This window comes from Rubrobacter taiwanensis, assembly GCF_004337705.1.
Classification (GTDB): domain Bacteria; phylum Actinomycetota; class Rubrobacteria; order Rubrobacterales; family Rubrobacteraceae; genus Rubrobacter_C; species Rubrobacter_C taiwanensis.
The window spans coordinates 1-55,611 of record NZ_SKBU01000001.1; the positions used below are offsets into that span (position 1 = coordinate 1).

The 55,611-nt window shown below is 66.3% G+C and carries 59 protein-coding genes (1 of these 59 only partly in view); 24 read left to right on the forward strand and 35 right to left on the reverse strand.

The features are described from left to right. Positions 1–80 precede the first annotated feature (80 nt). The 4 genes from E0L93_RS00005 to E0L93_RS00020 all read right to left on the reverse strand — a co-directional run bounded on the left by E0L93_RS00005 (position 81) and on the right by E0L93_RS00020 (position 3,773). On the reverse strand, positions 81–263 hold the full coding sequence (locus tag E0L93_RS00005; RefSeq protein WP_341539370.1) for a tyrosine-type recombinase/integrase: 183 nt from the start codon (positions 261–263) through the stop codon (positions 81–83). Between the two features lie 28 nt (positions 264–291). Then, positions 292–1,020: an ABC transporter permease gene (locus tag E0L93_RS00010; RefSeq protein WP_132687020.1), complete on the reverse strand. Its 729-nt coding sequence runs from the start codon at positions 1,018–1,020 to the stop codon at positions 292–294. Then, positions 1,013–1,948, reverse strand: a complete 936-nt coding sequence (locus E0L93_RS00015) for an ABC transporter ATP-binding protein (protein WP_165874044.1) — start codon at positions 1,946–1,948, stop codon at positions 1,013–1,015. Before E0L93_RS00015 ends, E0L93_RS00010 begins: the two co-directional genes overlap by 8 nt. 82 nt (positions 1,949–2,030) lie before the next feature. Beyond that, positions 2,031–3,773, reverse strand: coding sequence for a bifunctional 3'-5' exonuclease/DNA polymerase (locus E0L93_RS00020; RefSeq protein WP_132687024.1), 1,743 nt, complete (start codon positions 3,771–3,773; stop codon positions 2,031–2,033). Between the two features lie 243 nt (positions 3,774–4,016). On the opposite strand from E0L93_RS00020, the gene E0L93_RS00025 reads away from it, so the two are divergent. From E0L93_RS00025 to E0L93_RS00040, 4 genes are all read left to right on the forward strand, one after another. After that, positions 4,017–4,469 (forward strand): C40 family peptidase, encoded by a 453-nt coding sequence (locus E0L93_RS00025; RefSeq protein ID WP_165874045.1) that lies wholly within the window; start codon positions 4,017–4,019, stop codon positions 4,467–4,469. Positions 4,470–4,585: 116 nt separating this feature from the next. Further along, entirely contained in the window at positions 4,586–5,701 is a 1,116-nt protein-coding gene (locus tag E0L93_RS00030) for a site-2 protease family protein (protein WP_132687027.1), read from the forward strand. A gap of 12 nt (positions 5,702–5,713) precedes the next feature. Next, positions 5,714–6,628 (forward strand): cobalamin-binding protein, encoded by a 915-nt coding sequence (locus E0L93_RS00035; RefSeq protein WP_132687029.1) that lies wholly within the window; start codon positions 5,714–5,716, stop codon positions 6,626–6,628. A 46-nt stretch (positions 6,629–6,674) separates the two neighbouring features. Next, on the forward strand, positions 6,675–7,271 hold the full coding sequence (locus tag E0L93_RS00040) for an HD domain-containing protein (RefSeq protein ID WP_132687031.1): 597 nt from the start codon (positions 6,675–6,677) through the stop codon (positions 7,269–7,271). A 4-nt stretch (positions 7,272–7,275) separates the two neighbouring features. On the opposite strand, the gene E0L93_RS00045 is transcribed toward E0L93_RS00040, so the two are convergent. Continuing rightward, entirely contained in the window at positions 7,276–7,509 is a 234-nt protein-coding gene (locus tag E0L93_RS00045) for a hypothetical protein (protein WP_132687033.1), read from the reverse strand. 56 nt (positions 7,510–7,565) lie between these two features. Here E0L93_RS00045 and E0L93_RS00050 point away from each other — a divergent pair, with 56 nt between their 5' ends. Beyond that, the gene (locus E0L93_RS00050; RefSeq protein WP_132687035.1) at positions 7,566–8,069 is read left to right on the forward strand and encodes an acyl-CoA thioesterase; all 504 of its coding nucleotides are present in this window, start codon (positions 7,566–7,568) and stop codon (positions 8,067–8,069) included. Here E0L93_RS00050 and E0L93_RS00055 read toward each other — a convergent pair. After that, the gene (locus E0L93_RS00055) at positions 8,066–8,407 is read right to left on the reverse strand and encodes a hypothetical protein (protein ID WP_132687037.1); all 342 of its coding nucleotides are present in this window, start codon (positions 8,405–8,407) and stop codon (positions 8,066–8,068) included. The two genes, E0L93_RS00050 and E0L93_RS00055, sit on opposite strands and share 4 nt — an antisense overlap. Positions 8,408–8,440: 33 nt before the next feature. Next, positions 8,441–10,012: a sensor histidine kinase gene (locus E0L93_RS00060; protein WP_132687039.1), complete on the reverse strand. Its 1,572-nt coding sequence runs from the start codon at positions 10,010–10,012 to the stop codon at positions 8,441–8,443. Between the two features lie 99 nt (positions 10,013–10,111). Between E0L93_RS00060 and E0L93_RS00065 the strand changes: the two genes are divergently transcribed. The 3 genes from E0L93_RS00065 to E0L93_RS00075 all read left to right on the forward strand — a co-directional run bounded on the left by E0L93_RS00065 (position 10,112) and on the right by E0L93_RS00075 (position 12,840). After that, complete coding sequence (locus tag E0L93_RS00065) at positions 10,112–10,903, forward strand: DNA-methyltransferase (RefSeq protein WP_243638037.1); 792 nt, start codon at positions 10,112–10,114, stop codon at positions 10,901–10,903. Positions 10,904–10,966: 63 nt separating this feature from the next. Then, complete coding sequence (locus tag E0L93_RS00070) at positions 10,967–11,770, forward strand: SDR family NAD(P)-dependent oxidoreductase (RefSeq protein ID WP_132687041.1); 804 nt, start codon at positions 10,967–10,969, stop codon at positions 11,768–11,770. A 53-nt stretch (positions 11,771–11,823) separates the two neighbouring features. Next, entirely contained in the window at positions 11,824–12,840 is a 1,017-nt protein-coding gene (locus E0L93_RS00075; protein WP_132687042.1) for a PA0069 family radical SAM protein, read from the forward strand. Here E0L93_RS00075 and E0L93_RS00080 read toward each other — a convergent pair. Then, positions 12,837–13,334: a DUF1648 domain-containing protein gene (locus E0L93_RS00080; protein WP_132687044.1), complete on the reverse strand. Its 498-nt coding sequence runs from the start codon at positions 13,332–13,334 to the stop codon at positions 12,837–12,839. The two genes, E0L93_RS00075 and E0L93_RS00080, sit on opposite strands and share 4 nt — an antisense overlap. 267 nt (positions 13,335–13,601) lie before the next feature. After that, on the reverse strand, positions 13,602–14,162 hold the full coding sequence (locus tag E0L93_RS00085) for a hypothetical protein (RefSeq protein ID WP_132687046.1): 561 nt from the start codon (positions 14,160–14,162) through the stop codon (positions 13,602–13,604). Positions 14,163–14,439: 277 nt separating this feature from the next. Between E0L93_RS00085 and E0L93_RS00090 the strand changes: the two genes are divergently transcribed. The 3 genes from E0L93_RS00090 (at position 14,440) to E0L93_RS00100 (ending at position 16,563) form a co-directional block, all read left to right on the forward strand. Further along, the gene (locus E0L93_RS00090) at positions 14,440–14,991 is read left to right on the forward strand and encodes a NuoI/complex I 23 kDa subunit family protein (RefSeq protein ID WP_132687048.1); all 552 of its coding nucleotides are present in this window, start codon (positions 14,440–14,442) and stop codon (positions 14,989–14,991) included. 127 nt (positions 14,992–15,118) lie between these two features. Continuing rightward, positions 15,119–15,382 (forward strand): indolepyruvate ferredoxin oxidoreductase subunit alpha, encoded by a 264-nt coding sequence (locus E0L93_RS00095; protein ID WP_132687050.1) that lies wholly within the window; start codon positions 15,119–15,121, stop codon positions 15,380–15,382. Positions 15,383–15,405: 23 nt separating this feature from the next. After that, positions 15,406–16,563, forward strand: a complete 1,158-nt coding sequence (locus E0L93_RS00100; RefSeq protein ID WP_132687052.1) for a proton-conducting membrane transporter — start codon at positions 15,406–15,408, stop codon at positions 16,561–16,563. A gap of 9 nt (positions 16,564–16,572) precedes the next feature. Here E0L93_RS00100 and cimA read toward each other — a convergent pair whose 3' ends face one another. The 9 genes from cimA to E0L93_RS00145 form a co-directional block, all read right to left on the reverse strand. Further along, positions 16,573–18,135, reverse strand: a complete 1,563-nt coding sequence (cimA, locus tag E0L93_RS00105; RefSeq protein ID WP_132687054.1) for a citramalate synthase — start codon at positions 18,133–18,135, stop codon at positions 16,573–16,575. Beyond that, complete coding sequence (leuB, locus tag E0L93_RS00110; protein ID WP_132687055.1) at positions 18,132–19,193, reverse strand: 3-isopropylmalate dehydrogenase; 1,062 nt, start codon at positions 19,191–19,193, stop codon at positions 18,132–18,134. Before leuB ends, cimA begins: the two co-directional genes overlap by 4 nt. 1 nt (position 19,194) lies before the next feature. Then, the gene (locus tag E0L93_RS00115) at positions 19,195–20,325 is read right to left on the reverse strand and encodes an aminotransferase class I/II-fold pyridoxal phosphate-dependent enzyme (protein WP_132687057.1); all 1,131 of its coding nucleotides are present in this window, start codon (positions 20,323–20,325) and stop codon (positions 19,195–19,197) included. A 1-nt stretch (position 20,326) separates the two neighbouring features. Further along, on the reverse strand, positions 20,327–21,892 hold the full coding sequence (locus E0L93_RS00120; RefSeq protein WP_279387425.1) for a 2-isopropylmalate synthase: 1,566 nt from the start codon (positions 21,890–21,892) through the stop codon (positions 20,327–20,329). Between the two features lie 120 nt (positions 21,893–22,012). After that, positions 22,013–22,981: a branched-chain amino acid transaminase gene (locus tag E0L93_RS00125; protein WP_132687060.1), complete on the reverse strand. Its 969-nt coding sequence runs from the start codon at positions 22,979–22,981 to the stop codon at positions 22,013–22,015. Beyond that, positions 22,978–23,985, reverse strand: a complete 1,008-nt coding sequence (gene ilvC, locus E0L93_RS00130; RefSeq protein ID WP_132687062.1) for a ketol-acid reductoisomerase — start codon at positions 23,983–23,985, stop codon at positions 22,978–22,980. The genes E0L93_RS00125 and ilvC overlap by 4 nt, the downstream gene beginning before the upstream one ends. A gap of 2 nt (positions 23,986–23,987) precedes the next feature. Further along, on the reverse strand, positions 23,988–24,365 hold the full coding sequence (locus E0L93_RS00135; protein ID WP_132687064.1) for a hypothetical protein: 378 nt from the start codon (positions 24,363–24,365) through the stop codon (positions 23,988–23,990). Further along, complete coding sequence (gene ilvB / locus E0L93_RS00140) at positions 24,358–26,052, reverse strand: biosynthetic-type acetolactate synthase large subunit (RefSeq protein WP_207890241.1); 1,695 nt, start codon at positions 26,050–26,052, stop codon at positions 24,358–24,360. Before ilvB ends, E0L93_RS00135 begins: the two co-directional genes overlap by 8 nt. A 357-nt stretch (positions 26,053–26,409) precedes the next feature. Next, positions 26,410–26,847, reverse strand: a complete 438-nt coding sequence (locus E0L93_RS00145) for a SufE family protein (protein ID WP_132687066.1) — start codon at positions 26,845–26,847, stop codon at positions 26,410–26,412. A 175-nt stretch (positions 26,848–27,022) separates the two neighbouring features. On the opposite strand from E0L93_RS00145, the gene E0L93_RS16380 reads away from it, so the two are divergent. Beyond that, positions 27,023–27,148: a hypothetical protein gene (locus tag E0L93_RS16380; RefSeq protein WP_279387426.1), complete on the forward strand. Its 126-nt coding sequence runs from the start codon at positions 27,023–27,025 to the stop codon at positions 27,146–27,148. Between the two features lie 396 nt (positions 27,149–27,544). Here the strand turns inward: E0L93_RS16380 and thrB are convergent, their stop codons facing one another. The 3 genes from thrB to E0L93_RS00160 all read right to left on the reverse strand — a co-directional run bounded on the left by thrB (position 27,545) and on the right by E0L93_RS00160 (position 32,420). Then, positions 27,545–28,468 carry a homoserine kinase gene (gene thrB, locus E0L93_RS00150; RefSeq protein WP_132687068.1) on the reverse strand — a complete coding sequence of 308 codons (924 nt, stop codon included), beginning with the start codon at positions 28,466–28,468 and terminating at the stop codon, positions 27,545–27,547. Continuing rightward, on the reverse strand, positions 28,465–29,529 hold the full coding sequence (gene thrC / locus E0L93_RS00155; RefSeq protein WP_132687069.1) for a threonine synthase: 1,065 nt from the start codon (positions 29,527–29,529) through the stop codon (positions 28,465–28,467). The genes thrB and thrC overlap by 4 nt, the downstream gene beginning before the upstream one ends. A 155-nt stretch (positions 29,530–29,684) precedes the next feature. Next, the gene (locus tag E0L93_RS00160; RefSeq protein ID WP_132687071.1) at positions 29,685–32,420 is read right to left on the reverse strand and encodes a tetratricopeptide repeat protein; all 2,736 of its coding nucleotides are present in this window, start codon (positions 32,418–32,420) and stop codon (positions 29,685–29,687) included. Positions 32,421–32,547: 127 nt separating this feature from the next. Between E0L93_RS00160 and rfbB the strand changes: the two genes are divergently transcribed. From rfbB to rfbC, 3 genes are read left to right on the forward strand one after another with little or no spacing between them, the layout of a single operon-like run. Then, entirely contained in the window at positions 32,548–33,624 is a 1,077-nt protein-coding gene (gene rfbB / locus E0L93_RS00165; protein ID WP_132687073.1) for a dTDP-glucose 4,6-dehydratase, read from the forward strand. Next, complete coding sequence (gene rfbA / locus E0L93_RS00170; RefSeq protein WP_132687075.1) at positions 33,621–34,520, forward strand: glucose-1-phosphate thymidylyltransferase RfbA; 900 nt, start codon at positions 33,621–33,623, stop codon at positions 34,518–34,520. The genes rfbB and rfbA overlap by 4 nt, the downstream gene beginning before the upstream one ends. Continuing rightward, positions 34,517–35,071, forward strand: coding sequence for a dTDP-4-dehydrorhamnose 3,5-epimerase (gene rfbC / locus E0L93_RS00175; protein ID WP_132687077.1), 555 nt, complete (start codon positions 34,517–34,519; stop codon positions 35,069–35,071). The genes rfbA and rfbC overlap by 4 nt, the downstream gene beginning before the upstream one ends. Here the strand turns inward: rfbC and E0L93_RS00180 are convergent. Together E0L93_RS00180 and E0L93_RS00185 are read right to left on the reverse strand one after the other, a co-directional pair. Further along, positions 35,068–35,448, reverse strand: coding sequence for a DUF5615 family PIN-like protein (locus E0L93_RS00180; RefSeq protein WP_132687078.1), 381 nt, complete (start codon positions 35,446–35,448; stop codon positions 35,068–35,070). The two genes, rfbC and E0L93_RS00180, sit on opposite strands and share 4 nt — an antisense overlap. Before the next feature lies 1 nt (position 35,449). Further along, on the reverse strand, positions 35,450–35,887 hold the full coding sequence (locus E0L93_RS00185) for a DUF433 domain-containing protein (protein ID WP_132687080.1): 438 nt from the start codon (positions 35,885–35,887) through the stop codon (positions 35,450–35,452). Positions 35,888–36,250: 363 nt separating this feature from the next. On the opposite strand from E0L93_RS00185, the gene E0L93_RS00190 reads away from it, so the two are divergent. Both E0L93_RS00190 and E0L93_RS00195 read left to right on the forward strand, forming a co-directional pair. Then, positions 36,251–36,505 (forward strand): hypothetical protein, encoded by a 255-nt coding sequence (locus tag E0L93_RS00190; RefSeq protein ID WP_132687082.1) that lies wholly within the window; start codon positions 36,251–36,253, stop codon positions 36,503–36,505. A gap of 18 nt (positions 36,506–36,523) precedes the next feature. Continuing rightward, positions 36,524–37,003 (forward strand): type II toxin-antitoxin system VapC family toxin, encoded by a 480-nt coding sequence (locus tag E0L93_RS00195; protein WP_132687084.1) that lies wholly within the window; start codon positions 36,524–36,526, stop codon positions 37,001–37,003. 47 nt (positions 37,004–37,050) lie between these two features. Here E0L93_RS00195 and E0L93_RS00200 read toward each other — a convergent pair whose 3' ends face one another. From E0L93_RS00200 to E0L93_RS00215, 4 genes are read right to left on the reverse strand one after another with little or no spacing between them, the layout of a single operon-like run. Then, entirely contained in the window at positions 37,051–37,935 is an 885-nt protein-coding gene (locus E0L93_RS00200; protein ID WP_132687086.1) for a glycosyltransferase family 2 protein, read from the reverse strand. Next, the gene (locus tag E0L93_RS00205; RefSeq protein ID WP_132687088.1) at positions 37,932–38,948 is read right to left on the reverse strand and encodes a glycosyltransferase family 2 protein; all 1,017 of its coding nucleotides are present in this window, start codon (positions 38,946–38,948) and stop codon (positions 37,932–37,934) included. Before E0L93_RS00205 ends, E0L93_RS00200 begins: the two co-directional genes overlap by 4 nt. Before the next feature lie 5 nt (positions 38,949–38,953). Then, positions 38,954–40,282 carry an ABC transporter ATP-binding protein gene (locus E0L93_RS00210; RefSeq protein ID WP_165874046.1) on the reverse strand — a complete coding sequence of 443 codons (1,329 nt, stop codon included), beginning with the start codon at positions 40,280–40,282 and terminating at the stop codon, positions 38,954–38,956. Continuing rightward, the gene (locus E0L93_RS00215; protein WP_165874047.1) at positions 40,279–41,073 is read right to left on the reverse strand and encodes an ABC transporter permease; all 795 of its coding nucleotides are present in this window, start codon (positions 41,071–41,073) and stop codon (positions 40,279–40,281) included. Before E0L93_RS00215 ends, E0L93_RS00210 begins: the two co-directional genes overlap by 4 nt. Positions 41,074–41,278: 205 nt before the next feature. On the opposite strand from E0L93_RS00215, the gene rfbD reads away from it, so the two are divergent. Continuing rightward, the gene (gene rfbD / locus E0L93_RS00220) at positions 41,279–42,121 is read left to right on the forward strand and encodes a dTDP-4-dehydrorhamnose reductase (protein WP_132687094.1); all 843 of its coding nucleotides are present in this window, start codon (positions 41,279–41,281) and stop codon (positions 42,119–42,121) included. Here the strand turns inward: rfbD and E0L93_RS00225 are convergent. Together E0L93_RS00225 and E0L93_RS00230 are read right to left on the reverse strand one after the other, a co-directional pair. Next, on the reverse strand, positions 42,082–44,934 hold the full coding sequence (locus tag E0L93_RS00225; protein ID WP_132687096.1) for a glycosyltransferase: 2,853 nt from the start codon (positions 44,932–44,934) through the stop codon (positions 42,082–42,084). The two genes, rfbD and E0L93_RS00225, sit on opposite strands and share 40 nt — an antisense overlap. Next, a complete protein-coding gene (locus tag E0L93_RS00230) occupies positions 44,924–45,925 on the reverse strand; it encodes a methyltransferase domain-containing protein (protein WP_132687097.1) in 1,002 nt (333 codons plus the stop codon). The genes E0L93_RS00225 and E0L93_RS00230 overlap by 11 nt, the downstream gene beginning before the upstream one ends. A 330-nt stretch (positions 45,926–46,255) precedes the next feature. On the opposite strand from E0L93_RS00230, the gene E0L93_RS00235 reads away from it, so the two are divergent. Then, positions 46,256–47,059, forward strand: a complete 804-nt coding sequence (locus E0L93_RS00235; RefSeq protein WP_243638038.1) for a glycosyltransferase family 2 protein — start codon at positions 46,256–46,258, stop codon at positions 47,057–47,059. A 195-nt stretch (positions 47,060–47,254) separates the two neighbouring features. After that, complete coding sequence (locus tag E0L93_RS00240; protein WP_132687101.1) at positions 47,255–48,328, forward strand: sulfotransferase; 1,074 nt, start codon at positions 47,255–47,257, stop codon at positions 48,326–48,328. Positions 48,329–48,362: 34 nt separating this feature from the next. On the opposite strand, the gene E0L93_RS00245 is transcribed toward E0L93_RS00240, so the two are convergent. From E0L93_RS00245 to E0L93_RS00260, 4 genes are all read right to left on the reverse strand, one after another. Beyond that, entirely contained in the window at positions 48,363–48,983 is a 621-nt protein-coding gene (locus E0L93_RS00245; protein WP_132687103.1) for a sulfotransferase family 2 domain-containing protein, read from the reverse strand. Between the two features lie 3 nt (positions 48,984–48,986). After that, positions 48,987–49,922: a glycosyltransferase family protein gene (locus tag E0L93_RS00250; RefSeq protein ID WP_132687104.1), complete on the reverse strand. Its 936-nt coding sequence runs from the start codon at positions 49,920–49,922 to the stop codon at positions 48,987–48,989. Positions 49,923–50,099: 177 nt separating this feature from the next. Further along, positions 50,100–50,984 (reverse strand): polysaccharide pyruvyl transferase family protein, encoded by an 885-nt coding sequence (locus tag E0L93_RS00255; protein ID WP_165874048.1) that lies wholly within the window; start codon positions 50,982–50,984, stop codon positions 50,100–50,102. An 87-nt stretch (positions 50,985–51,071) separates the two neighbouring features. Further along, a complete protein-coding gene (locus E0L93_RS00260; RefSeq protein WP_132687107.1) occupies positions 51,072–51,992 on the reverse strand; it encodes a golvesin C-terminal-like domain-containing protein in 921 nt (306 codons plus the stop codon). A gap of 304 nt (positions 51,993–52,296) precedes the next feature. Here E0L93_RS00260 and E0L93_RS00265 point away from each other — a divergent pair, with 304 nt between their 5' ends. Further along, on the forward strand, positions 52,297–52,581 hold the full coding sequence (locus E0L93_RS00265; RefSeq protein WP_132687109.1) for a hypothetical protein: 285 nt from the start codon (positions 52,297–52,299) through the stop codon (positions 52,579–52,581). Positions 52,582–52,590: 9 nt separating this feature from the next. Here the strand turns inward: E0L93_RS00265 and E0L93_RS00270 are convergent, their stop codons facing one another. Together E0L93_RS00270 and E0L93_RS00275 are read right to left on the reverse strand one after the other, a co-directional pair. Beyond that, complete coding sequence (locus tag E0L93_RS00270) at positions 52,591–52,827, reverse strand: PIN domain-containing protein (RefSeq protein WP_132687111.1); 237 nt, start codon at positions 52,825–52,827, stop codon at positions 52,591–52,593. Positions 52,828–53,456: 629 nt separating this feature from the next. Then, a complete protein-coding gene (locus E0L93_RS00275) occupies positions 53,457–54,035 on the reverse strand; it encodes a Uma2 family endonuclease (protein ID WP_132687112.1) in 579 nt (192 codons plus the stop codon). Positions 54,036–54,179: 144 nt separating this feature from the next. Here E0L93_RS00275 and E0L93_RS00280 point away from each other — a divergent pair, with 144 nt between their 5' ends. The 3 genes from E0L93_RS00280 to E0L93_RS00290 all read left to right on the forward strand — a co-directional run. After that, on the forward strand, positions 54,180–54,407 hold the full coding sequence (locus tag E0L93_RS00280; RefSeq protein WP_132687114.1) for a ribbon-helix-helix protein, CopG family: 228 nt from the start codon (positions 54,180–54,182) through the stop codon (positions 54,405–54,407). A gap of 61 nt (positions 54,408–54,468) precedes the next feature. Beyond that, positions 54,469–54,771: a type II toxin-antitoxin system VapC family toxin gene (locus E0L93_RS00285; RefSeq protein WP_207890242.1), complete on the forward strand. Its 303-nt coding sequence runs from the start codon at positions 54,469–54,471 to the stop codon at positions 54,769–54,771. A 183-nt stretch (positions 54,772–54,954) separates the two neighbouring features. Beyond that, positions 54,955–55,611, forward strand: the 5' portion of a protein-coding gene (locus E0L93_RS00290; RefSeq protein ID WP_132687115.1) for a proton-conducting membrane transporter. It continues 465 nt past the right edge of the window; only the first 657 of its 1,122 coding nucleotides appear in the window; it begins with the start codon at positions 54,955–54,957; the stop codon falls past the right edge of the window.

Sequence of the window (55,611 nt, forward strand, 5' to 3'; positions counted from 1 at the left end):
CTCCTTCTTTGGTCAGTTACAGAGCAACTAGACCGTATACAGGAGTAGGCTCCTCCTCTTCAACCTCCTCTATGAATAATTCAGGCTATGGCGCTTGACGCGCCCCCGTCCATGCCGGGTAGAACGTGAGAATAGGTATCGAGGGTGGGCGTGACCGAGGCGTGTCCCAGAAGCTCTTGTACGTACTTGGGGTGGACGTTTCTGGCGAGGAGCAGCGTGGCGCGGGTGTGCCGCAGATCGCAGAGCCGGGTGCTTCCGGGCAGCCCGGCGCATTCCGGAGGGGGCTTCGGGCTACACCCTCACGGAGAGCAGGCGGGGCCCGAGGCGGTAGATTCCGAGGACCATCAGCGCCACGATGAGGGTGGGGAAGGCGAAGATGGCCGGGGGGCCGTGGCCGATGGCGGCGGCCCCGAACACCTCGCGCAGGGCGTCGTTCATGTATGCGAACGGCACGAAGTCCCGCAGTACGGCCAGGAGTCCCTGCGGGTCCTGATTGCGGAAGAAGCCGGAGAGGTAGATCAGGGGCAGCAGGATCACCACGGCGTAGAGCAGCACGTCGGCCGGGGAGGAGGTGAAGTTCGCGATGAACACCCCGATGCAGTTGGCGGCCATGAGCGTCATGAAGACCGAAAAGAGCGCCGCCAGCGCCCACACCGGCTCCGGGCCGTAGATAAAGAGCACGATCAGGAGCCCCGGCAGGAGCTGAAGGAAGTCCAGCACGGCATTGACCAGCAACAGCTCCAGCACGATCCGGCCCGGCGGTAGGGGGGTGAGTGCCACGCGCGCCAGGATGCCGTCGTTGAGGTCCACCGTCAGGCTCTCTCCGGCCCCGAAGGTCCCGGCCATTACCGCTACTATTCCCACGACCGCCGCGGCGAACTCCGGCGGTATGGGGCTTAGAGCGACCGGAACGATGATCGCCATCGGGTACAGCAGCTTTATGATCAGGGCGAAGCGCTTGTTCAGAAAGAGCGCCACGTCCTTCTTCCAGTAGGCGTCCGGGCGCTTGAAGCTATTCATCCGTCAGCGCCTCCCCGGTGAGCTTCACGTACACGTCTTCCAGGTTCGGCCGCCGGACGTGCAGGTCCACTATGTCCCCGCCGCACTCCACGACGGCGTTCACCACCGCCGCAACGATGCCGGGCCGGTCCTCGGTGTGCACCACCAGGTCCCGGCCCTCCGGCACGACCCGCCGCACCCCGGCGACCTCCGCCAGCGGCCCGTACTCCACCGGATTGCGCAGGGTGGCCTCGATCCGCTTGAGGCCGCGCAGCGACTCTACGAGCTCCTGCGGCCGGCCCTCGGCGGCGATCCTGCCCCGGTGCAAGAACGCCACCCGGTCGCAGAGCGACTCCATCTCGTCCACCTGGTTGCTCGCGATCAGAACCGCCGCGCCGGCTGCGGCGAGCTCGCGCACCTTCCGCTGGTAGGCGAGCTGTGAGGTGTAGTCTAGCCCGAGCGAGGGCTCGTCCAGCAGGAGCAGGTCCGGGCCGTGAGCCATCGCCTCGATGAGGGCCAGCTTCTTGCTCATTCCATAGGAGTAGGTCTTGGCCCGGTCGTCCCGGTAGTCGTCGAGGTCGAAGTGCTCGAAGAGCTCCGCGAGGGCGGCCTCGGCCTTCTTCTCCTTCAGTCCGTAGGCGCGGGCGAAGAAGTACGCGTTGGCCCAGCCGGAGAGATCCCCGTAGTGGGTGGGGCGGTCCACCATGATGCCGAGCCTGGCCCGGACCCGCCGCCGGTCCTTCAAGGCGTCCATCCCGCAGACGCGGAGGCTGCCGGAGTCCGGCACCATCGCGGTGGTGAGCACGCGCAGCAGGGTGGACTTGCCGCTCCCGTTCGGCCCCATAAGGCCGAAGATCTCGCCCGCCTCCACCCGCAGGCTGGCGTTCTCCACACCCCGCCCGCTGCTCCTGTACGTTAGAGTGATGTTCTCCGCTTCGAGTACGGCCAAGCCTCGCTCTCCGGGGTCGGTGACGGTCCGCATAATTTTAGCGGCATCTCACGGCCACGGTTGTTAGCGGGCTCACCCCGGCCTACTTCCGCCACTCGGGCGAGATGGCGACCTCCACCTCTACCGGGACCCGCCTGAGCAACGTCTCTCCGGCCCGGAGCATCGAGCGCCGGACGCGCTCGGCCACCTCGCCGGCTATCTCCTCCCGGCACTCGACCACGAACTCGTCGTGGATGGAGTTGACGAGCCTCGCATCCAGCCCCTCCAGCTCCCGGCGCATGTGGATCATGGCCAGCTTCGCTATGTCCGCCGAACTGCCCTGAATGGGGAAGTTCATCGCCTCCCGGCGCAGCGCCGAGCGCGCCTTCCGGTCCAGCCCCGAGGTGTCGCCGAACTTCCGCACCCTGCCCGAGAGCGTACGCAGGGTGCGCTGCCTGAGGGCCTTCTCCGCCGCGCCCTGCAGATAGCGCTGCACCTTCGGGTAGCTGGCGAAGTACTCGTCTATGAGCTCGCGGGCCCGCTCCTCGTCCGTACCGAGCTGCGCCGAGAGGCTCTGCGCCCCCCGGCCGTAGGCGAGCCCGAAGTTTATGCGCTTGGCCGCCGAACGCTGCTCGCCGGTGACCTCCTCCATCGGGACGCCGAACATGGTCGCGGCCGTCACCCGGTGCAGGTCCTCCCCCTGCCGGAAGGCCCGCACAAACCCCTCGTCGCCGGAGACCTCGGCCAGGATCCTGAGCTCTATCTGCGAGTAGTCGGCGATGACGAAGAGGTAACCCTCCCCGGCCACGAAGCAGCTGCGGAACTCGTCCTCGTGCGGTATCTGCTGGATGTTCGGGTGCGAGCAGGCGAGCCGGCCCGTAGGCACCCGGCACTGGGCGAAGCTGGCGTGGATGCGCCCCGTCCCGGGATGGATGTAGTCCGGGTAGGTCTCCAGATAGGTGCCGAGCTTCTTCTGCAGCTCCCGGTACTCCAGCAGCAGCTTCGCCGCCGGGTGGTCCACCCGCATCAGCGTCCACTCCCGGGTGTCCGGGAGGTCCAGCCCCAGCGCCCGGAAAGCCTCGATCACCTGCCCGGGGCTGTTCAGGTTTATGCCCGGCCCCAGCCCCTCCAGCGGCAGCACACCCTCCGGCTGCGGGAGCTGCGCCTCCAGCTCCCGTGCCACCCGGTCCCGCCGCTCGCGTACCACCCGCTCCAGCTCCCGCCACCTCCGGCGGTCGAGCCGGATGCCGGCCAGCTCCATCTCGGCCAGCGAGGGAACGGCGGCGAATTCTATCCTGGCCACGTACTCCAGCTTCTCCTCTCTGAGCACCCGCCGGAGCTTCCCGTGCAGCGGCAGCAGGACCGCCGCATCCCGCGCCGCATACTCCAGCTGCCGCCGGCTGAGATCCCCGGACCAGTCCTCCGCCCGCACCGTCTTGTCCAGCTCCCGGCCCAGATAGCGCCGCACCACCTCCTCCAGCGAGTGGCTCAGCCCCCGCTCCCCGCCCGCTATGAGCTGCGAGGTCAGCATCGTGTCGAAGATGGGAGAGACGGCGATGCCGCACTCGTGCTTGAGGAACGAGTACTCGAACTTGCTGTTGTGCGCGACCTTCACCGGCCCGCCCTCCAATACCCCCCGCAGCGGCTCCAGACTCCCCACCCCGAAGAGGTCCACCACGAACGTCCCCCCCGGCGTCGCCAGCTGCAGGAGCCGGAGCCGGCCATCCAGCGGGCTCAGAGCCGTCGTCTCCACATCCAGCCCCACGTACTCCGCCGCGCTAACCCGTGCAGCAGCCTCCCGCAGCTCTCCCTCGTCCGCAATGAGCCGGTACCCGGTCGCCTCCATGCCGGAGATTCTACAGTAGAACCCTCCGGAACCGATGATGTTAAGAAATATTAAAAAGGCAACCGGATCGAAACGGGGGTTTCGCCCTCATCTATGCGGGATTCCGGGGGGTGGGGCGATGGTTTGGGGCTATTGACGCGGGTCATTATCGCTTCTACCCTGCTGCGCTGGTACGAGGAGGGGGGATCCTCGCCGAGTGATCCCTTTGCCGGAAGTGGATGGCTAGACGAAAGGATGCTGGTTTTGGCTGCAACCAGAATGCGACCGGTTCTGTTCGCTGCGGCGGCGCTGCTGGTAGCGGCGTTGCTGGCGGCGGCGTTCTCCGCGCGGGCGGCCGAGGCGCGGTATGTTTCGGGCGAGGCTGTGGTCGCCGAGGCTCAGACGTGGCTGGGGGTTCCGTACGTCTACGGCGGGGCTTCGCGCGCCGGGGTGGACTGTTCGGGGCTGACGATGAAGGTGTATGAGGCCTTCGGGGTACGGTTGCCGCACAACGCTGCTGCCCAGTTCGGCTACGGCGTGCCCTCTGGGGGCAAGGCGGGTGACCTGGTCTTCCAGGACTTCGGTTACGGCGGGATCACGCACGTCGGCATCGCCGTGGGCGACGGTCGGCAGATCAACGCTCCGTATCCCGGCACCGTGGTGCGCTACGATCCGGTCTACCCGGAGTACACCGTCGGTTACAGGAGCATCTTCTAGAGAGCTCCGCAGCGCGCGACCTCCGGAGGCCGCCGGCTCCTCGGGCGGCCTCCGGGGCTTCGTGTGGGGATTAACTCCCGGGGGCGGCGGGTAGGGTAAACTTTAGAGCGAAGAATATGGGCGGTTCGTTCAAAATCCTGCGGGTCTTCGGGATCGACGTAAAGATCCACTGGACCTTCTTCCTGCTCTTCGTGTTCTTCGGCGGCTGGGGCTACCTGCAGACCGGGAACGTGCTGGGCGGGGTTCTGATGACCGCTCTCATTCTGGTGCTCTTCGTCTTCGTGCTGCTGCACGAGTTCGGCCATGCCTTGGTGGCCCTTCGGCAGGGGATAGACGTTCCGGACATAACGCTCTTGCCGATCGGGGGGCTGGCGCGTCTGAAGACGCTCCCCGAGCGTCCGTGGGACGAGGTGAAGATAGCCATAGCCGGTCCGGCCGTGAACTTCGCGCTGGCCGCGCTGCTGTATCTGCCGGCGTATCTGCTGTTTGGGGTTTCGCCGCTCACGCTGCCTGCGCCTGAGTTGCTGGCCGAGGGGAGGATCCACTCCGCCGGGCTCATCCTCAACTATCTGGGGCTGATGAACATCATATTGGGGGTCTTCAACATGATCCCGGCCTTCCCCATGGACGGCGGCCGGATACTGCGGGGGCTGCTCGCCACCCGTTTCGGGCCGGTGCGGGCGACCGACATCTCCTCGGCGGTCGGGCAGTTCTTCGCTTTCGCCTTCTTCGTCTTCGGGCTGCTTTCGGGCAACTTCCTGCTCGCTCTCATCGCGGTCTTCATCTTCTTTGGGGCCATGGGCGAGTCGCAGATCGTGCGCCAGCGGGAGCTGATGCGTGGCCTGACCGTCGCGGACGTGATGGGCAACAAGCGGCGCACCGAGACGGTGACGCCGTATCACAACTTCGGGCAGGTGCTGGATGCGGTCGTCCACGGCTACCAGGAGGATTTCCCGGTGGTGGAAGAGGACGGGAGGCTGGTCGGCATGATCACGCGGGACGAGATCTTCAAGGCCGCCCACTCCTCGGACCGCTGGTTGAACGTGCGGGATCTGATGCGGACGGACTTCCCGACCATCTCTCCGGAGGCGGATCTCTTCACCGAGGGCTACCAGCTTCTGCAGGAGAACAACATCCGGGCCGTGCCGGTGGTAGAGGAGGGCGAGCTGGTCGGGATGCTGACCATAGACGACATCCAGCAGGCGAGCCTGTTGCGGCAGCTTCCGAAGTAGGGGGTGAGGTGTATGAAGCGCGTGGCATCGCTGCTCCCGAGCGCCACGGAGCTGGTGCACTTCGTAGGCGCTACGGGCTCGCTGGTCGGCGTCACGCACGAGTGCGACTACCCGCCCGGGGTGAGGAGCCTGCCGCGCCTGACCGCCTCGGCCATAGACCACTCGAAGATGACGAGCGCCGAGATAGACGCCTCCGTCAGCGGGCACCTCACCGATGCGGACAGCCTCTACACGCTTAACGTGGAGCTGCTCGGGAGGCTGCGGCCGGACCTGATCCTCACCCAGGGGCTGTGCGAGGTCTGCTCGGTCTCCATGAACGTGGTGCAGCGGGCCATCGGGGAGCTGGACTCCGAGCCGGAGGTGATCTCGCTCGACCCCTACTCGCTAGAAGAGGTGCTCCAGACGGCGATCACGGTCGGCCGGGCGCTCGGCCGGGAGGATCTTGCGCGCGGGAGGGTGGCGGAGCTGAAGGGGCGGGTGGCGCGGGTCCGGGAGGCCGCATCCGGAGCAAAGCGGCCGCGCGTGGCCTGTATCGAGTGGCTGGACCCGCCGTTCGCCGCCGGGCACTGGGTGCCGGAGATGGTACAGATGGCCGGCGGCTCCGAGGTGCTCGGCAAGCCTAATACGGACTCCTTCCGCGTGAGCTGGGAGGACGTGGCGGCTGCGGAACCCGAGGTGATCGTGCTCATGCCCTGCGGCTTTAACGTGGAGCGCACGCTGCGGGAGGCTCACCTGCTGCGGGAGTTGCCCGGCTGGAGCGACATCCCGGCCGTGAGGGGAGGCCGGGTGTGGGCCGTGGAGGCCAACTCGTACTTCTCCCGCCCCGCCCCGCGGCTGGTGGAGGGAATCGAGATCCTGGCCTCAATAATACATCCTGAGCTCTTCCCCGGACCCCCGAGCGAAGAGGTCGCCGTCCGGGTCGCCTGATACTCTCTGAAACTTCCGCGCCCGCGGTGGTATATTGGTCCGGCCCATGGTGGTATCGGACATCGAATCGCTCGTCGCCCGGGCCGGGACCGATCCCGTCTGGGGCTACGCCCACTGCCTGCGCGTGCACGAGATGGCGCGCACGCTGGCACGTCTGGAGCGGCTCTCCTACGACGAGGAGATCCTGCGCCTCGCCTGCCTGCTGCACGACATCGGGCTCTACAAAGCGTACAACATGAAGGAGGGGGCCGATCACGTGGTCCGCTCCGGGCGTGTGGCGGAGCGGCTGCTCAAAGAGAGGAACTTCCCGCCGCGCGCCACCCGCACCGTGCTCGACGCGATAAAGCACCACCCGCCGGACGCCGGGGTGGGTCGTTCGGTGGAGTCGGTGCTGCTGAAGGACGCCGTCGGGCTGGACTATCTGGGCGCGGTGGGCGTCTCGCGCGTCATGGCCATGGTCGGCTCCGAGGCGGAGGTGCCGGACCTGCCGGCGGCCGTCCGGCACATCAGGGCGCTGGGCACCCGCATACCGCCGCTGCTGAGGCTCGGCAGCAGCCGGAGGATTGCCCGGGAGCGCGTGGCGGAGGCGGAGAGCTTCCTGCAGGCCCTCGGCCGCGAGACCGCCGGGCTGCAGCTGCTCTAGCGTCTCAGCCGGAGAAGTACCCCCAGAGCAGCAGCGCGCCGAGGATCGTGGAGATCCCGCCGCCGATCAGCATCCGGATGCCGGCGATGGCGTGCACGCCGCGCTCCGGGATCGGGCCGATGCCGCCTTCCTGACCCTTGCCGCCGCGCAGGAGGGCGTAGAGCCCGTATCCCAGTCCCAGCAGGCCGATGAAGATCAGCAACGCTCCCAGCGCCAGATTTACCGGCACGAGGTCCATATACGGGTTCTTGCCCGCGGGCGCGCCGGGCTAATCGTCCGGGTAAGATACGTTCCATGATCGAGAAGGGATCGTACAGAGAGGATTCCGGTGTCGCGGCCGAGCTCGAGGTCCGCTACCGGGACCTGGACGCGATGGGGCACGTGAATAACGCCACGTACCTCACCTACTTCGAGCAGGCCCGCTTCGCCTACCTTGGGGCTCTGGCGGAGAGCCTGAGCCTCAAGGCCGGACCCGCAGACCCGTCCGACCCGCGCCGGATAGCCTTCGGCCCTTTCGAGGGTGCAGAGTTCGTGGTCGCGGAGGCCCGGGTCCGCTACCGGGCGCCGGCACATCTCGGGGAGCGGCTGCGCTGCGCCGTGAAAGTCGCCGGCGTCTCGCGCAAGACCTTCGTGTTCGAGTACCGCCTGCGGAACGGAGCGGGACAGCTCGTTGCCGAGGGCTCGACCGTCCAGGTCTTCTTCGACCCCGCCACCGGCCGCAGCCGGCCGCGGCCGGACTGGTTCGTTAAGGCCGTGGCCCGGCTGGAGGGCCGGCCGGAGGAGGAGCTGGTGCGCTAGCCGCTCTTGTCCGGGTGCTTTCTGAGGCGCTCGACGCGGCGCTTCTCGGCATCCAGCGCGTAGGAGAGGCGCTTGTTCTCGTTCTTCAGCCGCCGCGCCTCGTTGCGCCACTGGTCTGCAATCTGGTGCACCAGGGCGAAGGTGAAGAGGGCGAAGGCGAGCAGGGCGGCGGTGTGCGTGAGGAAGAGGCCGCTCCAGAACCCCAGCACGCCCGCCACCAGCAGCACCGGGAAGACGTACTCGTCCGGTATCCCGGCGCGGAAGAGTGCGCGCCCGCCGTAATCCCCGGCCAGCAGCGCGGCCCCGGCGCCGGCGATGTAGATCAGAGCCTCCGCCACAACCTCTAAGATACCACGGAGATGCGGCGCCGCTCACCGCTGCTCGAACCGGACCTGCACGGTCGTGCCACCCCCGGGCCGGGAGACGATGTCCAGCTTCCCGCCTGCGCTCTCGGCCCGGGAATGCATGAGCGAGATCCCGATCCCCCACGGCAGATCACCCGCCGGAAGCCCGCGGCCGTCATCCCGCACCCGCACGATGAAGACCGAGCCGACCTTCCGCGTCTCCAGCCACGCGTTGCGGGCGCCCGAGTGCCGGCCGGCGTTCCAGAGCGCCTCGCTGACTATCCGGTAGGCGGCCGCCAGCCGCTCCGGTGGCAGCTCGTTCGGCGAGGCTGCCAGATCTTCGTGCAGCCGGAGATCGAAGCGCTCCCGTACCTCCTCCAGCACCTGCCGGAAGACCGTCTCCCCGTCCAGCTCCGGCATCCCGCTCAGGGCGTGCAGCTCGTTGATGGGCCGGGAGACGAGGTAGTCCGCCTCCCGGGTGGCCTCTACGGCACGATCCAGGATCTCCCCGGCCGCCTCCGGATCGCTCCTGCGGGCGTTGCGGTAGGCCCCGATGAGCAGCGCCGCGCCGTGGATGCTCTGCTTGAGGGTATCGTGCAGATCTTCGGAGATGCGGTTCCGCTCGCTCCGGCGTGCCAGCTCCTCCTGCTCCCGGCGGAGCTGCTGGCTTACGTAGGAGACGAAGGAGATCCTGAAGGCCAGGTAGAACATGAGCGCCACCCCCCAGACGAGCACGTAGAGCGGGACGGGGGGGGTGGCCGCCACCCACGCCAGCAGAAAGCCGTAGTGCATCGCCGGGGAGAGGGGCCCGAACCAGAAGGCCCCCACCCGCCACGGGCTGATCGCGGGCCGGGACGCGAACTCCGCCGCGCCCGTCGCCCGCAGCGCTGCCAGCCCGATCAAGCCGATCCCGAGTGCCCAGACCGGCTCCGGCCAGCTGCCGGGCTCGTGCACTCCGGCGGCGCGGAGCCTCAGATAGGCGGTGTCGGCGAGCAGGAAGAGCGTGAACGCCGCCGCCAGAAGCCCGGCGAAGGCCGGCCGGTGCCGGGTGGAGAGCGCGACCAGCGCCAGATACAGCAGGCCCGCGTTGCAGACCGGAGCGGAGATGGCCGCCGCCTCCCGGATGCCGGAGAGCATGCTCTCCCCGAGCACGAAGTGCCAGACCAACAGGCCCACCGAGATCGTAATGAACAGGGCGTCGACCGCCGCAACGAGCGTCGTGCGGTGCGTCACCCGGGAGACCAGCAGCAGGAGCGCGACGAACAAGAGCGTGCAGGAGGCAGCGTCCGCGATGCTCCAGTGCGGGATGCCGGGGAGCTGGAGTCCCATCCGGTCCGCGTCGCCCAGCGCCCTGAAGAGCAGCCCGGAGCCCAGAAGGGCCCAGAAGCGCCGGCAGGATCCGGCACTCAGCGCGGCCGCGCGCGCTATCGCGGCGGCGGCGAACGCCGCCGCGCCCCAGTACAGGCCGGCCGACGCCAGGGCTCTGCCGGAGTCCTCCGGCAGAGCTGCGAGGACTGAGACGGCCGCAGCCCACACGACGAGCGCTGCGGTAGCCAGAAACCGCGGGTCCCGTCCGGTTTCCGGTCCCGGGATCCTCAACTATCCATCCCCCCTCGTCAGCTTTCAGGAGCGTATCCTAGCAACCTCCGGTCGGCGCGGCCACTAAAGCTCCCGGCACATCCGGCCGAACACCGGAGTGTGAGGGAGCTGGAGACCTTCGGCGAGCCGGGTGCCGTGGTCTATCTGGAGGACTGCGTCCGGCTGATGGAGCTGATGCCCGGGCGGTGCGTGGACCTCGTCTTCGCCGACCCGCCCTACCGGCTCTCGGGCGGCGGCCTCACCAATCGGGGCGGCCGGCTCGTCTGCGTGGACAAGGGGGACTGGGACCGCTCCGGGGGGCTAAAGAAAGACCACGAGTTCAACCTGCGCTGGCTCCGGGCCGCCCGGCGCATCCTCAAGCCCGGCGGCTCGCTCTGGGTCTCGGGCACGCACCACATAATCTTCAGCCTCGGCTTCGCGCTGCAGCAGCTCCGCTTCCGCCTGATAAACCAGATCACGTGGTACAAGCCCAACGCCGCGCCCAACCTGCTGCACACCGCCTTCACCCACGCGCACGAGACGCTCCTCTGGGCCGCGAAGGGACCGGGCCACCGCTTCAACTACGAACTCCTCAACGGCCACAACCCCACCCGGCAGTTGTCTTCCGTCTGGAGCATCCGGACCGTCCCGCCCGAAGAGAGACGGCACGGCTACCACCCGACCCAGAAACCGCTGCGGCTCCTGCGCCGCATCATCCTGGCCTGCACGTCCGAAGGCGACCTCGTCTTCGACCCGTTCACCGGCTCGGGAACCACCGCCGTCGCTGCCAAGGAGCTGAACCGTACCTTCGTGGGGGCGGAGCTGGAGCGGGAGTACGCCGGGCTCGCCGAACGCCGCATCCGGGCGGCGGAGAGGGGGTGGGCGCTGCGGCGCGTCTCCGGGCACGGTTGACGGGCCCCCCGGCGGGGGTTAGGCTGGCCTCTGCGCAACGCGGGCACTCAGGGGGTGAGCGTCTTGACGGAGGGATACGGGCATCCGGCCCCGCTGCCGGAAGACATGGGCGAGATCTTCCGCCTCGACGGACGGCGCGCCGCCGTCACGGGGGCCGCCTCGGGACTCGGCAGGGCGATGGCGCTGGGGTTCGCCCACTTCGGCGCGGACGTGGCTTGTCTGGACATCGATGCCGAAGGGGCGTGGGAGACGGCGGCTGAGATCTCCAGGATCGGCCGGGAGAGCACCGCCATACGGCTCGACGTCCGGGACTGGGGGAGCGTGCGGTCGGCGGCCCGGGAAGCTGACGGGTGGGGTGGCCGGCTAGATGTGGCCGTAAACGTGCCCGGCATAAACCGCCGCAAGCCGGTGCTGGAGCTGGAGCCGGGGGAGTTTGGCGAGGTGCTGGATGTGAACCTGCGGGGCCTCTTTCACTGCTCGAAGGCGTTCGCGGAGCTGATGGTCTCCAACGGGGGCGGCAGCATCATAAACATGGCGTCCATCTTCGGTTTGGTCACCATGGAACGGCAGGCGGCATACTCCGCCAGCAAGGGGGGCGTCGTACAGCTCACCCGCACGCTGGCGCTGGAGCTCGCGCCGCACAACATCCGGGTCAACGCGCTCGCCCCGGCGTACTTCACCACGCCGCTGGTGCGCCAGATCATGGAGGACCGCCGGTGGTACGAAAACGTCGTCGGCTGCGTCCCTTTGGGGCGCTTCGGCGAGGTGTGGGAGATCGTCGGTCCCGCCGTCTTTCTGGCATCCCGCGCCTCCAGCTTCGTGACCGGTGCGGTACTGCTCGTGGACGGCGGCTGGACGGCCCGGTAGCCGCTTGCAAATAAGGGGTAGGGACGGGGCCGCTCATCCTTTACCCTTGCCTCATGAAGGGTCGCGGAGCGGCGCACAACCCGGGGAACCGGTTCGAGCGGATCGAGGCCGAACCCGAAGAGTTCGACCCCGGGACCGTCTACCTGAGGGACCGCTCGCGCTCGATCATCGCCCGCAACGCCAGCCCGGACATCCCGTTTGAGGCCAGCGTCAACCCGTACCGGGGCTGCGAGCACGGGTGCGCCTACTGCTACGCCCGTCCGACGCACGAGTACCTGGGCTTCTCGGCCGGGCTGGACTTCGAGAGCCGCATCTTGGTCAAGGAGGATGCTCCGGAACTGCTGAGAAGGGAGCTCTCCTCGCCGCGGTGGGAGCCGAAACCGCTCGCCCTGAGCGGCGTGACCGACCCCTACCAGCCGGTCGAGAAGCGGCTGCGGCTCACCCGCCGCTGCCTGGAGGTGCTGGCGGAGTTCCGCAACCCGGCCGCCGTTATTACCAAGAACCACCTGGTCACGCGGGACATAGACCTGCTCTGCGAGCTGGCGCGGTACGGCGCGGCCTCGGTCGCGATCTCGCTCACCACCCTCGACGACGACCTGCGGCGCGTACTGGAGCCCCGGACCTCGCGTCCCGCCCGCCGCCTCGCCGCCGTCAAGAGGCTCGCGGCGGCGAACATCCCGGTCGGCGTCATGGTCGCGCCCGTGATCCCGGGCCTGAACGACCACGAGATCCCGCAAATTCTCTCCGCCGCGGCCGGGGCCGGAGCCCGCTTCGCCGGATACACTCCGATCCGCCTGCCGCATGCCGTGGCCCCGCTCTTCGAGGACTGGCTGGAGCGTCACCGCCCGGCCGCGAAGGAGAAGGTGCTGGGCCGCATCCGCTCCATCCGCGGTGGCAAACTCAACGACCCGCACTTCGGCAGCCGCATGCGCGGTGAGGGCTTCTACGCCGGCCACATCCGCCAGCTCTTCCGGATAAGCCGCCGCCGGGCCGGACTGAGCGACCGCCCCGCGGAGCAGCTGTCTGTGGCCGCCTTCCGCCGCCCCACAGAGCAGCCGCGTCTCTTCTAGAGGTTCTGTCGGGCGAGGGTCACGTAGATCGCGATCATCCCGAGCGGGATCAGGACCGCTGCGGCCACGAACCCGCCACCGAGCCCTCCGGCCTCTCCCAGAGCGATGCGGACCGTCTGCCAGGTGATGTAGGTGAAAAGGGCCGCTGCGTAGACCTGCATCGCGACGACCAGCGTGCGCGCCAGACGGAACTGGCGCGTCCGGCTCTCCTCTGGGACGCGCCAGGGCACGTTGTAAGACTTCGAGTAGCGGGCGACGGCCGCAAGCAACAGGAACAGCGCCACGCTGATGCCGGGCAGCAGCCACAGAGCCTCTGTGGGACCGAACCGGTCTGGCTCGCCGCCAGCTCCGAAGTGCACCGGGACCTGATCCGGCAGCTCGGGGAGGCTGGTGAACAGGACGTAGAGCTGCAGCCCGACGAGCGACAGCGCGGTGGCTTCCAGCGCGTACTCCAGCCCGGAGTACGGAGGGCGCTCTTCTACCTTCAGCTTCATGACCGCAGGACAGTCTACCCGCAGCCGGGGGTAGGCTCTACTCTTACGCTTAGGAGTTGCTTCGCAAGGCCCAATTTCCTGCGCGAGGTCATCAGAGGGCTCTCAGCCACGCACTAATGGAATTGGGAGTAGAGAAACACTAGGAGGCTGCCGGTTGTAGGATCGAGATATCCACAGAAGAAGCGGTGGTGCTCCCGGGCGGCGCCTCCGTCGATCCGGAATGCCAAAGTGCGGGGTCCGGCCGCAGCCGGGCCTCTTTGCGGGCCGCTACGCTCCGGAGTCCGGTCCTTCTTCCTGCTCCGGGAGGACCGCTTGCAGGATCTGCTCGATCGGCGGCGATTCTCCGGACTCGGAGATCCACTCCAGGGTGCCGTCGCCCTGCACGACCGCAACCGCCGTCTCTCCCTCCGCTACGCCGTATCTCCCGGAGACCTGGTTCGCTTCATCCCACAGCACGTAGTAGGGGAGCTGCAGCTGCTCTTGCAGCTCCCTCACCTGCTCCATCGTCTCGGCCCGGACGATGACGGCGACCGAGGCGGCCATCGTGGGCCCCATGCGGGAATATGGCTTCGCAGAGGTTTGGGACCGCATCCTGGAGCGGTGCTGCGCACCGGCGCGCTGGAACTCCGCCCGGCGCTCTTTCAGCCGCTCGAGTAGCTCGCGCTCCTCTTCGCCCGCGTTCACGAACGCCAGTACTACGGGCCCGTGCGCCGTTCTCATATCCAGCCGGAACAGACCGCCCTGTGCCGAGGAGAGCTGGAAGTTCGGAGCCTTATCTCCGGAGCGTAGCGGCGCGTTCTCAGATCCGTTCTTCCTGAAGAGCGTCATCCTACCCCCATCCGTAGAGCTCGTCTCCGCCTTCGTGCGGTCTGAGGGGCACACCCCGACGGCCGCAGCTTCTAACATCTTGTAATAGCATGATAGTATAATCGGGTAGTCGGAGAGGCCGCAAGATCGCAAGAGAGGCGGGCGGATCTGTGAGAGATAGGGTACGAAGAGAGAGAATGCGGAGGAGCGGCGCCGGCCGCGATGCTCTGAACGTACTTCAACGCCGGCGCGGTGCCGGCTGTTTCGTGGTTCATCGACCGGAGGAGGGCTCTTAAGCATGCCTCAACTGGGCCAGGGTATTTTAAAGGGGATGGCGATAACCATCCGGCGGATGCTCGAACCGAAGATCACCCGCCAGTACCCGGAATACAAGCGGGAGCTGCCGGAGCGGAGCCGGGGGATGCTCACCGTGGACATAGACCGCTGCATCTCCTGCCTGCAGTGCATGCGGGTCTGTCCGGACCACTGCATCTCCATCGAGCAGGAGAAGCGCGACGCCGACGGCTCGGGCAAGCCGCGTCCCTATTCCGTTGGCTTCGTGATCGACGACTCGCGGTGCATGTACTGCGCGCTGTGCGTGGAGGTCTGTCCGGTCAACTGCATCTACCACACCGAGGAGTTCGAGGCGCAGGCATATAACCGGCTGGATCTCGCCCGGCAGTTCGGCGAGCGGCCGGTGGACCCGAGGAGGGATCCCAAGCCCGCGGTCAAGATACCCTTCACGACGGCAGGCGCCAAGCCGCCCATCAAGGAGAAGAAGAAGCCCACCGGGAAGAAGGCTCCCGCCACCGCGGGACGTCACATATTCGGGAGGGACCCGGAGAAGTGACCGCCGCGTGTGGCGGCGAGGGGACGTGATCCAGATCAACGCCCGGTTTCGGACCCCGCACCGGAGAAAATATAATGGCCGGGCGAACGAGAGTTGCTGAAGCGAGTCTCCAAAGGAGAGACACACCGTGGCCTACGTCATAACCGAAGCGTGTATCGGGACCAAGAACACCGCCTGCGTGGCCGTGTGCCCCGTGGACTGTATCTACGATGCGGGGGACCAGTACGTCATCAACCCGGAGGAGTGCATAGACTGCTCCATGTGCATGCCCCAGTGCCCGGTCGAGGCCATCTACCCCGGCGATGAGGTCCCCGAAGACCTGCGGGATTACGCCAGGAAGGCCGCCGAGCTCGACTACTCGAAGCTCGCGCCGGGCTGGGGAGTCAACTAGGCGGCTCTCCGGGGGAGCGGATCATGGTCGAGATGAGGAAGCGGAGCCTCGAAGAGGTAAAGGCCCTCAGCCGCGAGGAAGCGGTGGAGATAATGCAGCATGCCGGCATAGTCGGCGCGGGGGGCGGGGGTTTCCCGGCCTACTTCAAGTACAAGCGGCCCCTGCCGCACCTGATCGTCAACGCCACCGAGAGCGAGCCGGGCTACTGGGGAGACAAGCTGCTGCACAAGATATACCTGCGGGAGTTTCTAGAGCTCTTTGAGGCCATGAAGGCGGTCTTCGAGTTCGAGCAGGTCTCTTTGGGCATTCATGAGAAAGACCGCGAGTGGTACGCCGAATACGAGGACTACGTCGACGACGGCGTCTACGATATACGTTACGTGCCGGACACCTACGCCCTCGGCGAGGAGAAGACCCTCGTTAAGCACGCCACCGACAAGAAGGTCCCGCTGTTCACGAACAACCCGGACGGCTCGAGGCGCCCGGGGATGCCGCCGGACGTGGGCATTGTCGTCAACAACTCGGAGACGCTGCTTAACGTCTACAGGGCGCTCTTCCTGGGCAAGCCCGTGACGACCGTCTTCTTCACCGTCTTCGGGATGGAGAAGCACATCATGGATCTCAAGGCCTACGAAGCGCCGGTGGGTGCCTCGGTCAGGGAGATCTTGGAGATCTCTGGCATAGACGTGGATGAGGAGGTGGCGGGCGCCGATAGCGTCGTCGGGGGTGATACCGGCTCCGAGCGCTTCGTGATCGCCGACGGCGGACCGTACATCAATGAGATCCTTGACGGCAGGGCCGTAAAGAGCGGGGAGGCATGTATCAAGCGTACCACCAACTCCCTGCTCCTGATCCCCGAAGGCCGCCAGAGCAAGGAGTACGCCCGGGACATCAAGACCCCTCCCCCCGAAGAGGGCTTCGTCTCGCTGGTTGGGAAGGTCTCCGGCGTGCGGGTTCCCCTGGCGGGCGGCGTGCTGACCCCGGCCATCCCCGTCGTATCGGAGGGGGACGAGGTCTCCTACGAGCAGAAGATAGCCGAACCCGCCGAAAGGGGCTTCTCGGTCGGTGTCTGGGCGAGCATGGCCGGCAGGGTCACCTCGGTCGGCGGCGGCGCGATCGCCATCTCCGGCGAGGCTGCGGAAGGGAGCGAGGCCGGAGCCCGGGAGGAGGTCAGCGCCTAGCCGGAGGGATTACCCTTCTTCCCGGGTGACCCCGTTGACGCCGTACTCCAGGCTGTCCACGAGCGCTTGCCAGCTCGCCTCGATGATGTTCTCGCTCACGCCGACCGCTCCCCAGGTCTTCTTGCCGTCGGTGGAGTCTATGAGGACGCGGGTGGTGGCGGCGGTCGCCCGGTGCTCGTCCAGGATGCGCACCTTGTAGTTGGAGAGGTGGATGTTCCTGAGCTCCGGGTAGTGGGGCTCTATGGCCCGGCGCAGGGCGGCGTCCAGCGCGTTCACCGGACCGTTGCCCTCGGCAGTAGAGATGACCCGCTTGCCGTCCACTACCAGCTTGATGGTCGCCTCCACCGTCGTCTCCCCGTCGGCCCGCTTCTCGGAGATTATCCGGAAGCTCTCAAGCGTGAAGAGCCGCCGCGCCTCTCCGGTGGTGCGCGCGATGAGAAGCGCGAGCGAGGCATCGGCCGCTTCGTAGTGGTAGCCCTCGTGCTCCTTCTGCTTGATGGCGCGCAGCACCGCGGTCACATCGCCCGGGTCCAGGCCCAGCTCCTCGGCTTTCCGGCGCACCGTGTTCTTGCCCGAGAGCTCCCCGACCGGCATCCGCCGGGCGTTGCCGACCGCTTCGGGCGGGACGTGCTCGTAGGTTCTCGGGTCCTGGGTTATGCCGTCTACGTGCAGCCCGCCCTTGTGGGCGAAGGCGCTGCGGCCCACGTAGGGCCGGTGGGCGTCCGGCGTAATATTCACCAGCTCGGAGATGTAGTTGGCTGTCTCGGTCAGGCGTGCGAGCTGCTCGTCGCTCACCACCCGCAGCCCCATCTTGAGCTGGAGGTTGGCGATGGTGGTTATGAGGTCGCAGTTGCCGCAGCGTTCCCCGATCCCGTTCGCCGTCCCCTGCACGTGTGTAGCCCCGGCCTCGACCGCCGCCAGGGCATTGGCCACCCCGCAGCCGGCGTCGTTGTGGGTGTGTATCCCGATCTCCACACCGGGGAACTCTTGCACCGTGCGGCTTACCACGGCCTTGAGCTCCGTGGGGAGCGTGCCGCCGTTGGTGTCGCAGAGGACGAGGGTCGTCGCCCCCGCCCCGGCCGCGGCGCGCAGCACGGCGAGTGCGTACTCCGGATTGGCCCGGAAGCCGTCGAAGTAGTGCTCGGCGTCGAAGATGACCTCCTTGCCCGCCTCCACCAGGTAGGCCACCGTGTCCCGGACGCTCTTAAGGTTCTCCTCCGGCGAGACGCGCAGCACCCTCTCTACATGGAAGTCCCAGCTCTTGGCGACGATGCACGCCACGGGCGCGGAGAGTTCGGTGAGTAGAGAGACGGCCGGGTCGTCCGCTGCCGCCACGCCCCGGCGCCGGGAGCGGGAGAAGGCCACGAGCTTGGCGTGCCCGAGCTCCGGCTGCTCGAAGCTGCGGAAGAACTCCAGGTCCTTCGGGTTGGAGGCCGGGAAGCCCGCCTCGATGTAGTGGACGCCTAAAGTGTCCAGCCGGCGCGCGATGCGCGCCTTGTCCTCGATGGTGAGCGTCACACCCTCGCGCTGGGTCCCGTCCCTCAGGGTGGTGTCGAACAGCTTTACGGTCATACCCTCGCCTCCGCCGCTATGCGCTCCGTTACCGCTCTGGTGGCCTGCTCCGTGGTCGCCCGACCGCCGAGGTCGGGCGTCATAATTCGGTCTTCGAGTGCGCCAGAGACGGCGCGCTCCACGGCGGCCGCGGCCTCCGGCTCGTCCAGGGAGTAGCGGAGCAGCATCGCCGCCGAGAGGATGGCGGCGTAGGGGTTCGCGATTCCCTGCCCGGCGATGTCCGGGGCGCTGCCGTGCACCGGCTCGTAGATGCCGGTGGAGCCCGCCTCGCCCAGAGAGGCGCTCGGCAGCATCCCGAGCGACCCGGTGAGCATCGCCGCTTCATCGGAGAGGATGTCTCCGAACATGTTCTCGGTGAGCACCACGTCGAAGCGGCCGGGGTCCCGGACCAGGACCATCGCCGCCGCGTCCACCAGCAGGTGGTCCAGCTCCACCTCCGGGTAGTCCGCCGCAACTTCCTCTACCACTCTGCGCCACAGGCGGCTGGTGGCCAGGATGTTGGATTTATCTACCGAAGTGACTCGCCCCCGGCGCAGCTTCGCCGCCTCGAACGCCACCCGCGCCACGCGCTCGACCTCCTCCCTCGAGTATTCGCAGAGGTCGCTGGCGTAGTCGTCGCCCTCCCGCTTCTCCCCGAAGTAGATGCCGCCGGTGAGCTCGCGCACGATGAGCAGATCCACGCCCTCCAGCACCTCCGGCTTGAGGGTGGAGGCGCCCGCGAGCGCCGGGATGGCGGCCACCGGCCGCAGGTTGGCGAACGCCCCGAGCTCCCGGCGCAGCCTCAGGAGCGCCCGCTCGGGGCGCACCGGGGCGTTATCGAAGTCCGGGTGGCCGACCGCCCCGAGCAGCACGGCGCCGGCCTCTTTCGCCCGGGAGAGGGTCTCCTCCGAGATGGGCTCTCCTCCCTCCCGGATGGCGGCCCCTCCGACCGGGGCCTCCCGGTACTCCAGTGCGAACCCGAAGGCTTCCGCGGCGGCGTCCAGCGCCTCGCGCGCCGCACCTACGACCTCCGGTCCGATACCGTCGCCGGGCAGGGTGAGGATCGTGTAGGGGGGCATATCAGGCTCCTTCCTGAATCCGGGAGTAGTTCTTTGCGAGGTAGCCCTCCAGCGCCTCCAGACCCGCCGGGAAGTCCCGGCGGCCGAAGCCTATCCTGGCGTGGAACGAGTCCGCATCCGGGTAGAGGCTGCCGGGCAGGAGCAGCACGCCCGCGCCCTCCAGCAGCTCCCGGCAGAACCCATCCGCCGGGACCGCGAGCCGCAGGAACCCGGTGCACCCGGCCCGGGGGCGGTGCCAGGAGAGGAGGCCGCCGTACTCCTCCAGCACCGGCTCCAGGCGTTCGAGGTTGCTGCGGATGATGCCCAGGTTGCGCTCCAGGATCCGCTCCTTCGCCCGCAGCGCGATGGTGGAGAGGGTCTCGCTCGGGGCCGAAGCGCAGATGGTGGTGTAGTCCTTGAGCGCGGCGGTCCGGGCCAGCAGCTCGCGGTCCCGGCTCGCCAGCCACCCGATGCGCAGCCCTGCAAGCCCGAAGGCCTTGCTCATCACCCCGATGGAGACCGCCCGGCCGTCCAGCTCGCAGGCGGCCGGCAGGCGGGCCTCCGGCTCGTACTCCAGCAGGCGGTAGACCTCGTCGGAGACGAGCCGCACGCCCTTCCCGGCGCACAGCTCGACCAGCTCGCGGAAGAAGCCTTCGTCCGGCAGGTAGCCGGTGGGGTTGTGGGGGAAGTTGACGACGGCCGCCCGGGCGTTCTCACCCGCGAGCCGGCGCAGCCCGTCCAGATCCCAGCCCGCGCCCTCGCGCAGTCGCCAGGGGACGACCTCGCACCCGAGCGCGCGGGAGAGCTCGTGCAGCGACTGGTAGGCCGGGGCGGTGTAGACGACCCGGTCGCCGGGGGCGAGCAGGGCGTGGGTGAGGAGGAAGATCGCCTCCTCCGCCCCGCTCGTCACCAGCACGTCCTCCGGTTTTAGCCCTCTGTAGAGGCGGGCTATCTCCTCGCGCAGCAGCGGGTGCCCGGCCGGCTCGGTGTAGCCCAGAGAGAGATTCTCCCACAGCACGCGGCTCCCGGTGTCGGCGAGCTCCAGCAGCTCGTTCAGCTTCACGGGCTCGCAGTCCGAGGCGCACAGCAGGTGGGGAACCGAGAACTCGTGCTCGGCGAAGAAGCGTTCGAGCCGGAAAGGGCGTGGCCGCAAGCTAGATCGCTTCCTGGGTCACCCGGGCTCCGGAGCGGTTCGCCACATACACGTTCGCGGCCCGCACGTATGCCCGGGCCGCCGCCTCCACCACGTCCTGCGAGAGGCCGCGGCCGGAGCACTCCTCGCCCTCGAACTCCACGCGCACCCGGACCTCGCCCAGGGCGTCCTTGCCGCCGGTCACGGCGTCGATGCGGAACTCCTTGAGCCGGCCCTTGATGCCGGTGGCGGCGTCTATGGCCTTGAAGACCGCGTCCACCGGCCCCTCGCCCTCGGCCTCGGCCTCGTAGGTGCCGTTCTCGGCGTGGGAGATCGTGACGGCGGCCCGGCTCTGGCGGTCGCTCGCGGCCACAACCCGGAAGTGAGAGAGCTCGAACTTGCCCTCGAAGGAGCCGACCTGGTCTACGGCTATGGCCTCCAGGTCCGCGGCGGTTACGGCCTTGTTGTCCGCTATCTCCTTGAACTGCCGGAACGCCCGGTTCAGGGCGTCGCCCTCCAGGTGGTAGCCCAGCTCCTCGAACGCCTCTTTGAGCGCGTGGCGGCCGGAGTGCTTGCCGAGGAAGATGTTGTTCCCGTCCAGCCCGATGTCCTGGGGGACCATGATCTCGAAGGTGCGGCGGTCCTTGAGCACGCCGTCCTGGTGGATGCCGGACTCGTGCGCGAACGCGTTGCGGCCGACCACGGCCTTGTTCGGCGGGACCTCATATCCGGTCATGTTGGAGACCATCCGGCTCGTGTTGGCGAGCTGGCGGGTATCCACGCCGACCTCCACGCCGTAGAAGTCCTTCCGGGTAGCGAGCGCCATGACCACCTCCTCCAGCGAGGCGTTCCCGGCCCGCTCCCCGATGCCGTTGACCGCCACCTCGACCTGGGTGGCCCCGGCCTCGACCCCGGCCAGCGTGTTGGCGACCGCCATGCCCAGGTCGTCGTGGCAGTGCACCGAGAGGGTGCGCTCCTTGAGCTCCGGGACGCGCTGCTGCAGCTCCTTCAGCAGCGCGGCGAACTCCGCCGGCGTGGTGTAGCCGACGGTGTCGGCGATGTTGATCACGTCCGCCCCGGCCTCCACGGCGGCGGCGACCACCTCCGAGAGGTAGCCGATCTCCGTCCGCGTCGCGTCCATCGGGGAGAACTCCACGTCCGGCGCGAGGCTCTTGGCGAAGCGCACCGCTTCGGCCGCCTCCTTTACCACCTGCTCGCGGCTGGAGCGCATCTGGTACTCGATGTGCAGATCCGAGGTGCCGACGAAGGTGTGGATGCGGGGCTTCCCGGCCCATTTTACGGCCTCCCAGGCCCGCTCGATGTCCGGAAACTTCACGCGGGCGAGGCCCGCTACCGCCGGTCCCCGCACCTCGGCGGCTATCCGGCTTACCGCTTCGAAGTCCCCCTCGCTGGTGATTGGGAAGCCGGCCTCGATCACATCTACCTTCAGCCGGGCGAGCTGGTGGGCTATCTCTACCTTCTCCTCCACGGAGAGCGAGATCCCGGGGGACTGCTCGCCGTCGCGGAGTGTGGTGTCGAAGATCTGTACGCGCCGCATTCTCTCTCTCCTCCTTTGCGCTTGCGACAAGATTCAGAACCGCGGGCGGGTGGCCGCCGGTGCCCGGCTACAGGCCGGGCGGGGTAATTCGGCCGGCGGCCACCCCGGATAGTCGTCGTAGGCGCGTGTGGAGGAGGGAGCGCATCTTCTCTAGGAGGCTGCCGCCCGCTCCCTGTGCGCGGTCTCCACGGGGACCGTCCAGTGCTCGTAGTCCGGGTTGTCTCCGCGCGCGGCCCGGAAGTACGCTTCCTGCAGCCGGCCCGTGATGGGGCCCATCTCACCGCTGCCCACGGGCCGGTGGTCTATCTCGACGACGGGTGCGATCTGGTACCCGGTCCCGGTCAGGAAGACCTCGTCGGCTGCGTAGAGCTCGGTCCGGTCTATGTCGCGCTCGACGACCTCTATGCCCCACTCGCGCTCCAGCAGCTCCATGACCGCGTCCCGGGTGATGCCCTCCAGGATGTCCGCGGTGAGCGGCGGGGTTACGACCTCGCCCCGGCGCACGATGAAGATGTTCGCCGCGCTGGCCTCGGAGACGGTGCCTTCTTGCGTGAGGAAGATGGCGTCGTCGAAGCCGGCCTTCTGGGCGTCGTCCACCGCGAGCGCCGTATTGATGTACGCGCCGGTCAGCTTGCAGCGGGCCGGGATGGCGTTGTCCGGGATGCGCCGCCAAGAGGCCACGCAGCACCGGAGGCCCGTGAGCTCCACGTAGTTGCCCATCGGGACGGTGAAGATCGAGAGCGAGGACTTAAGCCCGCTCAGCTTTACGCCGATTGACTCCGCGGACTTGAACGCCAGCGGCCGGATGTAGGTGTCCACCCGGGGCGCATTGCGGCGCAAAATCTCCAGCGTCACCTCGCACAGATCGTCCACCGAGAGCCCGGGGTCTATGCGCATCAGCTTGCACGAGTTGGCGAACCGCTCGTAGTGCTCGCGCAGCTTGAGGACCCTCAGCTCCTGCCGCTCCGGATTCCAGTAGGCACGGATGCCCTCGAAGACGCCCGTGCCGTAGTTGAGCGCGTTGGCGGCGGGGGAGAGGCGCACCTCTCCGAGCCGCACGAACTCGCCGTCGAAGTACGACCAGTCTCCGTCCGAGACCGCGAAGGCCTTCCTGCTCATCTCTCCTCTCCTTTCGCGCCGACCCCCTCGGCGGCCAGAGATCTCAGCTCCGCTCCCACCTTCTCGACCCGGCTCTCGGCCTCCCGGCGGCGCCGCGCCAGGAAGTTCGGGCGCCCGGCCTGGTTCTCCAGCACCCATTCCTTGGCGAACTGGCCGCTCTGGATCTCGGCCAGGATCCGGCGCATGTTCTCCTTCACGTGCTCGTCTATGACGCGCGGGCCGGATACGTAATCCCCGTACTCGGCGGTGTTGGAGATGGAGTAGCGCATCTCCGCAAGCCCGCCCTCGTAGATGAGGTCCACGATCAGCTTCAGCTCGTTGACGCATTCGTAGTAGGCAAGCTCCGGCTGGTAGCCGGCCTCGACCAGCGTCTCGAACCCGGCCGTCAGGAGCGCGGTGAGCCCGCCGCAGAGCACCGCCTGCTCGCCGAAGAGGTCGGTCTCGGTCTCCTCGCCGAAGGTGGTCTCAATGATGCCGGCCCGGCCGCAGCCGATGGCCCGGGCGTAGGAGAGGGTGAGGTCCCGCGCCCGCCCCGAGGCGTCGTTCCCGACGGCGAAGAGCGCCGGCATGCCCCTGCCCTCCACGTACAGCCGCCGCAAGACATGCCCCGGACCCTTGGGCGCGACGAGCCCCAGATCTACCTCCGGGGGGACCCGGATCTGGTTGAAGTGGATGTTGAAGCCGTGGGCGAAGAGGAGGAGCATCCCCTCCGAGAGGTTGCCCTCCACCTCGCTCCGGAAGACGGCCGGCTGCGCCTCGTCCGGCAGCAGCATCATTACCACGTCGGCCCACCGGACGGCCTCCGGCGTCTCCGTGACCGCAAGACCGTCCCGCTCGGCCTTGCTCCAGCTCGGGCTCTCCTTGTATAGGCCGACCACAACCTCGCAGCCGGAGTCCCTGAGGTTCAGGGCATGAGCGTGCCCCTGGCTGCCGTAGCCGAGGACGGCTATCTTGCGGTCCGCTATCTCATTGCCTATGTCGCCTTCCCGGTATACTCGCGCCATCTCTAGCAAGCTCCTTTCCCGGGCCGGGCCACCGGGCCCAGCCGCACCGCGTCTTCGACCTCGTTCTCCGCGAGCCACCGCTCCACGTACTCCGGGCTGCCGGAGACCGCCTCGCACCTGCCGTCCGCCCGCACCAGCGCGACCTCCTCAAGATCCGCCACCACGCCGGCCTCCGAGACGTCCTCCAGACCGGAGAGCAGGGCCGCGTAGCGGCGGGCGGTCTCCCCTTCGCAGTCCAGCACGACGGTCACCCGGACCTCCGCGCCATTGCGCGCCAGGGTGAGGCCCTCGACCGGCATGCGCTTGTTCTGCAGCGTCATCGAGAGCCGGTTGAGGGCGAGGAGGCCGCCGCAGAGGCGTATCTCCAGCGCGCTAGGCATCGTCCTCCTCGATCATCTCCGCGACGCTCATGCCGCTCGGGATCATGGGGTAGACGTTCTGCTCGGGGTCTATGTGGAAGTCCAGGATCGTAAACCCCTCGCGCTCTTCGGCCCAGCGCACGACCCGCTCCACGTCGTCTCCCTCCCGGACGGTGCGCCCGGTGAGGCCGTAGGCCGCGGCCAGCGTCTCGTAGTCAGGGCCGGTTATGGGGGTCTCGGAGTAGCGCCGGTTGTGGAAGAACTGCTGCCACTGGCGGACCATCCCCAGATACCCGTTGTTTATGACCGCCACCTTGATGTTCAGCCCGAGGTCCCGGATGGTGGCCAGCTCCTGGATGTTCATCTGGATGCCGCCGTCGCCCGCGACGACCCACACGCTCTCCTCCGGGCAGGCAAGCGCCACGCCCATAGCGGCCGGGAGCGCGAACCCCATCGTGCCCAAACCCCCGCTGGTTATGTGGCTGTTGGGCCTGGTGTAGCGGAAGTGCCGGGCGGCCCACATCTGGTGCTGGCCCACGTCGGTGACGAGCCGCACCTCCCCGCCCGTGGCCTCCCGGATGGCCTCCATGATCCGGACCGGACCGAACCTGCCCCGGGCCTCCGCCTCCTTGCGCCGCTCGGGGGCCTGATCCACGGCCAGCTCCTCACGCCAGGCGCCGCACTCCGGGCTCTTTCGCAGGTGGTTCAGGACGCCGCCCAGGGCGAGCTTCGCGTCCGCCACGATGCCCACCGTCGGCCGGACGACCTTCCCCATCTCGGACGGGTCCACATCTATGTGGATGACCTTCGCGTTCGGGGCGAACTTTTCGGGGTTGCCCGTGATCCGGTCGTCGAACCGCATCCCGACCGCGATGAGGAGGTCCGAACGGTCTATGGCCCGGTTTACGCTCGCCGCGCCGTGCATCCCCGGCATCCCGATGTTGAGCGGGTGGTCGTCCGGGAAGCAGCTTATGCCGAGCAGGGTGGTGGAGACCGGGATGCCGCAGCGCTCGGCCAGCATCCGCAGCTCCAGCTCCGCCCCGGAGAGCGTGACGCCGTGCCCGGCCAGGATGATCGGCCGCCGGGCGCGCTCTATGAGCCGGGCCGCCGCCTCCAGCGCCGGGGCCGGGATGGGCGGCGGGGCCTCGCGCAGCTGCCGGTAACCGTTGCCGCTGACCGCGGCGAACTGCACGTCCTTGGGCACGTCCACCAGCACCGGCCCCGGACGGCCCGAGCGGGCTATGGCGAAGGCCCGCCGCATCGTCGGGTAGAGCTCCTCCGGTTCCTCAACCAGGAAGGAGTGCTTGGTGACCGGCAGCGTCATGCCGGTCACGTTGGTCTCCTGGAAGGCATCCTTGCCCATCGCCGCCCGCCCGACCTGGCCCGTGATCGCCACCAGCGGCACCGAGTCCATGTACGCCGTGGCGAGGCCGGTCACCAGGTTCGTCGCTCCGGGACCGCTCGTCGCCACGCAGACCCCGACCTTCCCGGTGGCCCGGGCGTAGCCATCGGCGGCGTGCGCCGCGGCCTGCTCGTGGCGCACCAGAACGTGTTTGAGCGGGTAGTCCACCAGAGCGTCGTAGAAGGGCATGATCGCCCCCCCGGGATACCCGAAGAGGAACTCCACCCCCTCGTCCAGGAGAGCTTCGCACATCGCTTCGCTGCCGGTGCGCGGGCGGTATTCTATTCCGAAAGCGGTGTTCTCCACTGTTCTCCCATTCCCTCGTCGTGGGTACTCTGCGAGTGCCTGTGCGAAATGATTGCGGGGAAGCGCGCCGCGAAGGTTTCAGGCTAGGGTTACGATGCCACCCCGGACCGGTAGGCGAGATAGTCGTCCGCCGATGGTCCGGGGGGCCTCCCTGGATACTCGCGGGTGAATGGGAGGAGTGAGCTGTTGGGCGCGCTCGCGCTTGAGCGCCGAGACCTGCATCTGCTCCGTTTCCGTTATGTCTGTCAAGCCTCTCCTAGCTCACTCTTCTGAACGATGCTGACAGCACGATATCTGCGATCCCGGAGCTTGTCAAGCCGTTCTTTGAGAAAAAGTTCGGGACGCGCCGGTGTCTTCTCAGGCTCCGGCCCCGACGCGCTCCCTGAGGCGGCGCTTGAGCCGGAAGAGTATGGCCCCGATGCCCCGCAGCCGCAGCGGGGAGATGACCTCGTGCAGCTTCATCCGGGTATAGAAGTCGTCGGGGACGGCCAGGATCTCCTCCGCCCGCAGGCCGTTGAGTCCCTCCAGGAGCACCCCGGCGAAGCCGCGCGTGGTGGGGGCCTCCGGCGGGGCGTCGAAGTACAGGGTGACCCGGCCCCCGTCGTCTATCTCCTCGGCCAGGAAGAACGGGGTCTGGCACTCGTGCACCTGCTCCATCTCGTCGTGGTTGTCCGCCAGGTGCTCCGGCAGCGGCGGGACCTTCTCCGAGTACTCCAAAAGCAGCGGGAGCCGCAGCGAGCCGGGCGCGGCCTCGAACTCCTCTATTACGCGCTGTAGCTGGTTCGGTATGCTCATAGCGACCCTAAGTCTATCAGAAATGCATGGCAACTCTGACAGCTAAAGCGGTGGTCAGCCTCTCAGGAGATGCCCGCGCCACGTTACGTCTCGAAGGCTCCGCCCGAGGTCAATCCAGGTGCTATCTGCGCTCCTTCCCCGGGGGCATTCTGAGTGTCTGCGCTATACCGGTTACATGAAAGCTACCGGCGCGGCAAGGATGGGGTGCGGCGGCCGGCGGACCTCGTCGGCGAACGTTCCCCGCCCGGAGGCAGAGCTGGCGCTGGATGAGATCTACGCCGGCATAGAGCCGCTATCTTAGCGGCCTCGCGCTGATGCCGCAGAGGATCGCCTCTCGCGGCGCTTTGCCTGCCGATCCTGTCCCGCAAGGTAGCCGGCCGGACGCAGAGCAAGCGGAGGACAGGATGCTGGCTTGAGCAGATCGTCGCGAAAGACGGGTGGGTAGGTGGAGAACCGGTGAATAGCGATGCACCGGCTGATCTCTATACCCGGCTTACCGCCGCGCGAACAACTTTCGGAACGCCTCTTGGGCGGCGCGCTGCCCTTCCCCGGTAAGCATTACCGATTTGGCCTTGCTCGAGCCACTCGGGTAGACCTCATCTGCCAAGCCGCTCCCTAACCCTCCGGGCGCGCGGGTCCTCTGGTATAGCTGACCTCTCTTTTCCCTGCCCCGGCAGACCACCGGATGACGGCTTTCTTACGGCACGGGCTGGAGGCGGGGAGTGGAGACCTCGCCGGGCGGCTCGACCCGGGCTCCGGAGGCATTGATCTCCAGCTCCAGCGCGCGCGCCCGGACGCCGTGTGCCTCGAAGGCGGCCTGCATGGCCGGGGCGCAGGAGCCGTCCGGTGCGAGGGCGAGCACCGTCGGGCCCGAGCCGGAGAGGCAGGCCCCGTAGGCTCCGTTCTCAAGAGCGGCTTCTATCACGTCCCAGAGGCCCGGGATCAGGTGCGCCCGGTAGGTCTGGTGCAGCCGGTCCTGCATCGCCTCGCGCAGCAGCCCGTATTCCCCGGTGGCGAGCGCCCCGACGAGCAGCCCGGCCCGGCCCACGTTGAAGACCGCGTCGCGGTGCGGCACGCTCCGGGGCAGCGCCCGGCGGGCGGCGGTGGTGGAGACGGCGAAGTCCGGGACGGCGACGACGGCCAGCAGGCCCTCCGGGTACAGGCGCACGCAGCGGACCCCGCCGGGGGTGAGCGTGCCCGTTACCAGCCCGCCCAGCAGGGCGGGAGCGGCGTTGTCCGGGTGGCCGTCCAGCTCGCAGACCAGGTTCAGGAGATCCGGGGCGGCCAGATGGCGGCCGAGGAGATCGTTGGCGGCTACCGCGCCGCCGACCAGCGCCGCGGCGCTGCCGCCCAGCCCCCGCTCCGGCGGGATGGAGTTCTCCTGGATTAGGTGGAAGTGGGCGTCGGGCTCGCCCGCGATCTCGGCCACGAACTTCGCCGCCCGGTAGGAGGGGTGGTGCTCGTCTTGCGGGATGCGCTCCGCCCCCTCGCCCCGCACCTCGATAACGGGCTCGGGCGCGCGGTCGAGGCTCACGCGCATGTGGAGGGAGAGTGCGAGACCCGCCGCGTCGTAGGCCGGTCCCAGGTTAGCGGCGGTCGCGGGCACGCGGACCGAGATCACGGCTCCGTCTCCCCGGAGATCCGGGCCGCCAGAGCGCCGAAGTCCGCCGGGACCGGCTCCGGCAGCTCCGCCCGGCTCTTTACGGCGTCCGGGTCTTTGAGCCCGTGGCCGGTCAGGACGGCGACGACCGTTCCTCCGGGGGAGCGCCCCTCGCGCGCCAGCTTCAGCAACCCCGCAACGGCGGCGGCCGAGGCCGGCTCGCAGAAGACGCCCTCCGCGCGGGCGAGCAGCGCCTGGGCCTCCAGGATCTCCGCGTCCGTCACGGCGTTTATCTCCCCGCCGGACTCGCCGACCGCCCGCAGCGCGCCCTCGCGGCTGGCCGGATCCCCTATGCGGATCGCGCTCGCCACCGTCTCCGGGCGCTCCACGGCGCGCCCGAGCACCAGCGGGGCGGCGCCCGCGGCCTGGAAGCCGAGCATCCGGGGTGCGGGCCCGCTCCACTCGCAGAAGCCCTTCCAGTAGGCGGTTATATTCCCGGCGTTGCCGACCGGGATGGCGAGAGCCTCCGGCGCGCGCCCCAGCGCCTCGCAGACCTCGAAGGCTGCCGTCTTCTGCCCGGCGATGCGGTCCGGGTTCACGGAGTTCACGAGCGCCACCCCGTCCAGCTCCGCGGCTGCCCGGCGGGAGAGCCGCAGCGCTTCGTCGAAGGAGCCCTCTATCTGGACGATGCGCGCCCCGTGCGCCAGGACCTGGACCGCCTTGCCCAGGGCGACCCCGCCCGCCGGGACGACGACGAAGCACCGGATGCCGACGCGCGCGGCGTAGGCGGCGGCCGAGGCTGCGGTGTTCCCGGTGGAGGCGCAGACGCAGGCCCGGTTCCCGGCGGCCAGGGCCCGGCTCATGGCCACGGCCATGCCCCGGTCCTTGAACGAACCGGTCGGGTTCGCGCCCTCGAACTTCAGGTAGACCCGCGCGCCGGCCAGCTCCGAGACGCGCGGGGCCTCTATGAGCGGCGTGTCGCCTTCTCCCAGAGAGACGATGGCGCCGTCCGGGATGCCGGGCAGGCGGTCCCGGTACTTGCGGACTACACCGGATTTTGCGTGCGGGATGTGCGTCTTCAAGGGGGTGCCCCTCTCTTCGTAGCCGGACGGGGAGTTGCGGACCGGGGGTTAAGCCCCGGGGCCGGTAGTTCGCCCGGCTTCGCGGAGGGTGCTGCGCTCGCAGTTCATTGCAGGGTGGAAACTACCACGGCCGCTGCGCGGATTGCAAGTGTCGCTCACGACCGCTCGAGCCCCTCCAGCCCCTTCCGGGCCGGTCCGTACTCCGGGTTCAGCTCCAGCGCGCGCTCGTAGGCTTCGCGGGCCTCCTCCGGCCGGCCGGCGTGCCGCTGGGCCTCCGCCACCCGGGTGTACAGCTCGGCGGAGAGCGGGTTTTGGGAGAGGGCCCGCTCGAACTCTGCGTCGGCGGCGGCGTACTGCCCGGCCTGATTGAGCGCCGACCCCAGCGCCACGCGGTAGAGGGGCACCTCCGGGTAGAGGCCCAACACCGCCCGGTGCTGCTCTATGGCCGCTCCGGTCTCGCGGATGAAGATCAGGATCGAGGCCAGCTGCAGCCGGTGCTTTACCCGGCGGGGCTCCAGCTCTACGGCCCTCTCCAGCTCCGCGGCGGCCCGCCGGAGGTCGGCCTGGTTCAGGTAAGCCTGCGAGAGCAGCGAGCGCACGTCGGGGTCTTCCGAGATCTCCAGCGCCTGCTCGAAGCTGGTTGCAGCCCGCGCGAAGTCGTTGTTCTGCAGGTGCGCCCGGCCGAGGCCCACGAGGGCTAAGAACCGCTCGTCCTCCCCGCCGGCGAGAGCCCGGTTGTAGAGCTCCACGGCCCGCTCCGTCTCGCCCGCTCGCAGGAGCGTGTTGCCCCGCACGGCCGGCGTGGCCTGCAGCTCGCCGGGGTTCACTTCGTACAGGCGGTAGCGGTCTCCCGGGGCCTCCAGCTTGGTGAAGCCCGGCAGGTGCTCCAGCTGCGTCCCCAGTTCTGAGTTGACCGGGAGCAGGACGTAGCGCACCTTCTGGTTTTGCATGAACCGCAGCGCCCGCTCGTCCATGACACCGGAGCCGTAGAACTCGCGCACGAACCGGGCGTTCGCCGGAACCTGCTCCCGGGCGTCCTGCAGCCCGTCGTCGTCCAGCCGGCTCCGGAAGCTCACTACGTTCGCCTCGCCCGAGTAGGCCGCAAGGCAGCCGCTCTCCGCCTCCGGCGCGAGCACCAGGCTCGGCGTGTCTATGACGCCCTGCATCCAGCGGAAGGCCGGGTCCGCGCAGGAGGTCTGATCTTGTGCCAGATTCTCCGGCCGGTCCAGCGTCCCGATGCCCGCGGCGGCGGAGGGGGCCGCGGCTGCCGCGGCGACCGTGGCGAAGATCAGGGGCACGAAGGGGGACAGCTCCCGCAGCCCGCGGTGCCTCTCTGCTCTGGAGCGCGCGAACCGCAGGAGCTCGTAGCACACCCAGCCCAGCGTCACGAGCGCGGCCAGATAGGCGGGCCAGGCCAGCCGGAAGAGGAGCCAGGGGCCGATCCGGTCCCCGATAAGCGTGGCCACCGGGGGGACGTAGATGAGGGCCGGCGAGAGGAGCATAGTCCCGAGCAGCCACTTCGCGGCTCCCTCGCTGCGCCAGAGGAGGAACGGCACCCCGACGGCATACGCCGCCAGGATTACCGGATTCGTGAAGAGCGAGGGATCGGCGATGTAGGTGCCCGCACCGGTCTCTATCAGGCGGTCCTGCCGCTGCCACGTCTCAAGCAGCTGTTCCCGCACCGCCGGGTTGGCCGTGTCCAGCCGCCTCATGAGCGGGTTCCCGGTCATGAGGAGGTAGAAGGCCGGCGGGAAGCCGATACTCAGCACCGCCGTGCCCAGATGAACGGTCGGCGCCCACTCCCGCGGGTTCGTGACCAGGTGCACCAGCGCGAAACCGCCCACCGCTATCCCGATGAACATGATCCCCATCGGATGCACCGCCACCACCGACCAGCAGACGAACGTGAAGAGCGCGAGCATGAGCAGCGTCCGCTCCCGGAGGAACAGGATGCCCAGCGCGAGCGCCACCGGGAGGAAGAGGAAGCGGGCCACGTACTTGTCCTCCGCGATCCTCGCTATGAACTCCCCGCCCGGGGTGAAGAGGGAGCTTTTGAGGTAGATCAGGAAGAAGAGCCCGGTCAGCGTCCCGGCCAGCAGCGCCCCGGTCTCGCTTCCGAGGATCGTGCGGGCGAGCGCGTAGACGGCTAGCAGTGCCGCCACGATCATGGCGGGGGACAGGTAGGTCAACATGAGGTCTACCGGGTCTATGCCCGAGACCCACGCCAGCGTGGAGATCTCCAGCAGCCAGCCGTTGATCGAGAGGCGGGAGAACTCCGCCTCGGCCCCGGTGTAAGGGTAGTAGAATCCCAGCCGGTCCGTGGTCAGGAACTCCCGCACGTAGGCCAGGTACACCCAGATGTCCTCGTTGGCGTGCCTGACCCGGACCGCGGAGAGGTGCGCAAGAAGCCCGGCCACCGCCAGGAACGGGACCCAGAGCCAGTCCGGCGTAAAGAGCCTGCCGCCCGGCGGTCCGGACCGCCCCTCCAGCACGCGGAACGCCGCGAGCGCCAGCGAGCTCGCCAGAACCCCCGCGCAGAGCGCCAGGTACGTACCAGGGTTCCAGTGCAGCACCAGCGCGGGGAGCCCGAGCAGCCCGAAGAGGCCCACGCTCAGCACGAGCGCTACCGGGACGTGGGCCGGGAGTGGGAGCCGCCTGCCCAGCAGGAGCAGCGAGGCCAGAGCGCCCGGGAACATGAAGAGCGTGAGGGTCGCCAGGAACATCGCAGGCGGCAGCCCCGAGAAGACGCCCCGCAGCGGCAGGAGGACCGCTAAAGAGATGAGGGCTGCGGCCAGCAGCCCCGCCTCCGGCGAGCGGAGTCGGCTCCGGCCCGGTTCGCCCGGGCGCTCCGCTCTCCGGGCGCGTCCGGTGGGCTTTATCTTGCCGTGCATGGGAGTGTCATTTCTCCCGGTATGCTGGTAACCTACACATTCGGGTGGCAACCCGTGAATGTATACCAGATTTCGGCCGGTGCCACCCGAACGGCACGCGAGAGACGGAGGGGGTTGGCGCGACCGGATGAGCGAGATCACCGACACCGTTCTGGTAACCGGCGGGGCCGGGTTCATCGGGGGGAACTATGTCCTGCGGGCCGTGGAGTCCGGGCGGCGGGTGGTCAACCTGGACGCCCTCACCTACGCGGGTAACCGGGCCACGCTGGCGTCCGTCATGGACCGCCCGAACCACGTCTTCGTGCGGGGGAGGATCGGCGACCGCGACCTCGTCGAGGAGCTGCTGGCCGTCCACCGGCCGCGGGCGGTGGTGAACTTCGCCGCCGAGACGCACGTGGACCGTTCCATAGACTCCCCGCGGGACTTCGTGCGGACCAACGTGGTCGAGACGCTGGAGCTGCTGGAAGCGGCACGGGCGTACCTCGGCACGCTCGCTGCAGAGGCGCGCGGGAGCTTCCGCTTCCTGCACGTCTCCACCGACGAGGTCTACGGTTCGCTTGGGGAGGAGGGGCTCTTCACCGAGGAGACGCCCTACGCGCCCAACTCGCCGTACGCGGCCTCCAAGGCGGCCTCAGATCACCTGGTGCGCGCCTACCACCACACCTACGGGCTCCCCACGCTGACCACCAACTGCTCCAACAACTACGGCCCGTACCAGTATCCGGAGAAGCTGATCCCGCTCATGATCCACCGCGCCGTGCGGGGCGAATCCCTGCCGGTCTACGGCGACGGCGGCAACGTCCGGGACTGGCTCTACGTCGAGGACCACTGCCGGGCCATCGAGGCGGTTCTGGAGCGCGGGGTTCCCGGGCGCGTGTACAACGTTGGGGCCTCGTGCGAGAAGACCAACCTGGAGGTGGTGCGCACCATCTGCCGGATGCTGGACGAGCTCCTTCCCGACTCTCCACACGCGCCGCACGAGGAGCTTATCACCTTCGTCGAGGACCGGCCCGGCCACGACCGCCGCTACGCGATGGACGCCACGCGGCTGCGTACCGAGCTCGGCTGGGAGCCCGGGGAGACGTTCGAGAGCGGCATGGCTAAGACCGTGCGGTGGTACCTGGAGAACCGGGATTGGTGTGAGGAGGTTCTCGCCGGGAAGTACTCGGGCGAACGGCTCGGCCTGATGGGGGGAAGCGCGTGAAGGGGATAATCCTTGCCGGGGGCTCGGGCACGCGGCTCTACCCGCTGACGACCGCCGTCAGCAAGCAGCTGCTGCCGGTCTACGACAAGCCCATGATCTACTACCCCTTAAGCACGCTGATGCTGGCGGGGATCCGCGAGATCCTCATCATCTCCACCCCGCAGGACCTGCCGCGCTTTGAGACCCTGCTGGGCGACGGTTCGAATTGGGGACTTGAGTTCTCCTACGCCGTGCAGCCGCGGCCGGAAGGACTGGCGCAGGCGTTCATCATCGGGCGGGAGTTCGTGGGCCGGGACCCCGTGGCGCTCGTGCTCGGGGACAATATCTTCTACGGGCACAACTTCTCCCGCACGCTGCAGCGCGCCGCCCGCCGGACGGAGGGGGCGACCATCTTCGGCTACTGGGTGCGGGACCCCGAGCGCTACGGCGTGGTCGAGCTGGACGAGAGCGGCAAGGCTGTGAGCCTGGAGGAGAAGCCCACAAAACCCCGCTCGCACTACGCGGTCGTCGGCCTCTACTTCTACGACAACCAGGTCCTGGACATAGCCGCGGGCCTCACGCCCTCGGCGCGGGGCGAGCTGGAGATCACGGACGTCAACCTGGCCTACCTGGAGCAGGGACGGCTCCGGGTCGAGCTGATGGGGCGCGGCATGGCGTGGCTGGACGCCGGTACCCACGAGTCCCTCCTGCAGTCCTCCAACTTCATCGAGACGCTGGAGCAGCGGCAGGGCCTTAAGGTGGCATGCCCGGAGGAGATCGCCTACCGCATGGGCTACATAGACGCCGAGCAGGTGGCGCGGCTGGCCGAACCGATGAAGAAGAACAGCTACGGGCAGTACCTGCTGGAGTTGCTGGAGGATCCGACCGTGCGTCCCATACCCGTGGAGGGCCGTTGAACGTAGTAAAGACCGGCCTTCCCGGTGTCCTCATGGTAGAGCCCGACGTCTTCGGCGACGAGCGGGGCTTCTTCATGGAGAGCTACAACCGCAGACGCTACGCGGAGCACGGCCTGGAGGCGGACTTCGTGCAGGACAACCTCTCTTATTCCGCGCGCGGCGTGCTGCGGGGGCTGCACTTCCAGAACCCCAACCCGCAGGGCAAGCTGGTCTCGGTCCTGCAAGGCGAGGTGTTCGATGTGGCCGTGGACATCCGGGTGGGATCCCCGACCTTCGGGGAGTGGGTGGGGGTCACGCTCTCGGCGGAGAACCGGCGCCAGCTCTACATCCCGGAAGGGTTCGCCCACGGCTTTGTGGTGACGGGCGAGGCGGCGCTCTTCCACTACAAGTGCACCGATTTCTACGATCCCGAAGCGGACGGCAGCGCGCTCTGGAACGACCCGGAGATCGGGATCGAGTGGCCCGTTGAGGAGCCCGTCCTCTCCGGGAAGGACCGCAACGCCCCCACCCTGAGGGAGCTCGCCGCGGCCGGGCGGCTGCCGGAGTATTAATCTACCCCGCTGCCCAGGAAGTCCAGGGAGTGGGTGCCGAAGCTCTCCGGACGCTCGCGCCTGGCCTCTTCCCACCTCAGGAGGGCGCGGGAGATCTTCTCCGGACGGTCGTTCGGCAGCCCGCCGGTCACGATCAGGACACCCGCCGTAAGCTCGCCTTTGCGGTAGAACTCAACGGTGTGGCGGATGAAGTCGTCGCGGTTGCGGGTGACGAGGATGCGGCCTTCCTCCGCGGCGTACCTCAACTGCTCCGGATCGGAGATCGCCCTTCCCGCACGCGAGACTTCGTGGACGCTTACGGCATCCAGCCCCAGCCCCCGGGCTATCTCCGCGGCTTTCGGCGGCAGGTCTTCGTCGAGCAGGAACCTGAACGTCAAGCTACACCCGGGAGCTTCCCGCAGACCCCGGGCGCAGGAACGGGAACTCCCGGTAGACGCTCTCGGGGGTCCAGCGCTCGTCGCGCTCTATCCTGGCGTCTATCTCTTCGGGATAGAGCCTGTAGTAGGAGAGCGCCGCCCCGAGTTGGGACTCCGAAAGCCACGGGTAGGCCGCCTTCAACCTCTCGTAGTCCTCTCCGACCTCCCTGTAGCTCCGGATGATCTCCCAGACCTCCAGTCCCGTTCCCCAGACCGCCGCTCTCCGGCCGTCCAGGCCATCCACGAAGTAGATCCCGGGTACCCGGCGCATCCGCACCGCCTCCCGCAACAGCGAGACCGCAAGCTCGGAGAAGGACGGCCCCCCACGGAGGCGCCTCTCCCGCTCCAGATCCCGCTCCAGATCCTCCGGCAACCTCAGCCCTCTCGCCCTCGATGCCAAACCGACCTCCTGTTCACGATATGCACAGAGTGTAACATGAGGATGTTTTGCGAGCGTCTGCTGCGTTCGGATCGGTGCTTCCACCGGAGATCGGATCGAGTAGCCCGTTGAGGAGTCCGTCCTCTCCGGGAAGGACCGCAACGCCCCCACCCTGAGGGAGCTCGCCGCAGCCGGACGGCTGCCGGAGTATTAATCTACCCCGATGCCGGGCCGGCCCCCCGTCCGGGTTCTACGCGGGCGGTCCGCGTCGCAGAGAATCTTCCATCTGCGGGTGCGAGTCTTCGTAATGCCGGTAACGAGATCGTCGGCTGTGAACCATTTGCACCTGTTGCACCAAATGTAGTGGTTGAGTAAAATGAATCCATGAGGCGTGCATCGGTAACCATAACGGACGATCTGGAGGAGGCGCTGGAGGCCTACAGGCGGGACCAGGACATCCCACCGAGGCTGGTAGACGTGATGCAGGCGGCGTTAAGGGAGTTCCTCTCGGGACGGGGATACCTGCCGCCTCCACCGGAGAGGTCCCGGCCCAAGCCCAGAGGCGTGCCCAAGGGGCGGAGGGTACGGATCGAGGGTCCGGACAACCTCGGGGCGGCGGTCATAGAGGACCGCCGCTGAGGCACGTTCTTTTCCTCCATGATCCTGTACCTCGAGACCAGTGCCCTCGTGAAGCTCTACGCGGAGGAAGACGGCACGGAGGTCGTCGAGCGGGCCGTGGAGGAAGCGGAGCTTGTGGTTAGCTCCGTCGTCGCCTATGCCGAGGCTCGCGCGGCGCTCGCCCGCAAGTACAGGGAGGGCATCTTCTCCGAAGAGGAGCATCGGGAAGCCGTAGAGGCGCTGGACGAAGACTGGGAGACCTTAGAGAAGCCGGAAGTGACCGAGGAGCTTGCCCGTGAGGCCGGTGGTCTGGCGCAGGAGCACGCCCTGCGGGTTTTCGACGCCATACACCTGGCCTCTGCTTTGCGGGCGTGTGACGCGTGGTCGCGACGGGGAGAGGAGGACTCTGGAAAAGCGGTGTTTTTCCTGGGGTTTGACTCGAACCTGACGAGAGCGGCCGGGGAGCTCGTGCAGGTTTACGAACCTCCCGAGAGACCGGAGGATGGAGGATCCTGTTAACCCTGTGAACGGGGTGTAACCCGAGGATGGTCATGCTCTACCCTTCGTTAGCGCCCGCTGCGGTTGGGTCGGCGCTTCCGGCAAAGGTCTCTCAGCCGGCCCGCCGGCAGGCCGGCCAGCTTGGCCAGGGTACGGGCGGCGAGGCCCGCTGCGGTGAGCGCTGTGTAGAGGTGCAGCGGTCCGTAGGGGCCGTGTTTGCGGTGGTAGAGGAAGGCGTTCTTGTGGAAGCGCAGGATGGCGCCGATACGGTTGCGGCTGGATCCGCCGGTGTGGTGGAGGACCTCTACGTGGGGCAGGTAGCGGACCTCCCAGCCGTGCTGCCAGGCCCGCTTGCAGATGTCTGCGTCCTCGAAGTACATAAAGAAGCGCTCGTCCAGCGGCCCGATCTCGTCCAGCATCTTCCGCCTCAGTACCATGCACGCGCCCGAGACCCAGTCCGCCGGGGCGGGCTCCGGCAGCTCTTCGGCGAAGAGGAACTGGCTGCGTGCCAGCCGGCTCTTAGGGAAGAGCCGGGCGACGAGCGAGGTGCGGCCTGCGATCCCGGCCAGGGGGCCCAGCTCCCTGCGCGCCGAGCGCTGGATGCTGCCGTCGGTTTCCACGATCTTCGGTCCCGCTATGCCGACCTGCGGGTTCTCCGCAAGGAAACGCTCCACCTGCTCGAAGAAGTTCCGGCTCACCAGGGAGTCGGGGTTCAGCAGCACCACGTGCTCGCCACGGGAGGCCGAGATCCCGCGGTTGCACGCCCGGGCGAAGCCCAAATTCCGGTGGTTGCGGAGGAGCCGGACGCCCTCCGGGAGTTTCGGGACGGGGCGGGTGTCGTTGTCCACGACGATGGCCTCGAAGCCGCCGTAGCCCGTGGCGCGCAGGGACTCGAGCGCCTCCAGGGTGAAATACCAGGAGTCGTAGTTCACCAGGATTACGGAGAACCTCACCGCTTGCCTCTCCTGATAAGCTCGTCCCGCAGCCGCCGCAGCAGGCTTGCGCCCGCCGCGCGGGAGGACTCCCGCAGCAGCAGCCGGACGTACCCTACCGGGACCCTGCGCCCCGCCTGCACCTCGCGCCGCTTTTCGCGCATCTCCGGCAGCATCCGCACCGCCTCCGCGAGCCCTTGCAGGTGAGCCCTCAGGGTGGATGGGGAGGCCGCGCAGATCAAGAACCGCACCAGCTGTCCGGCCAGAAAGTACGGCAGGAAGCGCCACAGAAGCGGCGCGGGCAGGTTCTTCACCAGCAGGTTGATGCCGTTGCGGGTTCCCAGGCGCGTGGCGGTCGCGCTGCGCTTACCGCCGGTCGAGGCGCTCCCCACGTGATAGACGACGGCGTCCGGGACGTAGAGGCAGCGGTAGCCGGCGAGCTGGGCGCGGAAAGAGAGGTCTCCGTCCTCGCAGTAGGCGAAGAAGGCCTCGTCGAAGAGCCCGATCTCCTCCAGCATGCTCCGCCGGTACAGGGCCGCCGCCGCGCACGCCCCGAAGACGAAAGCCGGCCGGTCAAACTGGCCCCGGTCCGTCTCCCGGTGGCCGAGGCGGTAGGGCAGGCCGCTGCGCCGCAGCGCGTCCCCCGCGCCGTCCAGGACGTGGCGGTCGCGGAAGTCCACGAGCTTGCTGGCGAAGAGCCCGGCCTCCGGGCGCGCCTCGGCCGCCCGCACCAGGGCGGCCAGCCAGTCCGAATCCTGCTCCGTGTCGCTGTTCAGGAGCACCACGTACTCGCCCCGGGAGGCCCGGATCCCGGCGTTCGCCGCCGCCGAGAAGCCCAGGTTCTCGCCGAGCTCTATCACGCGCACCTCCGGGAACTCCCGCCGGACGAACTCCGCCGAGCCGTCCTCAGATCCGCTATCCACCACGACCGTCTCGAAACCCCGGAACGACTGCTCCCGCAGCGAGCGCAGGCACGGCCCCAGGAACCTGCGGGTGTTCCAGTTCGGGACGACTACTGTGGCGCGGGCGTTCACCGGGCTCAGGCAGGCTCGTCCGACCGGCGGCTGCCGGCCGGTTCGTGTATCTCCACCTCTGTAGGCAGCTGAACTATCCCCTGAATCGGGCGTGGAGGGCGCGTGATCTCGAAGGTCGCCGCTACGTCCACCCAGTCCATGTACTTGTTCCCGGCCTGAGATACGGAAGCGTTTACGCTGTACTGTCCGTTCGCCAGCAGCACCTTGAAGGTGAAGTCTACTATCACCTGCTCGCCCTTTTTGCGTTCTCCGAGCGGCTTTTTCTCCCGGAAGGTGCTGGTCGAGAACACGTCCAACCCGGTCCTATCCCGGAGGATTATTCGCAGCGAGCTCCGCTCGACATCCTCCATATACTGCAGGTGGATTCTGACGGTCATAGTAGAGCCAGGATCCACCCACTCCGCCGGCATCCCCTGGTCGTTCAAGATCTCCACGTGCCGGATCCTCACTTCCCCCGTACCGGGTCGGATGCTGCGGGCGCGGCGCTCCCCGATCTGGGAACCGGCTTTGAACTCCGGTTCTCCGGAGGCCGCTTCGCTCTTGAACGACTCCAGGTCCAGCGTTTCGCCGGGCTTCAGCGTCTCTGCTTTGCGCTGCGCGACGTCACTTGAGAGAAGGGTCTGGTAGTAGTCCAGGGTCTCGCTGGTTTCGCCGCGGAAGAGGAGCTTCCCCTTGTGCAGCAGGACAGCCTCATCGCAGAAGCTCTTTACCATACCCGCGCTGTGAGAGACGAATACGATCGTGGTTCCGGATTCCCGCAGCTCGCGCATCTTTTGCAGGCCCAGCTGCTTGAAGACCGAGTCTCCCACAGAGAGGGTTTCGTCCACCAGAAGGATATCGGGCTGGACGTTGACCGCCACAGCGAAACCCAGCCGGGCTCGCATCCCGCTGGAGTAGGTCTTCACCGGCTGGTCCATGAACTCCCCGATGTCCGCAAAGGCCTCTATCTCATCGAACCGCTGGATGATCTCCTTGCGGTTCAGGCCCAGGATGAGACCGTTTATCAGGACGTTCTCCCGTCCCGTAAACTCGGGGTTGAAACCCGCCCCGATCTGCAGCAGGGCCGCGAGGCGGCCGTTGACCTCTACACTTCCGCTCGTAGGCCGCAGCACTCCGGAGATTATCTTCAACAGCGTGCTCTTCCCGGCTCCGTTGCGTCCGAGCAGCCCGAGGCTCACGCCCCGATCCACTTCGAGGTTCACGTTCCTTACCGCCCAGAAGTCATGCCCGCGCTGCGCACGCCCGAAGCTCAGGACCTCTACCAGCCGGTCCCACTGGCCGGGATATATCCGGTACCTCTTGGATATGTCCGTGAGCGAGATCGCGGTCTTCATACCAGGTCCGCGAAGTTCCATTTTGCCCGCACGAAGAGCAGGAAGCTCCCAACCAGCAGGATCGCGGACAGCAGCGTAAAGACCAACAACTGCGATCCATCCGGTATCACGCCCTCAAGGACGAGGTTCCTGTAAGCCCTAACGATATACGCGAGCGGATTGTAATCTACTATGAACCCCAGACCCCGTTCCCGGGCCAGCTCCTCGGGCCAGATTATGGGGGTGAAGAAGAACATGGCCCGCACGACGGCCTGCATGGTGTCCCTGAGGTCCGGCAGGTAAGTGCCGAGGACCGCAACCAGATACCCCAACCCCAGCAGGAAGATGAGCTGCGGGACCATGATCATCGGCAGGAGCAGCATGGTCCAGTGCAGTTCCCGCTCCACGATGGCCAGCAGGACCGTAAGTCCCGCCAGCCCGAAGAACTGGGTTATGAAGGCCGTAACCACCGTACTCGTCGGCAGGATCTCCAGCGGGAAGACAACTTTCTGCACCAGGCCCGAGTTTCTCCGGATGCTTATAACAGACTTGTTCAGCGTCTCGCCGAAGGCCATGAAAGGGATCAGGCCGCAGTACAGATAGAGCCCGAAGTTAGCCACGCTATCGACCTGGCGGAACCTGAGCCCCACTATCTCCGAGAAGATCAGAGTGTAAAGGGCGATCATCAGCAGCGGGGTCAGGATCAGCCACGAGATACCCAGGAAAGACCCTTTTGTGCTCTGGAAGAGCTGGCGCTGCACGAAGTAGATCGCCAGCCACCGCCGGTCGTAGAGTCCGTAGAGGGCGTTCAAGACGGAGCCGAGTCTGGTTTTAGGATTGCTGGCAGACAATGTCTTCTCGATCCATCTCTGGTATGTTGCAAGCAGCAAGTCTACCCGATATCTCCGGGGGCAACTAGGGCGGCGAACGGCCGTTCGCCCCGGCGATCACGTTCGGGCCGCTGTAAATTTTACAGATGCCGGTCGGCTAATTGAAATGAGCGGAGGGAACGCGCCGATGAAGGTTCTGGTAACAGGAGCGGGCGGGCAGCTCGGCCTGGAGTTGATGGAGCTGATGCCCGCCAGGGGGTATAAGGTCATCGGTCTGACCCGGGAGGAGCTGGATATATCTGACGCGGAGGCCGTGGAAGGATCGCTGAGGAAGCACAGGCCCGGGCTGGTCATAAACGCTGCGGCTTACACCAACGTGGACAGCTGTGAGGAAGAGACCGGCCTGGCCTACAGGGTCAACACCCTCGGGCCACGCAACCTGGCCCAGTACGGCGAGAGATTGGGTTGCGAGTTGCTCCACGTCAGCACCAATTATGTCTTCGACGGGAGCAGCAGCCGTCCGTACGAGCCGTTCGATCTCCCGAACCCCATCAGCGCCTACGGGCGGACGAAGCTGGCCGGGGAGGAGTACGTGAAGTGCCTTTCTTCCCGTTTCTATATAGTGCGGACCGCCGGAGTCTACGGCATGGGGCGCAACTTCGTCCGCACCATGCTGAGACTGGCCGGCGAGAGAGACACGCTCAAGGTCAAGGACGACGAGTTCATCTCTCCCACGTACGCCAGAGATCTGGCCGGAGGGATGATCCGGGTGATCGAGTCCGGGATGTACGGCATATACCACATCACGAACGCGGGCTTCTGCTCCTGGTATGAGTTCGCCCGGGAGATCTTTAAGCTCTCCGGCCGCGAGGTAGAGGTGCTGCCGGTCCCCGCTTCGGAGTATCCGCTCCCGGCGGCCCGGCCGGCCAACGGGGTTCTATCTTCCCTGGGCAGCCCCGAACTGCGCCACTGGCGGGAGGGTCTGGCCGATTACCTGGAGCGCATCGGGGCCGCCTCTGCCGGGCCGTAGAACTCTGAGAGCAGGTGCCCCGTTACCTCCTCTATTATCCTGACCTGCTCATCTGAGAGGTCTTCCTTCCAGCCGCCGATGCAGCCCTTGCGGAAGAACTTGCCCGTTCCTTTCTCCTCGGGCGGGATGCGCTCCCAGCTGTGTTTCTCGATAGCGACCTGCAGGCGTTCGTCGTCCACGGCTATCCCCAGGTCCCGGTACATGGCCTTGAGGGTCCCGAAGGTGTCCCGCCGCAGGTCTTCATAGCGAACAAGGGCCTTCCTGCCGGGATGTTTGTCGTAGGCTTCTTTCACCAGGGAGACTACCTGGCGGTACTGTTCGGCCATCCGCCGGGTAGCGGCTTTGAGCTTCTTGGGGGTGCTGTAGTCCTGGTTCGAGCGGCTCCAGCTGCCCTCTCTCATCGCGTCCAGCCGGGAGGCGACCACGTCCCGGCTGTCCCGGATCAGGAAGACCAGCCTGCTGTTCGGCATGGACTCCATTATCAGGGGGGCTCCTATGGAGCCGTTGGGCTCTTTGACGAAGAGGAACTGGTCCCGCTTCAGCTTCGGGAACCTGACTTCGGCGCCGTCGAGGATGAAGGTCCTTATCGCTCTCAGCCACTCCTCGCGGTAAGGTTCTCCTAGAATGAACGGCCGGCTATTCAGCAGCCGCTCGTCGTTCTTCAGCCTTTCGTAGAACTGGCCGAAGAGTGCTCCCACGTAAGGTTCGAACCACAGGCTCTGGTCCGGTTGCTCCTGAACGATCCGGCTCAGCCAGGTGCTGCCTGTTCTCGGGGAGCCGAAGATCCAGACGAACTGCTCTTCGCTCAGGTGACTCTCTCGCCCGCTGGCAAGGGCCGGACCTCTGCGGAATCTCGGGAACAGCCGGCTCAGCAGGTTCTTACCCCGCCCGCCGACCCGGGCGGCCTTCCGGACCGGAGGAGGCGGCATGTACCGGTTGGCGGCCGGGATCAGAGTCGTCCGGCGCGAGTTGCGGGCGTTGGCCCGCTGCTTGCTGACGTATCTTCTGAGTTCCTCATTGCTCATTTTCCAGGGATCCTTCCACGATTTCACGTCTTCCTGGGTGCTCTCCGGGCGGAGGATTTGGGGCCGCAGCATGTCGGCCCGGAGGTTGAAGTCCCCGCCGCCCAAGGAGAAGTTGAGGTTGTAGTAGGGGTCTTCGTCCAGCGCCGCGCCCCAGCGTTCCCTTATGTATAGAGCCCCCTCGGAGCTGTTAACGTAGCCGCGGCTGGCAGACTCGTAGTGGTAGAGCTCGGCGTAGGGCGTGTAGACGATCCGGTATCCGCGCTCTCTGATCTTTAAGCAGAGGTCCACGTCGTTGAACGAGGTTCGCAGGCTCTCCTCGAAGCCGCCGACCTCTTCGAACACCGCCCGGCGCAGCATCATGCACGCCGCGGTGACCGCGCTGTAATTGCGCACCTGTTCTAGTGCTCCTCCGTATCCCGAAGAAGTGACGGGGTAATATTGGTGGGAGTGCGTCGCTATCCCCGGCATCCACACGCTCCCCGCTCCCAGCAGAACACCGGCGTGCTGGATGCGTCCATCGGGGTAGATTAGCTTGGCTCCGGCGGCCCCTATCTCGGGCCTCTGGGCGTGCTCCAGCATGGCCTCCAGCCAGCCGGGAGAGATGACTTCTGTGTCGTCGTTAAGGAAAAGAATATGCTCTCCGTCCGTGTGCGAGACGGCGAAGTTGTTGATCCTGGAGTAATTGAACTTCTCCCGGAACTCCAGAACCTTGTGCGGGGTTGAGGCAAGGTAACCCAGGGTTTGCGGGTCCCGGCTGTCATTGTCCACGATGGCTATCTCGTAGTTGGGATAGGTGGTAAGCCGCTCGATGCTCTCCACGCACCGCCTGAGCAAGGCCGCATTATCCCGGGTGGGGATGACTATGCTTATCTTGGGGGTTTGGCGTATCTCATACCTCACCCGGAAGGTGGCGGGCCGGGGGCCCGGTTCTACGGTCCCTCTTATCCTGCGCCGTTCGAGCGCTTCGGAGAGCACCCGCCCGGAGCTCTTCTGAGCGCGCCCGCTGTCTCTCCGGTGAACCCGCCGGTGGTAGAGTACCCGGGGCAGGTGGTAGATGTTCTCCGTCCTCTCTGTAACGCGCAGCAGGAGGTCGTATTCGTGAGCGCCGTCGAGCTCCGGTCTGAACCCGCCGACCTCTCCCAGCAGCGATCGACGGTAGATGCAGAGGCGGCCTACGTAGTTGTGGCACATCAGAAGGTCCGGCGAGAAGTCCGGTTTGAAGACGGGAGCGAATCTCTCTCCCCCATCATCCAACTGGTCTTCGTCGGTGTAGATGAGATCCGCTGCGGGGTTCTCCTGCAGTAACCGGACGACCTCGAAGAGGGCATCCGGGGCGAGCTCATCTTCCTGGCCCAGGATGCCGGCGAACTCTCCCGCCGCGCCGGAGATCGCCGAGTTCAGCATCTCCGGCTCGCCGGCCGTTGGCTCCGCCCGCTCGACCCTGATCCGCCCGTCCAGCCGCTCGTAGCGGGCGAGTACGTCTCTTACGGGACCGGTCGCGGAGCTGCTACAGATACGTAGCTCCCAACCGGGATAAACCTGGCTCAGCATCGAATCCAGGGCGCGCTTCAGGCGCTCCGGGCGCGGATCGCGAACGGCCATGATAAAGCTCACCGGCGGTCTGTACTCAAAGCCCGCTGCCTCTTCCCGCAGGCGGGCCATATCCCGGGCCTTCAGCCGGTTGTTTCTCACCCAGGCGGGATACTGAAACCTGACGAAGGAGGAGCGTATGTCCCGGACGTAGGTTCTCACGGAGCCCTGGGATTTCGCGGTGGAATCAGTCGCCATCTGCTCTCTGCCGGAGTTTGCCCAGTATCCTGGATGCTCCGCGGCGCACCGGGCCCGTGGCCCGCCAGGTCCGGTACAGGAGCTTTACCATTCGCCCGGCGTAGGACTTCTCCGTGAGGTTCAGGCGGCGCAGGACTTCATCCAGAATGTTCTCGCTGGCAGCCAGAATCAGCGCTTCCCGGAAAGCCTGGACCTCCGTCTGTTGCATGTGCTCTATCTCCGCCCGCAGGAGATGTACGTCCTCGCGGTGTCCGTCGCACTCATCGAAGATGAGCCGGGAGCGATCCAGGAGCAGACGCGGGCTTCCGGTATCCGGTATCTCCGAGTCGCTGCACACCGCCAGCGTAAAGAGGGTAGCCGGGGGAGTCAAGCCGGCCGAGACCTCGCCGGCGTGGAAATCCGCGCTCTCGATTTCGAGCGAAGCACCAGCGTCTCCGTAAACTATTCCGCCGGCAACCGCCCCCAGCCGGTAGATCCGGACGTGGTCGAAGTGCCGCTCCAGCAGTTCCCGCAGCTCGGGAACGTACATCTCGCCCTTGTGCTCCAGATCCCTGTGATTGCGGGCGTTTGAATGGGTCTGCTTGTCCGGGGTAGAGGTGAGGAAGACTCCGTCCTGTTTCAGAACCCGCTTCGCCTCCGACACGAACTCTTCCGGCGCTTCCAGGTGCTCTATAACCTCGAAAGCGAGAACCGCGTCGAAGCTGCCTCCCCGGTGAGGAATCCCGGGGAGATCGACTGCTTCGTAGCTGGTGTCCGGCGCTGAGAACACGTTCGATACCAGCTCCTGAGACTCGGGTACGCTGGACAGTACCGCTACAGAGCTGGCGCTCTCCGCCAACAGGCGCACGCCGTACGCCGGATAGTCCCGGACTATATTAGCTACATCCCTGCCCTCTATGTAGCGCCGGGCGAACCGGTAGCTCATCAGCCGGTTGTAGGCTGCCTCGGCGTTCTCCGGCGGCAGGTTTCTCGGGCGCTGAATCGCGTTCATCTAAGCGGCTCGCTCCTCATTAGGCAGTATCCTCTGTGAAACCTGGAATATAGTGTACGCAAAGCGGCTGCCCGTCAAGAACGCCCGTAGCCGGGCAGCCACCCGCTGAGGCCGGAAGTTCTCGGGATCTCCAAAAATCTGCCGGCAGCTGCTACTGTTTATTACTGCCGTCGGCTTTAATGCTTTGAGGCTTTACGGATGTCGCTACGCAGAACGCAGAAGATCCTAAAAACATGGGAGAAGCTGGAGTCACTGGTCGGAGCGGGGCCCGGCATCTCCCGAAGGGCTCTAGAACGGTTCCGGAGGAGCCGGCCGGGTCGACCGGTGCGCGTGGTCGCGATACTGGCCACCTACAACGAAGAGCGCTTTATTCGCAACTGTATAGAGCATCTTACCGGACAGGGAGTGGATGTATATCTCATAGACAACTGCTCGACCGACGGGACCGTGGAGATCGCCAGAGAGTACCTTGGACGCGGTCTGATCGGCCTCGAAACCTTCCCCCGGAATCACGGGCTATACCGGTGGCAGGCAATCCTCAACCGGAAGGACGAGCTGTCCCGTACGCTAGACGGGGATTGGTTCATGCATGTAGATGCCGATGAGGTTCACCTGCCACCCCGCCCGGAGCAGACACTTGCGGAAGCATTCGCCGAGGTTGAGGGAGCCGGCTGCAATGCGGTGGACTTCCAGGAATTCGTCTTCGTACCCACCCGTGAGTCTCCCGACCACGACCGTCCCGACTATCAGGAAACGATGCGCTGGTACTACCCTTTTGGCTCGTTTCAGGAGCCGCGTCTTATGCGGGCCTGGCGGCGGCAAAGGGGCCCGGTGGGGCTTGGCCAGCATGGAGGTCACAGGCTGAGCTTCCCGGGTATGAAGCTGTATTCTGAGAAGTTCAAGATGAAACACTACCTCTTCCTGAGCCCGCAGCACCTGCTGGACAAGTACGGAAGGCGCAGTTTCGAGCGGACTGAACTGGAGCGCGGTTGGCACGGCTGGCGAGCCCGGCTGGAGGCAGAGAGAATCCTGCTGCCTTCTCAGAGCGAGCTCAGAACCTATACTTCCGATAGCGAGCTTGACCCTTCAGACCCGCGCGAGCGGCATATTTCTGCGGATTGGGCAGCAAGCTAGACACCACAGATGATCCGCGGCTCCGGTCGCCCCTCGGTTATCATACGGTTGCGGGCAGACCGGGCTAGAGAAGCCGGCTAGAGATCTCTGGAGGGAGATGCGGCGCGATAACAAGACTTGGTTTGCGGTGATGGCCGGAGCCGGGCCGGAAGAACCGGGCGGCAGAGCGGACAAGAGAGGCGGGAATAACCACCCGTGGCCGTGCAGGTCATAGTAGCGGGTTTTCACCGTAGCGGCACCTCGCTCACGGCCCAGATACTGCACCGGGCCGGGTTGTTCCTGGGCGACCGCATGCTCTCCGAACATGCCAGCAACCCGCACGGTCACTTCGAGGACCTTGAGGTACTGGAGCTTCACGAGCGAATTCTGGCCGACAATGGCCTCACGTGGCAGGTGTGCGGATCGTCTTCGCTCGCTATCGGAGAGCTCCACAGAAGACAAATGCAAGACCTCGCCGGGCGGCGCAACGCGGAGCATAGACTCTGGGGGTTCAAGGACCCGCGGGTGTGCCTCTTTCTCGAGACGTGGAAGGAGATACTACCGGAATCGAAGGTCTTGCTGGTGTACAGAGATCCCGTGCGGGTCTGCCGCTCGTTGCACCGGAGACACGCGGAGCACGCGATCCGGGGCGGGGATGAAACATCGTTGCACTACAGGTTCTGGAAGGTCCCGGATCTCGCCCTGAAGATGTGGCTGACCTACAACCGGGCTCTGCTGAGGTTCGCTCGTACTCACCGGGAGGACGTGCTGGCCGTCTCGATGGACATGCTCCGGGACGGACTTCCGCTGGTAAACGTGCTCAACGAGCGCTGGGAGCTGGGTCTCCACGAAGTGCCGACCTCCGGAGTCTTCGACGCCGGCGCGACCGCCCGGGACCGTGAAGGACACCCCGTGTCCAACGAGGACATTATCAGCGAGGCGGCGGAGGTGTGGGAAGAGCTGGAGGAGATAGGGCAGAGGACCAGGAGACTGGCGGGAATGCCCGAGGCTCTCCACCGCCTGAATGTCGGCGACGAAGGGCTCTACGTGCCTCGTGAGGCTTACTCGCACCGGATGGATGCGGAGTTCCTGAGCTTCAAGGTGCGCTTCCTTGAGGAGCTTCTGAAACAGGAGGGGAAAAGGTTTGTGCCCCTGAAGCGCCTATCCGAGCTGGAAGCTGCGGAGAGGGACCTGAAGTACATACTCCACAGGATGTCGCGCAGCAGATTCGCCCCGCTCTTCAGGCTCAAACGCGGTTTCCGGATTCTGGAGAAGAGATACCTGAGCTAGGAAGTCGTTTTCTCCGCGCTTCTGGGGTTCTCACCTAGCTGGCCGTGGCCGCCTCGCGCCCGCCGATCGCCCGCTCGTAGATGCGGTATTCCGGCTCGAAAAATTCGCGCAGCTCCCGCTCGCACTCTTCAGACAGAGCGAAAGGCCGCTCGGGCGAGACGTTACTGAACCCCACCTCCACCTTCTTGCCAACCTTCTCGCACAGGTATTCGACCAGCAGGTCGAGCCGGTCGTACCGGAAGATGCGGTCCAATTCCCGCTCTCCGGGTCGGGGCCTTACAAAATTGTACTGGCGGCCCACGCGGGCGAACTGCTTGCTACCCTCCATGTAAGCCCGGGCGAACTGCTCGAACGAGACGTGACCCGCGTAGTTGCGGTGCCCCCGAAGCTCGTCCCGCGTCCGGTACCTCCACCAGCTTGAGAGCCAGTCGATCGGTTCCCGAAGGACGCATATCACCTCGTAGGAGTCGCGCGGAAAGCCCTGAGCGGCGAGGTACGGCTGCAGAAAACGCTGGAAGCCGGCATACGTAGTATGCTTGAACGGGTTCCCCTTCAGGAATGCCTGTACATAAGGCTGAAAAGCGCGTTCGATCGAGGTCGAAGCGGTCTTGGGCGTGGCGAGAAAGACAAATCCTTTCTTGGGAGCGATGAGCATGGCTCAACTCCTTGCCGAGACAGGTTGTTTTTCGTCCGGGGTGTGAGCCCGGCGCTTGAGAGACGCGTAGATGTCACGCATATGCTCTATGACGTGCATCCCGGCCGGGCTCTCTACACGGAGGACGCCTTCGGGCGGAGAGCGCCCCTCGCGCAGGGCGTGAAACAGCTCCCACTCCCGCCGCTTGCGGGCGTTGATCGTGGCCTTGAAATCTGTGTGGGACCAGTGAGCGAACTCCTCTGCCTCCAGCCACTTCAGCTCGAAGCACACGAAGTCCGGGAGCCTTACTACCGGGTCGCCCGGCTCAGGCAGCCTCAGCTCCCAATCGAAGGCTTTCTTGAAGGTGTAAGCCGGAGAGTTCCGCCAGCCCCACGGCTCGGCCTTCCCTGGAAAGGTATCGAGGTAGGCTACGCGCTCGTTCATGACGTAGACCGGAGCGCGGGGCATAGCAATAGCCCCATCTACGCCCTCCAGCTGCCAAGAGAGCTCCCGCAGCACCTGCTCGCCTTCAGGAGTGAGCACCATGTCCCCATCCCACTTCAGAGCATAGCGGGTGCGTACGTGCGAAAAGCTCCAGTTGTAGAAGTAGGTGAGGCTGTGCACCGAGTCCGGATATGTGCTCAGGTGCTCGGGCCCGCAGCGGGAGACTTCAAAAGGATAAGAGAGGATCTGCAACCGCTCCTCCAGACCCTCCTGCCGGGCAACCCTTCTTGCCACTTCCGCCGTATCATCGGTAGACTTGTTGTCCACCAGAACTACCCGCTCCACCGAGCGCAGGATGCCGGGCAGCACCCAGGGCAGGGACCTTGCCTCGTTTTTGACTCTAAGGACGGCGGTGAAGCCTGAGCTTGATGGTTCTGTGACCCAGTTCCAGCGGATAGCGTACTCCTCAAGCCCCTCCCGGTTTTCCCACTCTCGCCGGTCTCCTGCCTCAGTCACACCATCCTCCTCGAGTGCGGCGGCAGAACGTGCCCCGGGTATCTTTGCAAGCTTGAGCTGCCGGGCATCCGGATATATAGGTAACTAACCAGCCCTGGTTGCGGCAATCGCCGATCTCTCTTAGCATTTTATCCAAACTACCGTAACAATAGTATAGGTTCAAGCGAAAGACGTTGCTCAAGACATACGCTCAACGGGAAAGCCTTTCAGAGCGTACTCCGCGATCTCAGGGACCTTGTGATAGCTGCTTGCGCGGTACCTGACCCGCTTGCCGAGCATGGCTGCGGCGATCATCACGTGCGCCCGGTCGGTCTCGACCGATTTGTGCCGGGCTATCTTCCACAGCCACTCGTCCAGCTCCCGGCAGGAGAGCGAGATGTCCTCGTTGCCCGGCGGGACTTCATCGGATACCGCCTCGGCGTCGGTCCGGTAGGCCGTGAGCGTTCCTTTGCCCGGGCGGTGGTACGGCCTGAAGTCGAAGAAGAAGGCACAGTCGTGAGCCAGGTCCGCATTGCACAGCTCCTTGAGCTGCTCGTATGACCTGCGCTCCCGCGCGAAGACGGTAGCCTTCGTCTTTCCGAGTATCTCTCGAACCTCGGGGACTGCGGTGTCCACCGACGAGGGGAACACTACCACCTTCTCGAACCGCTTCTCGATGACCGGGAGGATCTTCGGCATCGTGCCGTGAAATGGCCGGCACCATCCGCCGCCTCCGGTAACGATCGCCGTGTGGCCTCGGACCTGCCGCGCTGCCTGAGGCTTATTGATAAAGATCTCCTCGTAGTGCCTGCCCGATAAGAGCTGGCGCGTTCCTGCGCGGATGAGGTGGTCGCCGATGTTGCCTCCGGCCCTGATGAAGGTCAGGTTGGGAGAGCCGGAGATCGCGCCCAACAACTTCTGGCGGCTCTTCGCCAGAGATACCGGCACCGGATAGGGACCGTTTCTCCCGGGTTGAAGACTCTTGAAGGATAAAGCTTTACCCCGCAGGAGGCCAGCCTCCAGGTTCACGAACGCGCTCAACCTTCTCGCTTCAAAGCTTGCCTGGTGCTTGAAAACCGGCACGGGTAACTCCTTTGATCTCCTGCTGCATCGAATCCAGGGCACAAGTATGACTGCAGATGTTCTTGAGGTAAACCTCTGCAGTATTTTCTAGGGTCTTTCTACAATCCGAACGGCATCGGCAATTATGTAGCCCTTGCCGCTGCTTCTGCGCGGAATGCGGATGTTCCAACGGTCTCCGGCGGGCATGTTGAAGGTCCCCAGCCAGACCCAGCGGCCGCCGTTCTGGCGCTGGTTGACTACCCGCCTCTTCCAGCCGTCGGTAGTCCGGATCAGGAACCGCGTCCGGTTATTGTAGCCGCGATCCGTCGGCCACCAGGCGAATACAGCGTATCTTCCCCGCCGGGGGATCCTGAACTTGAACCGCGCTGCATCTTGGACGTTCGCAGGGCGAACGTAGCGGTAGTCCTTGCCCCAGCGCTGGGAGTTCCATGAGCTGGTTCCCCAGTTGCTTGAAGCTCTGAAGCGGTTGGAGTTGGCGTTGTCGACCCTCTGCCTGTAAGCAGCGTAATGCCGCACACGCCTCAGATAGCGACTGATGTCGAAGTACTGCCCCGGACAGTGTGTGGAGGTCACCTGCCGGTGAAAGAGAAAGCCCTGCTCAGAAGCGCTCTGGGCGTGCCTTATGGGAACGTTGTACTTGCGGCACAGATAGGCCGAAAGCTGCGCCGATGCGTTGTAGAGAGCATCGGTCATCCACTTGGGGTCGTTGCCAAACCCCTCGTGCTCTATGCCGATTGAGGTCTGGTTCACCGGCCAGTTGCCGGCATGCCAGGCTATGTCCTTCTCCTCCACGCACTGGCCGATGAAGCCGTCAGAAGAGCGCACCACGTAGTGAGCTGAGACCTGAGCCCTTGAGTCGTTGAACCAGTTTATGGCGCTAGACCACGACCCTTCGGTTATGTGGAGTATGATCTTGTTTATGGGGTTTGAGGAGGGACGGTTGGCTGAGGAGTAGTTCTGGCTGTGCGCCCCGTACCACTTGGCCCGCTGGTAGTCCGGTCTTGCCACTTAGCAGCTCCCTTCCAGCACTGCAGGGGTAGGTTGCGCCGTTTCGGCCGGGGTTCCGCAAGCATCCGGCTTTACCATTCGGCGCGCTCCTCTATGGCAGAGGCGCTTTCCGGTGGAGCGGCGAAGAGTATCGGTTCGGGATGCACTTATATCCCCCTCCCAGAGGCAGCTTCCACAACCATTATAAGGCGGGAGGAAAGAGAACTTAAGTCTCACCGGCCTGAACGCCGATGCCCATGCAGATCGTCTGATCAGGTGTTTCTTCGGAGCGTAGATATAGAATAGAGAAGCGGGGAACAGGGTTATGCCACCTGCCGGATACACCGCTGAAGAGATCGCCCGGCGCGGCCGGGAACTCTACGAACGGGAGATACGCGAGAAGGTCGAATCCGAACACCCGGGCAAGTTCCTGGTTGTGGATATCACTACCGGAGAGTACGAGATAGACGAGGAGGACCTGGCGGCCTCCGACCGCTTGCTGGCCAGAAACCCCGATGCCGTGCTGTACGGTCTCCGTATCGGACAGAGAGTTGCGTACCGTATTGGCGCGAGTGTTGGAATCGTTTCTGGGTCTGACCTTTGGCAGTAACCGAGTTCGTTACTGCGCAGCACGAAGCAGTATTGCGTCTGTGGCTACCGGGCTCGGACGAACGGCGGACCGGAAGGCGCTCGCCAGGTGAACCGAGTCGTAGCCGCGCAGAGCATACTTTTCTGCCGGCTCGCCGGCATGGTAGACCAGCTGGTTGGAGACGTTCAGCCGGGCGTAGGCGGGCCAGTCGTCGTCCAGATCGGAGACCGCCTGCCGGTATCCGTCCTCGTCCAGGTAGACGATCAAGCGCTAGCGCCGGTCCTCTATCACCGCTTCCGGCACTGGGCCACCGCCGCGGATTCTGGGCGCTCCGCTACGCCGGCCGCGCGGCTTTACCCCGCCGGAGGGAGGATCATTTCCCCCGCTATACAGCGAATACTAGGGCCAGGGTCTCTCTCCCGGCTTCTTGCTCTCGCCCTGCTGCAGGTATCCGCGTCCTGCCAGAAACACGTTCGGGCTCTCGAAGCAGCCTGTCGGAGGCGGCCGGCTCGCAACGGCCTTCGAACCAAGCGATAAGCATGCCCGCCGGAGCTCCACGTCCCCTGAAGGAGATGCGGGCGGAGACCAGAACGCCGGGATCTAGACGACCCGGTACAGCTCCTTTACCCTCTAACCCTGAGTCTCGCCGGCTTCGCGCTGCTCGTCTTCCTCACACACGGCGTGCAGCTCCTCGCAGACCAGCTTCATAGCCTCTTCCTCGCCCGGCAGACCCTCGCGCTTCCACACCTTTTAGCGCAGCCAACCGGCAGGGAGTACCGGGCGGGATGGCCGCGCTCACCGGCACTCCGGGATAGAAGACGGCGCGAGCGTTGTACGAACCGGTCGTGGAGGTAACACCGATCTCCACCGTGGAGCCGTTTCGCCCCGGCTCCGTGTTACCGGCCGAAGATCTCGCCCGCCCTCAGCGAGATCTCCGGGACGGTGGCTGAGTGAAGAGTATCCCGGGTACCGTACCGGCGGACGGTGTTGTAGCTGCCGGATTGGGGGTCCGAGTATATCTCCACCCGCTGCGACTCGACATCGACTATCCACACTTCCGGAATGCCCGATCTCGCATAGAGCGGCAGCTTGACGTTCCGGTCGTAGGCGGGCGTGGTGTCCGAGACCTCCACCACAAGAAGCACGTCTTCCGGTGCGGGAGGAGCCTCCGAGTAGAAGTCCTCGCGTCGTTTGAGCAGGGCGACATCGGGTTGAAGCTCATTGATCTCGCTCAACCGCACCGGCTCCTGAACGCTTACCAGGTACTCTTCTGTACCATGAGTCCTGAGCAGTTCGTCGAGTCTCATCACGCAGGCGTGGTGGCGGCTGCCTATCGGGGCCATCTCTACGACCTCGCCGTCCACGAGCTCGACCCGGTCTTCCGGCTTGGGTATCCCGACCCGGGTCTTCCAGAGGTTGCCCGCCGGTACCCGGGCACGGAGCCGGGTCTGGGCGCCGCCCGGCCGCTCCGGCATGCGACAGGGGAGAGGACGTGTAATCCGGAGCAGCAGGAAACCTGGAGTCGGGAATGGCGAACCGCGGGCCGTACAGGTTCTGGCTGCGGAAGATGGTATGCTCGCCGGAATGTCGCTGCTCTATCTTGAGAAGGAGGTAGGACGGTGCCCCAGTTGCATCTTTACGTGCCGGAAGAGACGGCCGAGGCTCTCAGGAGGAGGGCTCGGGAGCGGGGCAGTTCTCTGTCGGCCTATCTGGCCGAGATCGTCGGCCGGGAGGTGGGTGGAGAGCGGTGGCCCGAGGGGTTTTTCGAGGAGGTCCTGGGCCGCTGGGAGGGAGAGCTGGAGCGCCCGCCGCAGGGAGCTTACGAGGATCGGGCGCGTTTGGGTTGAGGTGTCTGCTCGACACGGACGCGGCCATCGCGCTGATCAAAGCCAGTCCCGAGGCCGTAAGGTGGCTCAGGGAACGCACCCCTGGGAGGTGGCGCTCTCTGCGGTCACTAAAGCCGAACTGTACTTCGGAGCGCGCAACAGCGAGCGCGTGGAGCACAACTTGAGCGTGCTGCGGCGGTTCTTCGCCCCCTTTGCGAGCGTGGCCTTCGATGACCGGGCGGCCGAGGAGTACGGTGTGATCCGCGCCGACTTGCAGCGGGCCGGGGCCTTGATCGGTCCCAACGACCTCCTGATAGCGGCTCTGGCGCGTTCTAGAGACCTTACTCTCGTGAGCCTCAACGTTCGGGAGTTCGGGGCCGGGTAGCGGGCCTGCGCCTGGCGGACTGGCAGGGATAGAAATGACCTCCCCGGAGCCGCCCGGGGGCTCGTGCGGGGATGGCAATACCTCCTGATACAAGCTCTGGCTAATTCGCTACAAACGGATTATACTGCGCCCTTAGATTACGGATCGTCCCTTCCCAGAGACACGCTCACGGGGGTATCAGGATTGGTCGAGTTCAAGCAGAGGACGCTGGAGGAGGTCAAGTCCCTCGGCCGGAAAGACGCCGTGGAGCTGATGCGGCAGGCCGGCATCGTGGGTGCCGGCGGCGGTGGTTTCCCGACCTACTTCAAGTACGCGAACCCTCAGCCGCGCCTGATCGTGAACTGCACCGAGTCCGAGCCGGGCTACTGGGCGGACAAGGTGTTGCACCGGGATTTCTTCGACGAGTTCATGCGGCTGTATGAGGCCCTGCGGGCCGTCTTCGGTTTCGAGCGGATCATCATGGGCGTCCACTTCAAGGATGAGGAGTGGTTCTCCCGCTACATCGAGCACGCCGGCGGGCTCTACGAGGTCAAACTCGTGCCGGACAAGTACTCGATGGGTGAGGAGAAGACGCTCATCAAGAACATCTTCCGGGAGGACCGGGAGATGTGGGTGCCGCGCCGGGTGGAGATGCCGGACGGTACGAGGCGTCCGGGGCTCCCGCCGGATGCCGGGCACATAGTGAACAACACCGAGACGCTGCTGAACGTCTACCGGGCCTGGTTCGAGGGGCGGCCGGTAACCACCAAGTGGCTGCAGGTCTACGGCCCCGACCTGCCGCTGAAGCTCTACGAGGTCCCGCTGGGGGCCTCGGCCACCGAGCTCCTCACCATCTCCGGG

Bases quoted from the DNA above. Each gene is read 5' to 3' on its own strand.
- E0L93_RS00010 (WP_132687020.1), bottom strand. From the start codon at position 1,020: ATGAATAGCTTCAAGCGCCCGGACGCCTACTGGAAGAAGGACGTGGCG.
- E0L93_RS00020 (WP_132687024.1), bottom strand. From the start codon at position 3,773: ATGGAGGCGACCGGGTACCGGCTCATTGCGGACGAGGGAGAGCTGCGG.
- E0L93_RS00030 (WP_132687027.1), top strand. From the start codon at position 4,586: ATGGGCGGTTCGTTCAAAATCCTGCGGGTCTTCGGGATCGACGTAAAG.
- E0L93_RS00035 (WP_132687029.1), top strand. From the start codon at position 5,714: ATGAAGCGCGTGGCATCGCTGCTCCCGAGCGCCACGGAGCTGGTGCAC.
- E0L93_RS00040 (WP_132687031.1), top strand. From the start codon at position 6,675: ATGGTGGTATCGGACATCGAATCGCTCGTCGCCCGGGCCGGGACCGAT.
- E0L93_RS00045 (WP_132687033.1), bottom strand. From the start codon at position 7,509: ATGGACCTCGTGCCGGTAAATCTGGCGCTGGGAGCGTTGCTGATCTTC.
- E0L93_RS00050 (WP_132687035.1), top strand. From the start codon at position 7,566: ATGATCGAGAAGGGATCGTACAGAGAGGATTCCGGTGTCGCGGCCGAG.
- E0L93_RS00075 (WP_132687042.1), top strand. From the start codon at position 11,824: ATGAAGGGTCGCGGAGCGGCGCACAACCCGGGGAACCGGTTCGAGCGG.
- E0L93_RS00080 (WP_132687044.1), bottom strand. From the start codon at position 13,334: ATGAAGCTGAAGGTAGAAGAGCGCCCTCCGTACTCCGGGCTGGAGTAC.
- E0L93_RS00085 (WP_132687046.1), bottom strand. From the start codon at position 14,162: ATGACGCTCTTCAGGAAGAACGGATCTGAGAACGCGCCGCTACGCTCC.
- E0L93_RS00090 (WP_132687048.1), top strand. From the start codon at position 14,440: ATGCCTCAACTGGGCCAGGGTATTTTAAAGGGGATGGCGATAACCATC.
- E0L93_RS00100 (WP_132687052.1), top strand. From the start codon at position 15,406: ATGGTCGAGATGAGGAAGCGGAGCCTCGAAGAGGTAAAGGCCCTCAGC.
- cimA (WP_132687054.1), bottom strand. From the start codon at position 18,135: ATGACCGTAAAGCTGTTCGACACCACCCTGAGGGACGGGACCCAGCGC.
- leuB (WP_132687055.1), bottom strand. From the start codon at position 19,193: ATGCCCCCCTACACGATCCTCACCCTGCCCGGCGACGGTATCGGACCG.
- E0L93_RS00125 (WP_132687060.1), bottom strand. From the start codon at position 22,981: ATGAGCAGGAAGGCCTTCGCGGTCTCGGACGGAGACTGGTCGTACTTC.
- ilvC (WP_132687062.1), bottom strand. From the start codon at position 23,985: ATGGCGCGAGTATACCGGGAAGGCGACATAGGCAATGAGATAGCGGAC.
- E0L93_RS00135 (WP_132687064.1), bottom strand. From the start codon at position 24,365: ATGCCTAGCGCGCTGGAGATACGCCTCTGCGGCGGCCTCCTCGCCCTC.
- E0L93_RS00145 (WP_132687066.1), bottom strand. From the start codon at position 26,847: ATGAGCATACCGAACCAGCTACAGCGCGTAATAGAGGAGTTCGAGGCC.
- E0L93_RS16380 (WP_279387426.1), top strand. From the start codon at position 27,023: ATGAAAGCTACCGGCGCGGCAAGGATGGGGTGCGGCGGCCGGCGGACC.
- E0L93_RS00160 (WP_132687071.1), bottom strand. From the start codon at position 32,420: ATGCACGGCAAGATAAAGCCCACCGGACGCGCCCGGAGAGCGGAGCGC.
- rfbB (WP_132687073.1), top strand. From the start codon at position 32,548: ATGAGCGAGATCACCGACACCGTTCTGGTAACCGGCGGGGCCGGGTTC.
- E0L93_RS00190 (WP_132687082.1), top strand. From the start codon at position 36,251: ATGAGGCGTGCATCGGTAACCATAACGGACGATCTGGAGGAGGCGCTG.
- E0L93_RS00195 (WP_132687084.1), top strand. From the start codon at position 36,524: ATGATCCTGTACCTCGAGACCAGTGCCCTCGTGAAGCTCTACGCGGAG.
- E0L93_RS00210 (WP_165874046.1), bottom strand. From the start codon at position 40,282: ATGAAGACCGCGATCTCGCTCACGGACATATCCAAGAGGTACCGGATA.
- rfbD (WP_132687094.1), top strand. From the start codon at position 41,279: ATGAAGGTTCTGGTAACAGGAGCGGGCGGGCAGCTCGGCCTGGAGTTG.
- E0L93_RS00225 (WP_132687096.1), bottom strand. From the start codon at position 44,934: ATGGCGACTGATTCCACCGCGAAATCCCAGGGCTCCGTGAGAACCTAC.
- E0L93_RS00230 (WP_132687097.1), bottom strand. From the start codon at position 45,925: ATGAACGCGATTCAGCGCCCGAGAAACCTGCCGCCGGAGAACGCCGAG.
- E0L93_RS00245 (WP_132687103.1), bottom strand. From the start codon at position 48,983: ATGCTCATCGCTCCCAAGAAAGGATTTGTCTTTCTCGCCACGCCCAAG.
- E0L93_RS00265 (WP_132687109.1), top strand. From the start codon at position 52,297: ATGCCACCTGCCGGATACACCGCTGAAGAGATCGCCCGGCGCGGCCGG.
- E0L93_RS00275 (WP_132687112.1), bottom strand. From the start codon at position 54,035: ATGCCGGAGCGGCCGGGCGGCGCCCAGACCCGGCTCCGTGCCCGGGTA.